Source organism: Facklamia sp. P9177, from assembly GCF_050409585.1.
Classification (GTDB): domain Bacteria; phylum Bacillota; class Bacilli; order Lactobacillales; family Aerococcaceae; genus Facklamia.
Genome location: NZ_JBNUPE010000007.1, coordinates 1 through 57671 on the forward strand (window position 1 = coordinate 1; position 57671 = coordinate 57671).

The window sequence follows — 57671 nt, forward strand, 5'->3', positions numbered from 1 at the left end:
GCAGACTAGGGACTTTCACCCATTAGATTGTGCCCATGCTGGGCACACAAGAAAAAGCCCCCTTGACTGCTAGCTCAATGGGGCTTTACGAGATACTCCAATTTAAATCATCTTAAAATGTTTTAAAGCCTCCTTAATTGCCTCTTCTTTTTCAGGTGGACAATTAGGTGCTATAGGATTTTCCTTCTTTGAAACATTATAATTTTTACCAACTTCAAGTCCACATTTCTTCTTTACTTACGATATATAACGATTAGATACTTTCATGCCGTGTTTCTTCATAACATATTCTTTAATTTCTTCATAAGTAGCCTTGCTTTCAGATGCTGTTACATCTAACTCGTCCATATCTAATTTCACTTTAATACATTGGTCGATATCTAGTTTGGACAATAACGCTACCGTCTCCACATGCGTTGTATGCGGAAATTGATCCACCGGCTGAACAGAGACCAATTCATAACCAAAGTCACGTAACCAAACCAAATCCTCTGCTAAACTTTTAGGGAAACAAGAAACATAAACAATTTTATCCGTACCAAATCTTCCAATCGCACGCATGACTTTTCCACCGGCCCCAGAACGAGGAGGGTCTAATAGTAATAAGTCAGGTCGTCCCCACTCGGTTTCCAAGCGCTTCAAGCCATTTCTCGCATCACTGGTCATAAAGAAGGTATTGTCTAAGCCGTTATCAATCGCATTGCGAATAGCTGATTGAATCGACTGGTCAACAATCTCAATACCGGCTAAGTCTTTAGCCTTTTCAGCTAGGGGCAAACTAAAAGTTCCCACCCCGCAGAAAAGATCTAAGACGCGCATTTGATCATTGACCTGGGCGAATTCCAAGGCTAGTTGTACCAATTTCTCCGCTTGGACAGGATTGGCTTGGAAAAAGGTCTCCGGCCAGATCCGATAGCGAAAGCCATTTAATTCGTCATTAATATAATCGCGCCCATGAAGAATAAACGTTTCGTCGGCTTGAATCCGTTCCGTCGCTTCCTTGTGTAGAATCCATTGTAAACTAACTAATTGATCGAAGCGTTTGCTTAGCCGCTGACTCAAATCATCCACTGCCTCTTGCATTTGACTAGGTGCTTCAGTGGCATAAATCACTACCATCAACTCCCCGGTGACAAAGGATTGACGCAATAAGAGATTTCTCAAAAGACCTTTTTGAGTCTGTTTGTCATAATAGGATAATTGATAATCTTTTTGCCAGTCGGCGACTACTTCTTTTACCCGGACAAATAGTTTAGGAGCAAGCACCGAATCTTTCATATCGATGATTTTGGTGAAGTTACCTTGTTCATGCATACCGATAGCCCCTTCAGCTCCGAAGCTTAACTCCATTTTATTACGATAACGGGTGGGATCATCCATCCCAATAATGGGTCGAACACAAGCCGGATCGAATCCTTGGCTTGCTAAATGGTCCTTTACTTCTTGGGTTTTATAAGCTAACTGAGCTGGATAGGTCATGGAAATTAATGGCGTTCCCCCGGCATTGGCGTCTTTGAGCGGAATATTAAGATTACGATCAGGACTGGCTGCTAATAATGCATCAAACGGTACGACTGCTCGCTTTCTGCCCTTGGCATTAGGTACCGTCACCCGAACTCTATCCCCTGGAACGGCATTGGGTATAAATAATTTCAAGCCCTTTCCATTCGACCCACGGTCTGGCGCATGGACATAACGGGCATAGCCATTTCCTTTATGGTCTAACTCAGTAATTTCAACTTCCAATACTTCAGTCGGAAATATTTCTTTTTTCATTCACTCACTCTTTCTACTCATCATTTCCTTTAACAGCTTTCTGCTTTTTCTTCAACCATTGCGAATAAGAACCAGTGTATAACTTTCCTTCAATGCCTATTTCATCTAAGGCTAATAAATTGCTACAAGCGGTTACGCCCAATCCTCAAGACACCATGAGCTCTTTGTCTTTAAGGTCTTTGAAATGAGCTTATAAACTTTTCTGGGACCTCATATACCCCTTATCATCGTACACCAATTCGTAATAATATGACTTGGCATGCGGAATGTGACTCGCCTCATCATATAGTGGCTCCTCAAGTCCTAAATAGTGGTCATCGCCACTGGCTTGATCATTTCCCAGTGTTACATTTATAAAAAAAGCTTTTGGATACTGGCTAAGTTCATCAATTTCAATAAAGCGCTTCATTAAATACCTCTTTTCTTACTACTTTAAGCTAAGTTTTTAAGATTGTTCCTATATTATATCATGAATGAATAGACATTCCTTGGCTACTTCTAAGTCTTGTAGTAGACAATTAAAATAAGACTCCTATCGATAGAAGTCTTATTTTCTATTTAAATGAAATGCTTTAATAATTAAATTTAAAAACCTAACCTTTCCTCTTCCTAAAATCCGTCTTCCTCATAGCCGTTGCTATTGGGATCCATCGCATTGATACTCGCTTGTATAAGAGATTCGCTGCATTTTTTGCAGTAATATTCTTCAAACTCAGGTTCTGAACCTTCCCAGTCAATTTTAGACTTGGAAAACTCTTTCCCGCAATAAGAGCACTGATATTTCTTAGCCATAGCTTTTGCTCCTTATAATCAAAAAATTTATTTCGATTATAAAATATGCCTACTTTCTTGTCTATCAAATTTATTTGTATGACATAAATTTTGATATTTAATTTCCCTAAATAAAAATTAAGAGTCCTTTGATCATTAACAAGGACTCTTAACACAACTTTGTTATAATTTTGATTATTTGCCTATTTCTGCATCATCTAAATTAGAATCATTTCGTTCTCCAATCTCTTCTTTTGCAAAAGGAGCAACTTGTGGCATAGCAGGTAATTCACCATTCATAATATAAGCAAGCTTTACTTGTTTAATCGTAAGATTAAGGTTGGCATAATCTGGATTAGGATTTGGAACGATTACCATGCCTGAAAATATTTGAATACTTGATGGGTTTACCCCATAGTAATTACCTACAAAATTTTTCAATTGTTCCATCGGAATTTCTTTGGTAGTTTCATCTAGTGAAGAAACTTCATTTTCTGAATCTACGCCATCCTTCTGACTAGCAAGTTCTGGCAATGCCTCTTTATTTTCCATCGCTGCTCTTGCTTCAGACTCTATAATTAATACATTCTCTTCTCCAGAAGCTGGCGTCACTATATATCCAAAACCTTTTCCGTACTTAACGGACTTAGCAGCCTTACCATAGTAGTTTTTAATATATTCAATGACCGCTTGATGGCTAACTCCTTTATTAGAAGGAGTTTCTTCAACCACTTCATCCTTTTCTCCTTCAACATTTTCTTTAGTTTCTGGCAAATCATTTGAATCTGTTTCATAGGCTTCTGTTACGTCAATCTCATCGATCACTAAATTAAGATCACCAACTTTGATACGACCATTAAAGATAAACATATCAGATGGCTTAACTTTATAGCGCTGAGCGACATAGACTTTCTTTTCAAAAAGTGGATCTTCTATTGTTTTTACATCTTTTAATGAGACTTGATCATATTTAATTGGTAATTCTATGTCATCTAATGGTATCTCTACTACTTTATAGAACTTCGTTAAAGCATAAATGGTAGCATCTTTACGCCAAACATCAATGTAATACTTATTACGCGATACTTCACTCATTTTAAGCGTAATCAATTGAGTTTGATAGTCTTCTTCCGATGTGAAGTTAGACTGCTTTAATTCTGTTGGAATTTTATCCATATTCGCTGTATGTGAATGATTACCGTGCGGAATAATCACTTCGTTACCGTTGACTTCCAGATCTTCAATGGCTACACCATTTTCCAAAGAAATATAGGCCAACTTGGCTGCAATTTCTTCTGCTGTATATTTACTTTCTTCTGCTGCATTAATGTTTCGCTGATTGATAAAGTCAGCAGCTGCTTTCAATTCACTGTCGTCTAAATCACCAAAAGGAATAAAGTGAGTGTGTCCTTCATGCTCAGCTGTAAGCCCCTTTTTAGAGTAGTTCAAAATACTTTCTGGTGTGAAAACATAGCCATCATCCGTTGTATATGTTTTACCGTCCTTACCCTTAGCTGACTTCTTATAATTTTGAGCTAAGAAATCAACTTTTCCATCTGCTTTTGGTTGATCTGGTTGGCTAGGCTTTTCAGATTGACTTGCTTGGTCTAATTCAGCTGGTTTTTCATTATCTGCTTTATCAACTTGTGGGTCTTTTGGCTTCACAGCGACTGATGGACGTTTGCCTAATTTCATTTCTGCTAATTTAATTTCTAAATCTGATAGACTTGAACGTGGAATAACATGGAAGTGGTCACCATGAGGTAAGACGAAGTCTCCCTCAATCTCATCTGTTACGAGTTCCGGGTCAAAGACCAAACCATCAGATTCAGTATGACGTTGGTTGATTGGCAAAGCATAGAGTTTGGCTAATAGGCGCTGATATTCTGAATTTGTTTGGTTTTTATTACCTTGATCATTTTCAGTTGGCTTATCAGCTATCTTATCAAGGTTTTGAGAAGGTTTTTTATTACTTGGCTGATCAACTTTGTTGTCTTCTTTAGCTAAACCAAATTCAGCCAATAAATTACGTTTAATTCCGAATTTCTTTTGAATATAAGCTTGTGTTTGGGCTAATTCTCCTTTGTTTAAGTGAGCAAAAGGAACAAAATGGAAGTGACTACCATGAGCAGCAATTAAACCTGTATCCGTTACCTTAGTAATGGATCCCACTGAAAAGACATAACCATCATCCGTTGTGTAAGGACCTTTATGATTAACAGCTTTGTCATGAATGATCTGATCAACCATTCCTTTATCAGCTGTTTTACTGTTGCCTTGTGAAATTTTTCCACCTGATAGAACAGCGTTTGCAATCATTATTTCTTGAGGCGTTAAATCTGACTTTGGAATAAAGTGGAAGTGGTCACCATGGGGAACAATAAAGCCATTGCCTAAATCTTTTATAACGTCATAAGGGTTAAAGATATATCCATCATCCGTTACGTAAGCTCCACTAGAATTGCGGTTACCTGATCCACCCACTTCACCAGCTGCTATGGTGTTAGCTACATCTTTACGCACTCCACCTGCTTGTTTAAAGACCTTTTGACTGCTGGTTACTTGAGCTTCAATATCTTGGAAAGTTCGGATATTATCAGCTTGGGCCCGATCTTCAGGAGCTATGTAAACTTGGTACTGATCTTCTAGCTTTACAATGTATCCATTCTTAATTTCTGCGACCACATCTTCTTGGTCCAATTGATAATCTTCAGGTGTTAGGAGTCTTTCAGAGAAAACAGCCTCTGGATCAAGGTCACCATAGAAAACATGTAAATCAAAAGCGTGATTGGTTACAAACTCTTCTTCGGTTAAATAGACAACAACATGCTCTCCTTCAATCCCTTTTTGATCTGCTACTTCTTCAGGACTGCGTTCTAATTCATAAGTAATAATAGCCTCTTCGCCAAGTTCATATTCTTCCATCAAATCATAAATAGCCTTTGCATCGACAGGATCCATACTGTATGACTGTAGTAACACTTCTTCTAAAGAACGAAGATTTTTAGCTTGATCTGGATTTTCTATATAAAGATAATATTGGTCATCTACTAAAATAATTTGCCCTTCATCCGTTTGACTAACAAGATCCTCTTCATTAAATTGATAATCTTCAGGGGCTAAGACTCCCTCTGAAAAAATAGCATCACTAGGAACTGCTCCATTGAAATAGTGATAATGATCACCGTGAGAAGTCACATAACCTTCCCTATTGATTTGGACAATAATTTGCTCGCCCGCAATGCCTTCTTCCATTGAAATTTCTTCCATAGTGCGGTTTTCAGTGCTTGAGACATTACTTGGCTTTTCTCCATCGCTACCCTCAATATAATTAATGAATGAATCTTTATCATCTTGAGCGTAGATTGATTTAATTGGTTCATGCCAACTTAAAAGTGTCAATAAAGCGGCGGATGACAAGAGTATTTTAGATGGTTTCATTTATTTCTCTCCTTCTTCTTGCAAAACTTTTAACAGTCTTTGTAAATTATTTTCTAAATTAGCTAGTAAACTTAAATCATTATGGGGATCCGCTTCTAAGGGATCCAAGACTTCTACCTTAGCTCCAGTCTCTTGGGCTATTAATTGTGAAGCTTTATCTGAAATATTCGGCTCGGTAAAAATGGTTTTGACTTGATATTTTTCCACAAACTTTTTCACTTCTTGCAATTGTTTCACACTGGGCTCTTGTCCAGACACACCTGCTATTCCCAACTGTGTTAAGCCAAAGCGTGTGGCTAAATAAGAAAAGGCTGTATGCTGAGTGACAAAAGTCTTTTGCTTGAGCTTTTTAAAAAGTGAGGTGTATTTATCCGTTATAACCTGAGCTTGCGTTCCAATACTTTCTGCTCTTTGCAAATAGTAATCTTTATTATCTCTATCCACTTCCCCTAAGGCTTGAGCAATCAACTTTGCTTCTTCGCCTATTTCAATGGGATCTAACCAGGTATGTGGATCATAAAGGGTTGATTCATCTTTACCCTCCATCAATTCTAGTTTTTCTAGACCCGGCACTTTCTTCATAGCTAATCCATTCGAAGCTTCAATAATAATCACATTAGATTTCTCTTGCTTTTCGACATTGTGCTTAATTTTTTGAGCCCAAGATTCTAAGATATCTGAGTGATAAACAAAGATATCAGCATCATAAATGGCCACCACATCATTAGCCGAAGGCTCAAAACCATGAATACCATTCGCTGAATTAATCATCAAAACAGGGTGTTTATCGCCAACGATTTCCTTGGTTAAGGCATACATTGGATAAAAAGAAGTGACTATTTTTCTTTCTTCTTCTGCTTTAACAGATTGAATTGAAGAAATATTCACTAAAGAGCCAATAATAAGACAAAGAACTAACCACCATTTTTTTGTTTTTGCTTGATACTTCATACGATCTCCTTTTTTAAATTTATCTGCCTAAAGATAAATAGTAATTATTATCATTTTCAAAATGAATATTACCGTCTTTCCTTTTTCCTGTCAACAAAAATTTTTGTGTTTTTTTATTTTTCTAAATTTTTGCATAAAAAAAGCCTAATCTTAAAGGATTAAGCTGTCTTAAAATTTTTGTTTAAAGTGAATAGGCATACATAAATTCATCCCGATATCTAAAGCCCTCTTTGGTTGGTAATTTAATACGTGTCTCATTGATAAGCTCGAAATGGAGGTAATCATAAAAACGGTAATTGCAATCCGTATCGGTGATTAAATAAACATTTTCCAAGTCCTGTTCTTTAAAATAATCAAAGACTTCGGTAATTAATTGTCTATAGGCTTGACGTTCACTTTAGAATACGCGAGTCACTCGTTCGACTTCATCCGGTTGCGCTTGGTTGGATAAGGTGATCAATTTGTCAATAAAGTCTAACTGGAACATTCTAAAAGTCGAATCTGCTTCTTTCGTTAAACAAAGAGTCATACCAACAATTTATCCACCAAGAACGGCAACGCATCCTAATGAGCTGTTCTATAGTGCTTTGTTAAGGGAAATAGCAGATGCTGTCTTTTCAAATTTCTTCGCTTTATAAACCCCTTCGAACCATGCCTCATGGACTAAATCCACTAATTAAGTCATAGCGTCTTCTCTAATTTGTTTAATTTCTAAAGTCATAACCCCTTCCATACTTTTGTTGTGATACTAGTATTCTTATTAACTTAAATTCTTAACTTAAACACTCTAGCAGTCCTGTCAAAGAATGCTGATATTAATCGTTTTCAATCTGTTTTCATTAAAGATATCTACTCAACTATTGTTATTTTTAAAACTCTTAAAAAGCTACTAGAAGTCTAGAGATTTTTAGTAGCTTATTATAAATGTTTATTGATTGATTAGCTTTAAGCGTGCTTGGCGGTATTCTTCCATTAATTTTTGAATAATCGCATCAACATTCTGGCTCTCAGTAATTAAGCCAATTGATTGACCACACATAAGGGATCCTTCCTCGACATCATCTTCATAAACTGCACGCCGCATAGCACCTTCTGCTAATTTCATTAGGTCTTCATCTGAAGCCCCTTCATATTCTAAACGAATATATTTTTCAGTCATTTTATTCGGTAACACACGAACAGGATGTCCTAGACGACGTCCAGTAACCACCGTGGTTGTTTCGTCGGCTTGTAGAACTAAGTTCCTGAACCCTTCTTTGATAGGGCTTTCTTTGGAACTTAGAAAGAGAGAACCCATCTGAACTCCACTAGCCCCTAAGGCTTCCACAGCTAACATACCCGCACCATCAAAAATACCACCGGCTGCCACAATAGGTACATCAACTGAACGAATCACTTGGCGAACTAGAGGCAGGGTTGAAACTTGTCCGATATGACCTCCTGCTTCTTGTCCTTCTGCTATAATTGCATCAACACCTAGCGCTTCCATTTTTTTAGCGATTTTAACATTAGGTATAACTGGCAGTACTTTCACATTAGCTTGATGCAAAGCTGATATAAAATTCTTAGGAGTTCCTGCACCAGTGGTAACCACCGGTACTCCTTCTTCAATAATTACTTCAACCAATTCCTCGATATTCTTCATTTGCAACATTAAGTTAACCGCAAAGGGCTTACGAGTCATTTTTTTAACTTCTTGAATCTGTCTTCTTAACTCATCAGCTGACATACCACCAGATGCTATCACACCTAAGCCTCCTGCTTCAGAGACCGCTCCTACTAATTGATAGCGCGACACATTGGCCATTGCTCCTTGAATAATGGGGTATTCAATCCCCAATAATTGGCAAATTCTATCCATATTTCCACCTCCATAATTATGGCTCTCCCCTTGTGACTAGTTAGATAAAAGTAACTAGAGCCGACAAAATGAGGGGGTCAAATTGTTAGCTCTAGTTTAACAGAAGTAAACTTTTTAGTTATAGCAATTCCTAATAGTCATAAAAGCCTTTGCCAGATTTTTGACCATAATATCCCGCTTCAACCATTCGTTTAAGCAATGGTGCCGGACGGTATTTAGGATCATTGAATCCGTTATAAAGAACGGTCATCACTGATAATAAAGTATCCAAACCAATTAAATCACATAATTGAAGTGGGCCCATAGGATGACCTGCTCCTAATTTCATCCCTGTATCAATGGACTCTTTGCTGGCAATTCCTTCACCCAATACAAAGATGGCCTCATTAAGCATTGGAACTAAGATTCGGTTAACTGCAAATCCTGGTGAGTCATCTGCGATAATCATGGTCTTATTAAAGGCATCGATCACTTCTTGAACGGTTTGAACCGTCTCTTCGCTGCTTTGTAAAGCTGTCACAATTTCAACCAATTTCATAACTGGTACTGGATTAAAGAAGTGCATACCAACTACTTTATCCGGCTTATTAGTTACTGAAGCAATATCTGTTAGTGACAGAGAAGAAGTATTAGTGGCTAAAATAGCTTCCTCAGGTGTGACTTTATCTAACTCTTTAAAAATCTCCAATTTAATTTGACGATTTTCAGTGGCTGCTTCAATCACTAGTTGAACATCTTTAGCATCATCATAAGAAAGAGACTTATGGATTCTTCCTTTAATACTTTCGACTTCTTCAGCCGTCATTCTTTCTTTTTCAACATTTCTTTGCAAGTTTTTATGAATCTTTTCTAATCCGCGATCAATAAATTCTTCTTTAATATCATTTAAGTAAACTTCATAACCAGCCTGGGCAAGGACTTGGGCAATACCATTGCCCATAATACCTGATCCAATGACCATTGTTTTTTGAATTTTCATTTAAACTTCTCCTAATCTCTTTAGACTTAATCCTTGTAATAGCCGTTTTCTAATAAGATAGATATTCCCATTCCACCGCCGATACAAGCTGATGCAATCGCATAACGTGTTTCTGGACGGTTCTTGAACTCATAACAAATACTTGTAATCATTCGCGCGCCTGTACATCCTAATGGGTGTCCTAATGCAACAGCCCCTCCGTTTGGATTTAAGCGTTCATATAGCTCTGTTTCAGGGCCATTACCCAATTCTTTCAAGCAGGCTAGAGTTTGGGCTGCAAAAGCTTCGTTAATCTCAAGAATATCGATATCTTCTAAAGTAAAATCATTACGCTCCAAAATTTCTTTAATCGAATTAACTGGTCCTAACCCCATTAAATCTGGCTCACAGCCAGTAACAGAATAATCCATTACTTTAGCCATGATTTCTAAGTTATTAGCCGCGGCATTTTCTTTAGTCGTAAAAATTTCGAAAGCTGCCCCATCATTTAGTCCAGAAGAGTTTCCGGCTGTGACGCTTCCACCCTTAACAAAGGCTGGTCTTAGCTTAGCTAATTTTTCCATACTAGTATCCGGACGTGGGTGACTATCTTTATCAATCACAGTCACATTTCCCTTACGATCAGTTATTTCAACTGGCACAATTTCTTGAGCGAGGCGTCCTGATTCCATGGCTTTTTTGGCCTTGGCTTGACTGTTTAAAGCAAATTCATCTTGCTCTTCACGCGAAATCTTATACATCTTTGCTAAAGTTTCTGCTGTTTGTCCCATATGAATCAAGTCTGGGTACCCATCACCGACTGACCCTGTATGAATCATAGTATTCGCATCAATTAATCGCTGATCACCAGTTTTAAATCCTTGGAAACGCACTTCTTCTGGTAAGAAATAAGGTGCTCTAGATAGGGACTCTGCTCCCCCTGCCGCCACATATTTCTTTTCAGAAGCTTGTAAAAGCTGTACAGCTGAAACAGCTGATTGGATACCAGAACCACACAAACGGTTGACTGTATAACCAGTAGATTCAATCGGTAAACCTGCATTAATGCCGACTACACGACCAATATTACTTGAAGTAGGTGAACCAACCACATGGCCACAGATAACTTCTTCAATTTCTTCTAGGCTGACACCTGCTCTTTTAGCTGCTTCTTTTAAAGCAGTTGTTCCCAAGTCTTGAACACGAACCGTTTTTAAATCGCCCAAGAAGGCTCCTACAGGTGTTCTGGCTGCCCCAACAATAACTACTTCATCTAAATTTTTCTTCATAATTCGCTCCTTATCTCTTGCTTCAGCTTGGTATTTCTAAACAAAGGCCCCTTTACCTGTTAAGTGACGACCGATAATTAATGAGTTGACTTCGTGGGTTCCTTCATAAGAATACGCTGCTTCAGCATCCACGAAGAAGCGTGCCACATCGTGTTCAACAATAATACCGTTACCACCTAATAGCTCACGTCCTAGGGCTACTGTTTCACGCAGACGGTAAGCGTTATTCATTTTAGCGAGTGAAGATTGAACTTCTGCATACTTACCTTTTTCTTGTAGAACAGCTAAACGGTGAGATAGTCCTAATGAAGTCACACAGTTTGCTTGCATTCTGGCTAGTTTTTCTTGAACTAGTTGGAATTCAGAAATTTTCTTACCGAATTGCTCACGCTCTTTAACGTATTTCAAGGTATTAGCTAAAGCTCCAGCATGTAAACCTGTTGCTAAGTGAGCCACATCTGCACGAGTAGTGTATAAGATCTTAGCGACATCTTTAAAGCCATTAATATTTTCTAAACGCGCTTCAGCGTCCACTTCAACATTATTTAATTTAATATGTCCATTTTGGACCATTCTTAAGGCAATCTTTCCATCAATCTTATCGACTGTTAAGCCTTTAGTTCCGCCTGCTACCATGAAACATTTAATCTTACCATCTTCAACGTCGCGTGCAAAAATTGGTAAAACATCGGCAGTTGCTGCCCCGCCAATCCATTTCTTCTCACCGTTTAAGACCCATTTATTACCTTGTTTCTCAGCAGTTGTTGATAGACCACCGGCAATATCTGATCCGTGAAGAGGTTCAGTTAAACCGAAACATGAATGCCATTCATAAGAGGCCAATTTAGGTGCATAGTAATTAACTTGTTCTTCAGATCCTCCGATTAAAACAGTTGAGTAAGCAAGTCCTCCGTGGACGATAGTGAATGCACCAATTGAAGAATCCATACGGTTTAATTCATAAAGACGGAAAAGATTAAAAATTTCTGAAGTTTTACGTTTATTTTCCCGTCCCTCGAAAAGAGTTGGATGAGTCATCAAACCTAAATCAGTAATTTTCTTAAAAGCTTCCATCGGGAAAAGCTCTTTCTTCCAGTGCTCATCAATAACTGGATAAAGTTCTTTTTCAAGTACTTCACGCAGCTTCATTAGGAAGTTTACTTCATTTTCTGAAAGATCATGCGAGTAACCATAGATATCTTCTGGATATAAATACTGTAATTTTTCAATCTTTGTAGTCATTTTTAAATCAATCCTTTTCTTTTATTTTAATTTTTTATTTTCTAAATAACCAAGCTTGATGGCTTCTTCTCTTAAACCATCACGGAACTTCGGATGCGCCACTTCAATTAAAGCTTGTACTCTTTCTTGAATACTCTTACCTTTAAGGTGGGCTACCCCATATTCTGTAACAACAATTTCAATATCATTTTTTGAGGTTGAAACAGGTGAACCACTATGTAAATGTGGAACAATTCGAGAAATGGTATCATCTTTAGCTGTCGAATATAGACAAACAATTCCCACACCATTGGCAGCAATTCTTGCCCCCACAGCAAAGTCTGATTGACCACCGGTACCAGAATAGTAGAAATCTTCTAATTGTTCAGAGTTACATTGACCCAAGAAGTCAATTTCTAAAGTTGTATTGACTGAGACCAGGTTTTCAATTTTTGCAAGTTCAACAATATTGTTTATGAAGTTAACCGGAAGAATTTCGACATCCTCATTATTATCAATAAAATCATACAAGCGACGATTTCCTAAAGCTAGAGTTGTTGAGAAACGGTGTTTACCGACCGGTTTCTCTTCATTAGTAATAACTTTATTGTTATAAAGATCTACTATTGATGATGGCAACATTTCGGTATGAATCCCTAAGTTTTTCTTATGGCTTAAAGCATTCATAACAGCATTTGGAATTGTTCCAAAGCCGATTTGAATAGTTGAACCGTCCTCAATAATGTCCCCAACATACTCACCAATTTTGCGGTCCTTATCTGATAATTCGATATCCGGTAATTCTACAACATCTTCAGAAGATTCTACAAAAGCAGTTACTTCTGAGATATGAATTCTCATCCCCTCTCCATGTGTATGCGGCATATTTTCATTTACTTCAAGAAACACTTTTTTTGCAAACTCAACCGTGCACGGTGTATAAGCAGCTGTTAAGCCAAATGAAAAGTATCCATCTTCATCCATTGGTGAAGCTTGACTAATCATTACAGGTTCTGGTTCTCTTTGTTTAATAATGGCGGGTATTTCTGAGAAATGAGAAGGAATTAAATCGACATCTGTATTTCTCATAGCCTTACGATCCAAGCCTGATAAGAAAAAAGTAAACTGTTTTAATTGATCTTTAGCTAGATTAACTACCGGTGACATTGATAACATCCGATACAATCGATTCCCTTTAAGTTGCTTAGCATTGTTTAAAGCTTGGGTAATCAATAATGGCTCACTTCCAGCCGCTGCTAGAACGATCCCTTCACCCGGTTCAATCATTGCGACTAACTCTTCAACTGAACGACGTTTTTCATCATAGATCGCTTGATATTGACTCATACTATTCCTCCTAACTTATTTGGCTTTAAAATTAGCTTTTCGCTTTTCAACAAAGGCATTCATACCCTCGATACGATCTTGACTATTAAATAATCCAATCACAATTTCATTTTCTAATAAGAGTCCTTCTTGTAAGCTTGATTGGGAACCTCGATTAATAGCCAGTTTGGCTTTTTTTAAAGCAAGTGGGGCTTGCTGCATTAGTTTGTCAGCTAATTTATCAGCTTCTTCTAATAAGTCTGCTGAAGGAACTAAATAGTCAATCAAACCTAATCGATAAGCTTCTTTACCATCTATCAATTCTCCAGTGAAAACTAATCGTTTTGTAGCACCTAAGCCGATTAAACGGACAGCTCTTTGAGTGCCTCCATAGCCTGGCATAATTCCTAAGCCGACTTCAGGAAAACCGATTGTATTTTCAGAACTTCCTATTCTTAAATCACAAGTTAAAGCGAGTTCCAAACCACCACCTAAGGCATAACCATTAATAGCCCCAATCATTATTTGCTTAAGGCCTGCTAAGCGATTCATTGTATAATTTCCATATTCAATGAATTTCTTAGCCACTTGGTCATCCATCTTCATCATTTCTTTAATATCTCCACCGGCCATAAAGGCTTTACCTTCACCCGTCAAGATAATTACTCGAATACTCTCGTCCTGCTCCATTGCATCCATAAAGGTATTTAGGTCATCCAACATTGCTGAATTAATAGCATTCAGGCTCTTGGGTTGATTGAGGACAAGCTTGGCTATGCCTTTATCAACCGTATAACTTAAAGTCTTTAACTGAGTCATTATTCTCTCCTTCAATCAAAATCACAAAGTAAAACTTGTTAGATAAAAATAATTCACAAACTCAAAATTGACTTTGATCGATCAAATTTAAATACTTACTCCATAAATTATGCAACACAAAATTTGATAAGCGCTTACAAATAGAGTATAGGCAATCATTTAGAGGCTTGCAACTTAGAAAAAGAAATCGATTCCATTACATTTACTAATCAGGTAGGATTTTAATTGTGATTTCTCCCACTATTTTTCACAAGTTCAGCAGTTTTTTTATAAAAATTTTTCACAAATAGGTCATAAGTGCGATAGCTTTTGATTTAATATGAATTCGTATTAAATTTTATCTATTAAATACTTTGTGTAATCGCCAACTATTTAAATAAAGTTTTGCCTAATTTTTTTCAAAGCAGTTTTGTTAAATTTAAAAAATTATTTAAAAAAAGAGTGGACAGCACAAAAAAAAGCATATTTCTAAAATTTAGAAATATGCTTGAAAGATATTTGACTCTTACCCACTAATTACTTGCTGGTCTATATAGTTTTTAATCCAGTCATAAAGTAAGTTATGGCTGGTCGGGTAAGCTTCATATTTTTTTCTTGATAAATAGATATTAAAAGGTAAATCTTTTTTGAATTCGCGATAAATTATTTGATCCGAATTCATTAAATGATAAGTAGATAGAGGAAGAATCGTAATTATTTCATTCCCTTTTACAAGATCAATAAGGTATTCCCAAGAAGAAGAGTGAACGAAAATTTCAGGTTTCATCTGTCTTTGAGCAAATTGATCCATTACCAAACGATTAGTAGAAAATGATTCATTAAAAATGGCAATAGGCATTTGGTTCACTTCATCCCAGGTCACTTTTTTCTTCTTAGCTAAAGGATTGTTAGGATCCATAAAGACAACAAATTTATCGTGAATCAGAACCTGGTCTTGAAATTCCCCTGTCCGTCGAATGGGATCCATCAGAATAGCCAGATCCACATCGCCTTCATCTAACCTTTCATATAAGAACTGACAACCGCCCTCAATAATTTCTAGGTTTACATCAGGATAAGTTTTTCGTAAATCTAAGACGACATTAGTTAGTCTAGTTCTCAATACAATAGAAGGTAGACCGATGCGTACCACATTATTAAGCTTGCGCGACTCATTGTGAATGGTCGTCATCATTCGATCATGAAGACCAATCATTTCCAAAGCATACTTATAATACTTATGACCAATCGGCGTCAGTCCTACCAAGCGACCTCTTTCGCGATAAAAAAGGTCTAAATTATGAGCTTCTTCAAATGAAGAAATTATTTGACTAAGTGCAGATTGGCTAACAAAAAGGTGCTTAGCTGCTCTAGTCATATTGCAATCTGACTGAACAATTTCAACGAAATACTTTAGTTGTCTAATATCCATTCTTTTACCTTTCTCCAGATTCTAATTATTTCTCTTCAATTATATCAGATATTCAATATTCTAAAAGGAAAACGCTTTATTTTCTGCACAAAAACCTCCTGTTTATTGCAGATGGTTTTTATCCTATTTTGCATTATTTTTTTGAAATTAAGCCAAATACTATTCTTTTTAAAGAGTGAGTCAATTTATAATAAAGCGGGAACGGACGATAGAAGAAAACGCCCGTTTTTTCAAGAATAAAACCATTGAAATTTTGTTTAAAAAGCAAAACGCCATCACTTCCATCAAATTCCCCCTCAATTCCATAAAAATTATAATAAGGAATCCCTTTTTTAATTGTTCGCATCATGGCTTCATATTGTAATAGAAATGGAGCTGAAAACTTTCGATAAGATTCTAGCGATCCCCCCAGAAAATAAGTTGCTTCTTGCTCTAAATAAACCATTAACATATTTGCTAAAGGAATAATCTCTTTTTTCTCTTCATCTTGAATGGCTTGAACCATTTCTATATCTTTCTCTAATGACTTGATTCGATCTTGATCTTGAACTTTTTGGGGTTTAATTCATTGATTTGTCTTTTTAGTTTTTCAATGGCTTTAGGAAGATTGATCTCAGCTACTAAAAACTCAACTTGATCCTTAAAGTTTTTATACATTGCTTGATAATAATCTAGTGATTTATCTTCAAAGTCCTGTCTTTGAACGGTTTCCCTAGTTATTCTGCAGAAATCTTCCATTTCTTCATAGTCCATTGTTCGTATCGAAAGACCAAACTGCTTAGCCTTTTTAATCTTTCTTTGACTATTTTTATTAAAAGATTTTAAAAGCAATTTTTCATCTTCTGATGTAAAAGCACTTAAATCTTTTAAATATTGGAAAGTCGGCATTCCTTGCATATTGTAGACATTTGACTTTTCTCTAGTATAACCTAATTCATCAAAATAGCTTGGTATTGCTTCTAAATCCTTAATGGTTGTTGCTTCACTATTATAGAGATGATCCTTGTGATTAGGTTGAACAATCACCTCCGTGATTTTCATGCGTTTGGCATATAACTTTAGATGCTGGTAGAAAAGTGATTCATACTGTTCTTCTGCTGCAAAAGTCCCTGCCATTAATTCCATTCTTTTACCGGCGAAGACCTTTTGGCTATAAGCCAATCCCACAGCTTTTATAACTCCTGCATTTTCTAAAGCTAAACGTTTTTCCTGAAAACCGCGAGCAACTAAAACTTTAGCCATTTGAGCTGTTTGTAAAAAAGAAAAGCCACTTTTATTAGCTAAAAAATGTGCAAGTTCATCATAAGAAATTTCAATAATCTTCATGGCTACCTCCAAGGTATTTAAGAATGTCAGTGTTTATACTCGCCTATTTTTAAGTTTTTAACCTGCCGCAGTTTCTTCAAAATAAAAAACAAGCATCAGCATATGTGATTGTTCACATATGCTGATGCTTGTATTTAAAAAAATTGCATAAATTAGAAAACAATGACAGGCGTACCAACTTCTAAAGCGTTATAAACTTGTTGCATAACTGCTGGTGGAGTATTGATACATCCCATTGATCCATTAGAACGATAGATATCTCCACCATAGGCCGGTCTACTAGCAGTATCATGAATACCTTGACCAACAGTATCAAACGGCATCCAATAATCCACATGTACTTTATAGTCTTTTTCGTTTACCCAGTCATATCCTTCTAAATACCGATCTCTTTCCTTGCTCCAAATTGCATAAGCGCCTGGAACTGTTTCAGCCCCATCTTTTCCTGAAACAATCGGTGTTTGTGTGAAAAGTTGACCATTAATATAGATAAACATTGTTTGGTTAGCTAAGTCTACTTCAACATAAGTTGAACCAATATCATCGCCACCACTTCCATAACCGCTTCCTACTACTACTGGATCGCGACGTACGTCCTCGCCTTTTTGCAAATCTTCTACAATTTGACTCGCTTCAGCTTGTCGATCAATTGACCATCCTAAAGTACCAGGTTGTACTGTAACTTGACCTCGTAAAGTAGAATTAAAGGAACGAGGATTTAAGTAAGATGAATACTTATCATTGTATGTTTTTAAGAATTCCATAATCATATTTTCATCGAAAACGATTTGATTGTTCTCATCAAAATGCAGCCACTTTTCAATTTCTTTCTTAGGAATGACTTCTTCGTTGCCATCAATCTCTAAAGTTATCTCTGTATCTACAACATCTTGAATTTGTTCCAAAAACTCTTCAATTTTGCTATCTTGACTGGTCATTGTAGGCTTTTTGTAATATTGATTTAATTCTACGTTAGAATTACCCGCTTGAATCTGAGCCATCATACCATTTTTTAAAGCTTCCTCATCAATCTGAGTTCCCTGTTTTTCTTCAACAACATGGTAGCCTTCTGCTTCTGAATAGTCGATAAAGGCATCTTGTGAAGCGGAACGCTTATTATTATCTAAACCTTGGACCTCTAATTTATCCTGTAATACTTGGTAATCGATCTCTATGTCAGTTAAAGAGGTGTCTTCAAAACTTTGACCTTTAAAGTAATAATTTAACCAAGCATTTGGATTTTGATTATTATAAAGCTCTTCCAATTTAGCAGATTGGTCAATTTGAGGCTGTAAATCCTTCATTTTAATACTTGCTACTGACCGATCATTTTCAAAAAATTCAATTTGTTGATCTAGTACATATTTTTCTATTTTTTCCTCTGCTTGAGGGAGTGTCAAGTTACTTACATCAATTTGTCCCACTTTAGTATTTGCTTGAAAACGATTAGAATAATAGCCGATTCCACCTGCATATACTAAACCAAAGATTAGGCTTACTATCATTATTGTTACCAGTGAGCGTTTTAAAAATTTCACAAAATTACCTCCCTTTCGAGATTCTAGTATATCATGTATTTATGAATATTCTAGTAATAATCTATTACAATTTGTCAGTTATCGTTCTTTACGACTATTATTTTCAATTCTTTTGCCAATTAAAGTAAATTTGGCGCAACTTAAATAATTGACGATATAAGATTGAAATAAAATGCGATAATTCATAATCAAACTCACCAATTCGAGCACTTTTAACGGCACCCCAACGTTTCTTAAAATTATACAGTCCGGGTGCATCATCTTCATGCTTATCTTCTAAGCCAGAAATTGCTCCCAAGTCAAATGAATGGCATCCCCGCTTTTTCGCTTGACGCATCATTTCCCAAACCATAAAGTCATTCGGTAGTAATTCACGTAGTTGATTAGATGAGGCACCATATAAATAATAGCCTTTCCCACCTGATTGAACGAAAATGGCTCCTGATAAGTAATAGCCGGCTGGATTTTCTTGAGCAATTTGCTCAAGAGTTTTTTTCTGATGAGCAGATTTTTCAATCGCTTCTTCTAAATGTTTGATTTGTTGTTCAAATTCTGGAGTTGGTTTTTTCTTTTTGAGACTTTTCAATTCTTTTTGACGATTCTTATCATTAGCATCTAATCCTTCTATGGCTGCTTTTGGATCTAACCTCACTAAGTAAAATTGTGCTTCTCCTTTTGGATTCATTTCATTATAAATTTGCTCGAAATAACTTATATCTCGAATCCAGAACTTCCCTCTTGCACCTGTTTCTTTCATAAGATTGTAAAAAATAGCCATTTTACTTATAGGCGCCTCTTCTAGAATAAAGCCATATTTATTAGCTCTTCGAATATTAGTACGAGTCAATCCTTGAAATGAATCCAGTATTTCTTTTTCACTTTTATTCAAATCTGTAATCATATGGAAACGGGGCTGAATCGCCTCTTTAAAACCAAAGGTAAACCCTTGATGATTAAATCCATAGCTTTCAATCTGTTCTAATAAATGAGGGGTGGACTCTTCTAGAACTGGATCAATTTTGATTAAAAAAGCATTATGTTGTTTTGCATCTTCTTTAACCACTTCTAGAAGGGCTTTAACTGATTCGTTATCGAACCAATCGACCACGAATCCCCTAGACACATAACAAATAGAACGTTTGATAATAGGAATTTCTTTATATAATAAGGATGCAACTCCTGTCACTCGGTCTTCATGGCCCACACTAACTCTCGACCACTTCCAACCTAAAGATTGTTTTATTTTGGCCCAAGAAGACAATTGACACATATCGCCATTGGGGTGGTCTTTTACAAATTGATCATGTTCAGTATCACTAATTATAATATTTCGAATCATTGTGGAACTCCTTCTCCATCTTTCTTTGATATTATAGCATAGGTGAAAAATCTTCCAATTGATCCGCTCTTACATTCTAATTAAATGAAATTAAGTGAATCTTAGAAATAAAAATATAAGTTGGGCTATTATATATTACTAGCCATAAAATAATAAGGAAGAATTTAATTCAATATTTCTACTTCAAGTGTTCGAATAGTATTTTAAATATAATCTTAATTTCATATGTAACTCACTTAAAATTTGAACCCCTAGAAGTAGCTTGCTAATATCCATTTTAACTTTCGTTAAAATAAAGCCGTTACCGATTTCTAAGCTGAATCAATCGCGCTCTTAAAGAAAAGGCAAAGCGATATAATTTAGTAAGTATTGGCGAAAGTACGTAATCAAACTCACCGATTCGAGCTCTTTTATTAGCTCCCCATCGCTTTTTAAATTCAAACAAACCAGGTGCGTCATCCTCTGGATGCCCCTCCATACCCGACACCCCTCCAAAATCATACGATAAACACCCCTGTTCTTGAGCATAACGCATCATTTCCCATTGCATAAAGTAATTAGGTAATAAATCACGGAATTGGTTAGAAGATGCACCATATAAATAATAGGCCTTGCGTCCACATTGAACGTAGATTGCTCCTGATAAATAGATGGTTTCTTCACTTTCGTTTTCTGCCTGCTTTAAGGATTCTATTAAATCGTAAGTATTTGCAATCGACTGTTCGATTTGCTCTAACTGTTGCAGAATTCCTTCACTGATTTCTTTCTTCGACAAATTCTTCTGTTCTTTTTGGCGGTTTTTAACATCTTGTTCGAGCCCTTTGATTGCTTGGTCTGGATTCAATTTTACTAAAAAGAGCTTGGCTTCATGAGGAGGATTCATTTCTTGATAAATGCGTTTAAAATATGAAAGATCACGAATTAAAAAGCCATCTCGATCACCAGTAACTTTCATGATGTCATAGAAAATAGACATCTTACTCTCAGGAGCATCTTCTAAATCAAAGCCATACTTATTGGCTTTTCTGACATTAGTTCGCGTTCGACCTTGAAAGGATTTTAAGAGTTCTTTTTCATTCTTATTAATATCAGTTACCATATGAAAGCGCGGTTGAGCCGCCTCTTTAAAGCCAAATGTGAACCCTTGATGCTTAAAGCCAAAGGATTCAATTTGTTCTAATAGACCAGCTGTTGATTCTTCTATATCAGGATCTATTTTTATTAGAAAAGCGCGGTGTTTTTTAGCATCTTCTTTTACCGCTTCTAACAATGCTTTGACCGATTCATCATCGAACCAATCGACCACGAATCCCCTCGAAACATAACAGATAGACCGTTTGATCAATGGGATTTCTTTATATAATAAGGAAGCGGCGCCTGTCACTTGGGCATCAGTTCCCACACTAACTCTTGACCACTTCCAACCAAAAGCTTGTTTTACTTTTCCCCAAGAGGATAGTTGGCACATATCGCCATTAGAATGTTCTTTTACAAATTGATCATGTTCTTTGTCACTAATTTTAATATTTTGAATCATTGTGGCACTCCTTCTCCGTCCATTCTCAAACATTATAGCATAAGTAGCTATTCTACTGATATTAATTCAAACATATTCAAACTCCGTTGGTAGAAACAAAGGGGGCAATTTTCTGGTAATATAGACAGCAAAGTTATAGGATTGTAGTTGAATACTTTTTTTACAAAGTTAAATAAAGGATGATTTAAAATGAACAAAAAATATTATTTAACAGCCTTAAAAATGGCTTGGCCTTCGGTCTTGGAGTCTTTTTTTATTGCCTTAGCGGGGATGATAGATACCATGATGGTAGGAAGTTTAGGAAGCTATGCCATTGCAGCCGTTGGTTTAACCACTCAACCAAAATTTATTGCCTTAGCAATTTTTATTTCGATTAATATAGCCGTTTCGTCTTTAGTTGCTAGACGTCGAGGTCAAAAAGATAAAATGGGTGCTAATAGCGTTTTTCTTACCGCCATGATTCTAACTCTTATATTATGTTTACTTTTTAGTTTGATCACTGTTTTCTTTGCCAGTGATATTATCCACTTAGCAGGTAGTCAACCAGATACTCACCCTTCTGCAGTTCTTTATTATCAAATTATTATGGGTGGCATGGTCTTTAACTTAATTGCTATGACGATCAATGCCGCTCAAAGAGGAAGTGGTAATACCAAAATAGCTTTTGTCACTAACCTGACTTCTTCTGTCTTGAACGTCTTCTTTAACTACCTATTAATTGGTGGTAAGTTTGGCTTCCCGGCTTTAGGTATTAAAGGAGCGGCTATTGCGACTGTACTCGGTTCAGTCGTAGCAATGTTTATGAGTGTACGCTCATTATTTAAACCTCATAGTTTGATTCAAGTTAGGTATCTCTTGAAAAACAAAGTTCATTTTGATTTCAATGTTGCTAAAACGATTGGGAAGCTCTCATCATCTATGTATATCGAAAACTTAGCGATGCGGATTGGTTTCTTAGCCACTGCATTAACTGCTGCTAGCTTAGGAACAAACACTTTCGCAATCCATAATGCTGGTATGAATATTTTGGGTTTAGGATTTTCTTTTGCGGATGGAATGCAGGTAGCGGCTGTTGCTCTTGCAGGTAAGGCCTTAGGTGAAGAAAAACCTAAAGTAGCGATTGAATTTGGTCAAATTTGCCAACGAATAGGACTTGTTATTTCTATAATACTCTCAGCCTTTTTATTCTTCTTCGGACGCGATTTAATGGGTATTTACTTCAGGGACCCTCAGTTGATTGACCAATCTATTATTGTTATTCAATTCACTATGGTCATTGTTCTATTACAGATCTCACAAATCATTTATGCAGGTTGTCTTAGATCAGGTGGTGATGTTAAATATACCTTATTCGTAGGAATTATTTCAGCATCCATTATTCGTACCGCAGTTACTCTTATTTTGGTCAATATTTTTAAGCTCGGACTCGCTGGCATTTGGATCGGTGTACTATCTGATCAATTTTCACGCTTTCTTCTTATGCGCCACCGATTTAAGGCAGGAAAATGGACTCAAATTCGTATTTAATATAAAAACCATCTTGTTGTTTTTAGAACTGACCCCAAATAGTGAGACCAACATAAAAACACCTACGGATAAAATCCATAGGTGCATAAAATTTACTTTTTTACCTATCTACTTAACAAGGAGCCGTTCAGAATTCGTGTGAAAGGTGTTTTTATTCTGCCCCATTTATGGGGTGCAGTGTCTTTTAGCAACAAGATGGTTTTCACTGGATTAAATATTCAATAAACGACTAGCTACTTCAAAATATACTAGTAAGGATGCAGTATCAACAATCGTCGTAATTAAAGGACCTGCCATAACAGTAGGGTCGATCTTTAATTTGTCTGCCAAAATTGGTAATAAACCACCGATTACTTTGGATAACATGACGGTCATTAATAAAGTGATCGATACGACCAGATTCACTTGGAATGAAACAGAATCTAAAATTAAAATTCTTAACATATTGACCACAACCAAGGCAAGTCCAACAATAAAACCTATCCTAAGTTCTTTTAGTAAAATTTTCACAAAAGAAACACCTTGTAATTCTCCTAAATATAGGGCTCTTATAATAGTAGTCGAGGACTGACTTCCTGCATTCCCCCCACTATCCATTAACATCGGTATATACATGGCTAAAGCTACGTTGGTAGCTAAAGTCACTTCATAGCGTTGAATTATAAAACCCGTGACAGATGCAGTAATTAAACAAATGATTAACCAGGTAATTCGACTGCGGGCTATCGACAAATCAGATTGTTTTAAATAATGCGTTTCTTCCACGTCATTGATCCCGTGAATGTTTCCGAAGTCTTCATGGTACTCTTCTGCTAAGATATCAATGGCCCATTCAACAGGAACAGTACCTACTAAACGATTTTCTGAATCGACAACCGGTATTTCTGACAAGTCATATTTTTGAGCCAATTTAGCTACCACTTCTTGATCATCTTTAGCTGATACTGTGCGTGTTAAGCCCTTTAATAAGTCAGATACTTCAGCTTGAGGATAACGAATTAAATCACCCAAATGAATAAATCCTAACAAGCGTAGCGATCCATCTGTAATCCAGATTTGTTCTAATTTATTGGCATCTAGGTCTGATTGGAGTACCAGATTATATATTTCTTTAAGGGTCAAGCGTTCTTTTGCAGCTAAAAAGTTAACGGTCATCACTGATCCGACGCTTTCTTCTGGATAACCCAACAATTGATTAATAATTGGTCGCCGATCTTCGGTGACAAAGTATTGCATGATTTTTTTTACCATATTGGCTGGTAATTCTTGCAAAGTGTCAACTAGTTCATTTTCATCAAGTTCTTTGATCAATTCACCAGTATCTTCATCAGATAGAATCTCAATGATTTCCATTTTCTTTTCTTTACTCAGCTCGGCAAAAGTATCCGCTAATAGATCTTTACTCAACAATTTAATCCTTAAAGCAATTTCATAGGCCGTTAAGTTATCAAATTGTTCAGCAATATCAATTGGGTCCATGCGATTGATTTTTTCTTGTAAATGATTAATTTGATCGATTTGGTATTTCTTCATTTGTTTCCCTCCTAAATGAAAATTCTTTCATTTATATGTGATTTTACAAATCACTGTCATTTTTATAGTTAAACAATTAAAGAACACCCACTAAAAGCAAGGCGAGTAAGCGATGCTGATAGTGAATGTCTTTTTTTATAATTCTTGTTACTCCAGACTCGAACATCTTCTCCAGCATCCATCTTACTCACCCCTTGAAATTATTTATATTCATTATATCATAGCAATTTATTTAATCGAATGCTAGCTGAAAAAGCAATCTATTAAATGGATTGCTCTTCTTTTCTAAAACAATGTTGCTTACTATTAGCAAAGCGAACTAACATTAACATAACAGGCACCTCTACTAAGACACCGACAACAGTCGTTAAAGTAGCTCCAGAAGAAAGTCCAAAAAGTGAAATAGCTACCGCTACCGCTAATTCAAAAAAGTTAGAAGCACCAATCATGCCGCAAGGTGCTGCTATTGAGTATGGCAGGTTGACTTTATATGCTATAGCAAAAGTAATTCCAAAGATTAGTAAAGTTTGAATAATCAAAGGAATAGAAATCAATAGAATATTAAGCGGCTGATTCATAATATGGTTACCTTGGAAAGAGAAAATAATAATCAAAGTCAATAATAGGCCTAAAGAAGTGTAACGATCAAAAGATGGAATAAAGGTATTCTCTAAGTAATCATTGCCTTTATTTGAGATAATAATGCGACGTGTAACCATACTCATTAAAAGCGGAATAACAATAAAAAGTACAATAGATAATAATAGCGTCTCCCAAGGAATAGCAATATTCCCCATCTTTAATAAGAAACTAACAATTGGTACATAAGCTACTAAAAGGATCAAATCATTGGTTGCCACTTGAACCAAAGTATAAGCACTGTTTCCTCGAGTCAATTTCGACCAAACAAAGACCATAGCAGTACATGGAGCTGCTCCTAAGAGAACGGCACCCGCTACATATTCAGAAGCTAATTCAGCTGATAAGAAACGACCATAGATAATATTAAAGAATAAATAAGCGATAAAATACATGGTAAGTGGTTTGATCACCCAGTTGACCATCCAAGTAATATATAAGCCCTTAGGATTTTTTCCAATATTCTTAACACTATTAAAATCTATTTTCAACATCATAGGGTAAATCATAATCCATAGGAGAATAGTTGTAGGAATGGAAACATTATAGAATTCAAATTGCCCGAGAAAGACTGGTATTTGCGGAATGAATTTTCCAATTAACACACCCATCATCATACAAACCAACACCCATAATGTTAAGTTTTTTTCAAACGATTTCATTTCAACTTGATTCATAAAAAACCTCCTATAATTGACTAATTTCGGCAACTAATTCTTTGACTTTTTGATCAATCGAAGCAACCACTTCTTTAAATGCTTCATCTGATTTACCACTGGGATCTTCTAAGCCCCAATCCTCTTTGCGATCATTAAAAGGAAGAAACGGACAATTCACATTACAGCCCATAGTGATCAAATAGTCGATTTCAGCTAGTTCAGTGATTAATTTAGGCTGCTGGTTAGCTTCCATATCTATCTGGTAGATATCTTTCATTAAACGCACAGCCTCTTGATTAATTTGATCTTTTTCTTCCGTTCCAGCTGAATATGCCTCAATTACACCTTGACCATAACGTTTGGCAAGCGCTTCTGCTATTTGGCTTCGACATGAGTTATGAACACAGACAAATGCTACTTTTTTCATTTTACAACTCCTTTAAATAGCTAACTGCTTAAAACTTGTTGATTTCTTTATCAGTAGGCTTAGTTAAAACATTGAGATTTGACATAAAGCGATTTCGCCCTTGATTAGAAATACGATCGTAAACCCATTTCTCTTCCTGACGCTCTTTAACAATGCCTGATCCAACTATTTTTTTCATGTGGTAAGACAATCCCGATGGAGAATGGTCAAGTTGCTCAAGTAATACACAAGCACACTGTTCCCCCTTCTTCAAAAGCTGCAAAATAACTAAACGATTCTCATCACTTAACGCTTTGTCTTAATCAACCATCACCTTTAAATCTTCCATTTTATCACCTCACATCAAATCTTATTGATGTTTCAGCATATAACAAATGTACCCTTATACCAATTTGTTTTGATATGAGGCTTGGCTTTAATCTTCTTTATAAGTGAGGTATTGAGGTCTATCGGATAAGGCTATTTCTCCATCATTAACTTTTATCCATCTATCCTCTAATAGATGACGATATGCTCCATCAGCAAGTGGTATTTTAATCGAACCATGTTTTTCTTTATTCAAAGCAAAGATCCCCATCAAACATTCTTCATGGTTTTGATACTTAACCCAAACAGCTTCTAAGTCATCATCGCCACCCACTTCAAAACTTCCTTCACAAGGAATATACTCCTTTTTAATTTGGATTAAGTCCGCTAAATACTCTGAAAAAGTCGACTCATTAGACCAGTCGATTGGATCTTTTTCAAAAAGATTAGGTAGATGATTAGCTTGAATCTCTTGTCCATTATAGATTAAATGCGCACCACGTAAAAAGAGGTTAAAGGCTGTTATTTGTTCTAACGAGTGCTTATCCTTAATTCTTGCTGCAATACGTTTTTGATCATGATTTTCTAAAAAACGTAATTTAGTGAAGTTGGCAGGATAAATCCAATTTTGTCGATTTAAACTAGTAAGGTAAGCAGATAAAGGTTGATTTCCTTCTAAATAAGCAACCCAATCATTAAAAATATCATAATCATAGGTCAAATCAAAAGCTTGATAGACTTCGGAGTCTGACAGTCCGGTCATAGCTTGTTTTCTTGTTTCGAGAATAAATGAAGGCTCAACACTCTCTGCTAACCACACTAAGTCAGGATTAACTTCTTTAACTGCTTCACGAGCAGCCAACCAAAAATCTAAAGGAATTAAAGAAGCTACATCACAGCGAAAACCATCAACGATTTTGGCATAGTCCATTAAAGTCTCAATTTGATAATCCCATAAGTCAAAATTGTCATTATAATCCAAATCGATAATATCTGTCCAATCACCAATCTGATTACTAAAACTGCCGTCTGGTTTTTGATAAAACCATTGAGATTTTTGATTGCTTAAAAGACTGTCTGGAGAGGTATGATTATAAACGATATCAATCATCACTTTCATACCCGCTTGATGAATTTGATCCACTAAATGAATAAAATCCTCGCGACTACCTAACTCTGAGTGAATGCCGCGATAGTCTTTTATGGCATAGGGTGATCCTTTTGTGCCCTTTCGTTTAATCTTTCCGATCGGATAATGAGGCAAAAACCAAACCATATCAACCCCTAACTTTTTTAAACGTGGAATTTCAGCTTCCACCTCTTTAAAACTACCTTCTTTTGAAAAGTTACGGGTAAATATACTGTAAATTACCAGCTTCCTTAACTCTAATGCACTTTCTTTAGCCATCCTAGTCCTCCTGTTTGTAACTTTTTTTATTAATTTTGCAAACGATTGCAAACCTTTATTCTTAAAGCTATAATTATTATAACAAAAGTGAAAATTATAGGAGGAATACCATGACAATTCTATCAAAAATTTCTAAGGCTAGCTTGATTTTAGCGGCTAGTTCTCTCATATCTCTGCCGAGCGCTTCAGCTGCGTCCGACAGTCCTGATGCTTTTACGCTCTATTCTAACAAAAGTGAAACTCAAGAGGCTTTAACTAACTATGCTAAAACATGGGGTGAGGCTAATGGAGTGGATGTTACAGTTAAAGTCTGTTCAGGTTCCTGTACTCTAGGTGACCAATTGAAATCAGATTTCACAGCGGGTGACGGTCCTGATGTCTTTGTTATTGAAGGGCAAGGAGGCTACGATATCTGGGCTGATTTCCTCACTCCTCTTGAAGGTGATTGGATTGATCAAACTGAATTTGAATTTAAACAAGGCGATGAAGTCTATGGTTTCCCTGTTTCAGTTGAAGGCTATGGTTTAGCTTATAATGCAGACCTTTTAGAAAAAGCAGGCATTGATCCAGCTAGTTTAGATTCTTTTGAAGCAGTCAAAGCTGCTTTTGAAGATTTAGAAAATCGTAAAGAAGAATTAGGACTGACTTCAGTTGTAGCAAATGCTACTAAAGAAGGCGAAACATGGATTATGGGTAATCATGACTTCAACGCTTATCTTGGATCCGGTTTAGAAAATGGTGACCGTACTGTTACAGAAATGACCCTTAAAGGTGAAGTCGATGAAGACCGTATGGCAAACTATGCGGATTGGGTAGAGCTTCTCTTCCAACATACTGACAAGCAAATGTTAACAGTAGGTACACAAGAAGACATGGATATTGCTTTTGCTACAGGGCAAGCAGCTTTCCTTCATCAAGGAAACTGGAAAGATCCCAACTTAGCAGAATTAGAGGCTGATTTCAAAATGGGCTTCATTCCTTATCAAACACTAGGAACTGATGCAAATGCTGATGGTCTCTTTATTGGTGCTCCATCATATTATGTTGTGAATAAAGAATCTGGCGCAATGGAATCTATCAATAAATTCTTCCAAGACATGGTGGATACTCCTGAAGGTCAAGACTATATTGTAAACCAAGCCAATATGATCTCACCTTTCTCAACCACTGAAGAAACACCACAAGCGCCAATGTCTGCATTCTTAGCACAATGGATTGTTGATGAAAAGCCAGTTTACTCCTTTGATTCGACTTATTTTATGCCTGATGGTTTCGGTATGAATAACCTAGGCCCTATCTATGGTCAATTTGCTCAAGGTAACATTGACAAAGATGAATTCATTCAACTAATGTCTGAAGAAATTTCACAACTTTCAGAATAAAAGGTTAATTTAGCAGTGTTCTTAAAGGGACTAGAGGGTTTCTTCTAGTTCCTTCATTTATAAGGAGGGTTCTTATGGCATCTGCCTCTCATAAAAAATCTCGTAGTAAACGGCAGCGTCGCAATTTTATTTTTTTAGTGGCCCCTGCTTTTATTGCACTTACTTTAGTGATTTTCATTCCCTTCGTGATGGGCATTTATTATTCATTTACGAATTGGGGCGGGATTATTAAGCCTGTTGCAGATTTTATTGGTTTGGGTAATTATAAAGAAAGTTTTGCCGATTCTCGTTTTCGTTATTCTCTGATGGTTACCTTTATTTTTGCTTTTTTTAATATAATTATTATTAATTTAGTCGCTTTTACTTTAGCTATGATTGTTTCTAGTCAAGTTAAAGGTAGAGATATTTATCGTGCGGGCTTCTTTGTTCCTAATCTAATTGGTGGAATTGTCTTGGGTTATATTTGGCAATTTATCTATAATAATGTTTTTCCTCAAGTTGGAGAATTGTTGGCTTTCGATTGGCTGGTTGAAAATCTCTTCTTAGGTTCTCCGCGTCTAGCTGTTTCTGCCTTGGTTTTAACTTCAACTTGGCAATATGCCGGTTATATTATGATGATTTATTACGCGGGCTTGCAAAACGTTCCTCGTTCATTGTATGAATCTGCTTCCTTAGATGGAGCCAATTGGTGGGGAAAGCTACGCCACATTACTTTGCCAATGATTATGCCATCATTTACTGTTTCTTTATTTTTAACCATTAATAATTCCTTTAAAATATTCGATGTCAATTACTCCTTGACGGGTGGTGGCCCTTCTATGATGTGGAATAGTGAAGCCATCAAGTCTACTGAGTTTATCACTATGAATATTTATAATACTGCTTCTGTTGAAAATAATTTAGCTTATGGTCAAGCTCGAGCAGTAATTCTTTTTGTTATTCTAGTCATTATTAGTCTTAGTCAGACTTATATTACAAAACGTCAGGAGGTCGAAATGTAATGTCAATTGTCAAATGGAAAAAGTTTTTCTTAGAGTTGTTCGCCCTCTTAGTTTTTGTCTTATTTATCAGCCCCTTACTGTTAATATTTATTAACTCAGCCAAGTCCTCTCGCGAAATATTAGTCAATCCACTCTCACTGCCTGAAAATTGGGGACAAATATGGGAAAACTTCCTTACTATTTGGAACAACCCCTCTATTGATTATCCTAGTTCTTTTTTATCATCAGTAATTATTACTGTCACTTCCTTGGCTCTAATTAGTCTGGTCAGTTCATTAGCTGCTTGGGGATTAGTGAGATACAAATCAAAAACTTCTTCACTCATTTTTTATATGTTTGTGGCTTCAATGGTTATCCCTTTCCAAGTCGTCATGTATCCACTGATTACTTGGTTTAGAATCCTATCCATGAATGTAACTGAACCCCTAATGAATTTCTCACTCTTGAGATCTTATCCTGGGATAATCTTGGCCTACATTGGCTTTGGAATGGGCATGTCTGTCTTTATGTTTCATGGTTTTTTAAAGGGTGTCCCACTTGAGATTGAAGAAGCTGCCGAAATAGATGGTGCTAACAAACTACAAACTTTCTTTTATGTAGTCATGCCCATTATGAAACCAATCTATGTTACGATTATTATTTTAAATGGCATTTGGATCTGGAATGATTTCTTACTGCCGATGCAATTGTTAGGTGTCGGTAATGACATTCAAACATTACCGATTGCTATTTCAAACTTTGCCGGTTCCTACACTAAACAGTGGGATATGATTTTATCTTCATCCTTAATGATTATGATTCCAATCATTATTGTTTTCCTCTTTGCTCAAAAACAAATCCTTAAAGGCATGGTTGATGGAGCAATTAAATAAAACAAACTAAATAGAGATCCTGCCAGACAAATCAAAGAAGGATCTCTATTTTTATTAGCTTTTGAGGAAACTATAACAATATTCAAGCTCTCATAAAATCAATCATAATGCAAAAAACAAAACAATCTATTAAACAAAAATTAGCTTTATTAGTAGAAATAGCCGTCATTTGATATAATGAATTTAAAAAATCTAAAAGGAGGTGTCTATCTTGGATATACGTCAGATTAAATATTTTATTGCTGTAGCAGAAACAAAAAACATTTCTCACGCTGCTAAAAGTCTTTTTATTACTCAACCTACACTTTCCCAAGCAATTAAAAAAATTGAACTGGAACTAGATACACAACTTTTTACTTATTCAGAAAAAGAAATGACGCTTACTCATACCGGTAAAATTCTTTATGACAGGGGGAAAAACTTGACCGAAGCTTTCGATGAACTAGTTCTTGAAATTCAAGGCTATAATCATAATCCAGCTGAAATAATGAAAGTCGGATTAACTTCTCTCTTTGCCATTCAATTCATGCCTCAAATATCAAAATTTATTGCTACCCATTCCAACTTGGAATTGGTCCTAGTTCAAGATGGGTCTCGTCATCTTCAACAATTGCTTGCTGAGGGTACAATTGACATTGGCCTCGTTTCTTTTCCTAAGATTGAAGAAGGCATTCATATTGAACCTTTAAACACGACCACTCAAGGATATAAGGTCAGTGTTGTTCTACCTAAAAGCAACCCACTCTCTAGTCGTGCTTCGCTTGAATTTAAAGATTTAAGAGACGAAAATTTCTGTAATCTAACTGATAATTTTATGCTAGGTGAAATGTTACCTAAACGCTGTCGCAAGGTTGGGTTCGATCCAAATATTGTTCTAGTCAACAATGATTGGGAAGTGCTTACTCATAGCTTAAAAAGCTTAAACTCAATCTGCATTTTACCGAGTGAGTTTAAGCCTTTAAGCAAATTAGAAGAACTCGCTTGGGTTCCCTTGGAAGATCGCAATAACTATTATCCGATTGGTATTGCTTTGCGAAATAATTATACATTGACACCAGCGATGAATGAATTTATATCCATCATAAAATCAAATTAACCCATTTCTGCTAAACGATGTGCGGTCTCTTCTTGATTTAAGACGCGGTTACCACCTTTTGCTAAGGCAATCATTTCAAATTCTCCTGGGAATGGAATAAACGGACCAATAAATGCTGTTCTTTTCTTGACTTCATTTCTTAAAAATTCCGAATGAGCCATTCCACCTGTCATTGAAACGGCATCAACTGGACCGCCTATCGTAGCTGCCAAACAAGCGATTGTTTTCGCAATCCCTAAAGCCATAGCTTCAAGTACTAACTTAGCTTCTTCATCTCCATCAACAGCTCGTTGCTCGATCAATCTTAAATCCTTTGTTTGAAAATAAGAGTATAAGCCTGCTTCGTTTCTAGCAAATTTATAAAACGCATCGACTCCCCTTTCTTTGATTAGAGGGATTAAATTTTTAATAGCAATTCCACCAGAGCGTTCTGCTGAGAACATTACCTCATCGTCTGAAATAAAATCAACAATTTCACCACCTTGATGAGCACTAGCTGAACAGCCTCCTCCCATATGAACCACTATAATTTTAGCCTCTTGATAACTTTTCCCCATATCACTCGCTACTCGTCTAGCAACCGCCCGCATATTCAAATGATGTCCAATACTTTTACGACTCACTCCTTTTATGCCAGTCAGTCTAGCTACGTCTGACATTGAGTCGACTGTAATTGGATCATATATATATGCGTTGGTACCCGGTTTCCCAAAGTGATTGATTACGGCTTGTGCTAATTTGGCACCTAGGTTTGAAGCATGTTCAATAACTGGATGGAATTCTAGACGATCTAATAGCTCGTTATCAACTAGAATAGCCCCTGACTTCACTGGACCAATGCCCCCTCCACGGCCTACGGCAGTGTCAAGGTCTTTGGTTAAATGATGCTCTTCTAATAATGATAAAACATCTTGGGAACGCATTTCAAACTGATCAAAAACATGTGGAAAATGACTGATTTCCTCATTAGTATAGAGAATTTCATCTTTCCAGATTTCTTGATCGTTTTCAAAATAAGCTATCTTAGTTGATGTAGCTCCCGGATTAATGACAATAATTTTGTTCATTTTATTCCCCCTTATCCATCATTAACTGAGCTAATAGAATAGAGGCATATTTTTCACTAGCCGAAGCACTTCTCGAAGTTAAGATAATCGGTACGCGCGCTCCCATTATAATACCAGCCATCTCGCCGTCACCAAATAGCAAGAGTGACTTGGATAGACTATTACCAGCGACAATATCTGAAGCAATGATTAAATCAGCATCTCCTTTAATTGCTCCAGACCAATTTTTTTCTGCTGCACTTGTCGGTGATAAACTAATATCTAAAGATAAGGGGCCTTCTATAATTGCCTGCGAATTATCTGACTCCTCAGCGATTTCAGCAAAGTTAACAGAAGATGGCAATTTAGGAATTAAGGTTTCAGCTGCAGATAACAAAGCTACTTTAGGCTTTTCTACACCTAATTTGTGAAATACTTCCACTCCATGTTGGATAATTGTTTTATACTCTTCTTTATTCGGTTGCAAAACCATGCCACCATCACTTATGCCTAACAAACGATCAAGTTTGGGAATGGATAAAACGGCCATGTGGGTTAATAAGCCACTTTTGACAATTCCTGTCTCTTTAGCAACGACTTGTTTCAATAACTTTCCGGTGGAAAGCTTCCCTTTCATAATCGCACCAGCTTTACCTTCACGGACTAAACGAACTGCTTCAAAAGCTGCCTGTGAGTCGTTGGATTCGTCAATGATTTCGTAATCTTCTGCTGATAGTTGATAATTTGCAATGATTTTTTCTAATTGCTCCTTATCATCAATAAAGATCATCTTCAAGCCTTCTTCTTGAATGGCTTTTTTTGCACTTTTCATTACCTCATCGTCTGCAGCTTTTACTACAGCTAGGACGAATTTGTTTTTGCTAGATCTTTCTTTTTGTTTGAAGGACTTAATTTGTGAAATGAACGACATAACTTTCCTTCTTTCTTACTTTGTTTTTATAATTCTAAACGATAATCTTCCTCGGTTACTAATGGCACCGCTTGGGTAAAAACGTATTTAAAGACGAAGCCTAAACTAACAGGAACTACCACAAAAGCAACAAAAGTAATTAGGAGGTTTATCAATGAGAAACCACCACTTACTAAGTTCAGATGATTTATCGGACCAACCAGTCCACTAAAACCAAATCCTGCACTCATCGGTGTTCCTTGAATATTGAACAAAGCAGCCATCATCCCACAGACTGCAGCATTACATATAATCGGAATCATTGTCTTAGGATTTTTAACCACAATGGGCATTGACATCTTAGGTGAACCAATAAAGTGGGCCAAGGCTGTTCCTGAACCATTTACATTCCATCCCATAATAGCTAATCCAAAACCACAAGCACAAATACCAAGGTTTCCAGCTCCCGAGCCTATACCTGAAAGTCCTACAGCTAAAGCAATTCCTACCGTTGTAATTGGAGAGACTATCAAGATCGAAAAAACAATAGCAATTAAAATACACATTATAATCGGTTGAAGTGTTAATAAGCTAGCCACGCCTTGTCCAATTAGCACAGTAATACCTTTGACATAAGGCAAAATCCAATGGCCTATACTCCCTACTAAAGCTAACATTAAAGTGGGAATTACAATAATTGTGTATGATTTTAGCTTGTTTCCAATTAATAATATCACAAAAGCAGCTAATGCAGATGTTAAGCCGACATTAATGACGTCCCCTGTTCCATTCAGGGTAAGGGCGCCACCAACGAATTGAACCGCACCCCCTCCATACATTGCAGCTAGACCAATTGAGGCAGCTTGGATTGGATTAAATTTAAAATTCAATCCAATCATGACACCACTGACTAATCCTAGCATAGAGTTTGACATGGCCAGAACACCTAATAAAGGTGATCCCGGCGCGATAGCTCTAACCAGTTCTGTTAAGAGGGCGCCAGGAATTAATACGATTACCGTACCTAGAGCTAAACCATTAAGAATATTCATTGCAAATTGTTTACCGGTCATTTTATTTTCCATCATATAAATCTCCTTTTAATTTGCTATTGGTGAATTCCTTGATCTAAAAGTATTTCAGCAGCATCCATTATGGTTTCTGTTAGGCTTGGGTGGTTATGAATTGTTAATACCAAATCTTCAGCTGTCATTAAATTTTCAATTGCCAAGGTGATTTCTCCAATTAATTCACTTACTTCTGGACCAACCATTTGAGCCCCTATCAAACGATTTGTTTCTTTATCGGAGATTAAACGAACAAATCCTTCTTTTTCATTCATTGATAGAGCACGACCATTGCTTTGGAACATGAATTTTGCTTTTTTGACATTGATTCCTTGATCCTTAGCTTGTTTTTCAGTTAATCCGACTGTCGCAATTTCTGGATAAGTATAGCAGACTGTTGGAATAACTGAATAATCAACTGCTACTCCTGCATGACCAGCAATTGCTTCAGCTGCAACTTTTGCTTCATAACTCGCTTTATGAGCTAAAGCCGGTCCTGCGACAATATCGCCAATCGCGTATATGTTATTTTTATTGGTTTGTCCTTTCTCATTAACTGGAATTAAACCTTTATCATCAACCTTAACTCCGGCCAACTCTAAACTTAAGAGATCCGTATTAGGAACTCTTCCTACTAAAACCGCTACTTTATCAGCTGAAAGGTCTTCTTTTTTCTCTTTAACAGAATATGAAACGGTCACTTTTCCTTCTTTGTCTACTGCTGATTCAACGGTTGCTTTAGTAATTATGTCAATACCCTTGTTTTTCATCTGTTTAATAACTGGCTTGGTCAAATCACTTTCAAAACCATTAAGAATTCGATCACTTGCTTCAATGACTGTTACCTTAGTACCTAAATTAGCATAGGCTCCGGCCAATTCCATTCCGATATAGCCGCCACCAATTATAATTAAGGATGCTGGAAGTTCTGTTAAATTAAGTAGTCCTGTCGAATCAATAATGTTTTCACTAAATGGTAGACCTGAAAGTTCAATTGGACGACTACCAGTAGCTATAATCACATTCTTAAACTGATAGGTCTCGCCCATTTCTCCTTCTTTTACAACATGAACAGTCTGGTCAGAAGTAAACATTGCTTCGCCATGGATTATTTCCACTTTATTCTTTTTCAATAAGGCTTGAACGCCAGCTGTTAGTTTTTTGACTACTTCATTATTCTTCCAATCTTGTAGAGCCGTAAAATCCAGACTTGCGTCTCCATATTCTAATCCATAAGGCGTTTTGTTTTTAGTCTTAACGTATTCATTTCCGACCGTAATCATTGCTTTTGAAGGAATACAACCAACATTTAAGCATACTCCCCCTATTTGATCTTTCTCAATGATGAGTACTTTCTGACCTGTTTGTGCCGCTCGAATGGCGGCAACATATCCCCCCGGTCCAGATCCAATTACAATCGTATCAGCTTCTTTTGCAAAATCTCCTACTACCATTTGTCAATCACCCTTCCGATAATAATAAATCTGGATTATTTAGGTATTCTTTCATTAAATTAATTGCTTTTTGAGCGGTTACACCATCCACTACTCGATGGTCAAAAGCAAAAGATAATTTTAACACAGGTTTTAATACTGGATTCTTCTCTTCATCTGGTAAGAATTGTTCTTCAATTCGACCTACACCCAAAATAGCTACTTCAGGTTGGTTAATAATAGGTGTAGACCAAACTCCACCTGTTGCTAAGCCACCCACATTGGTTAAAGTCATAGAGCCATTATCCATATCTGTTGTTTCTAACTCTCCATTTTGAGCTTTATCCGCTAGAGTTTGGATTTCTTGAGCTATTTCAAATAGACTCTTTCTTTCTGCGTTACGAATCATAGGAACATATAAGCCTTTAGGAGTGTCGGTAGCTACGCCAATATGATAGTAATTATGGTAATATATTTCTCCCTTTTCAAGATTCATAGAAGCGTTTAGTTCTGGGAAACGTTTCAACATAGCCACTAGAACTTTCACAAAATATGCAGAATAGGTTAACTTAATATCTTTATTCTTAGCAATTTGTTTCATTCGATTACGATGTTCCACTAAAGCTGAAACTTCTACTTGATCAAATACCGTTACGTGAGGTGAAACTCGCTTACTTTCAACCATGGCTTTAGCAATTACTCTACGCATCATGCTCAGTTTTTCCACTCGATCTTCAGCCATTGCTTCAGCAGCTACTGGAGTCGCGCTAGAAGTAGACACTTGATTTTCAACGACTGCTTGACTTACTTGTTTATTTGAAGTTTCTTCGCTAGGGGCTACAGTTTGACCTGTTTCTAAGAAATGATCGATATCTTCTATCGTAATCTTACCGTGATTTCCTGTGCCGATTACTTTCGAAAGGTCAACCCCCTTGCTACGAGCATATTTACGTACTCTAGGAATAGCCATCTTACGAATATCATCCGATACAGCTTCCGTTCTATTAGTATCTTTTTCTTCCACTAGATCCACTGTATCTGATGTATTGGAGCTGTTTTCTTCAACCAGATTATCTTGAGAATCTGGTTGAGCAACATTTTCTACTTGGCTCCCCACTTCCTCTCCTTCAAGAGCTATATCGGCAATAGGCTTGCCTACTAAAGCAATTTCACCTTCTTCAGCATATAGCTTAGAAATTGTTCCGGATACAGGTGAAGGCAATTCAACAGCAGCTTTATCACTTTGTATTTCCAAAATGATTTGGTCTTCTTCAACCTTATCTCCAACTTTAACATGCCAGGTGAGCACTTCTGCTTCATGAGTACCTTCACCAGCATCAGGTAATATAAATTGATACATCAAAATGCCTCCTTTTAGAATTTAAATGTTTCTAGAGCCTGTTCATAGATATCATTCTCATCTGGTATCCAAACTGACTCCGCTGCCCCAAAGGTATAAACAGTATCAGGTGAGGTTACACGCGCAACAGGTGCATCTAAATCCATAAAGCAACGTTCACTAATATCTGAAGCTATCTGACCAGCAATTCCTGCAAGTCGTTGCGATTCTTGTAAAACAACTGCACGATGAGTTTTTGCAATCGAAGACTGAATTGTTTCAAAGTCATAAGGAGCTACGGTACGTAAATCGATTACTTCTGCTTCAATTCCTTCTTGTGCTAATTTGTCAGCAGCCTTAACTGCCAACCCTACCATTAGTCCATAGCCAATTAAAGTAATATCTTTTCCTTTACGGACTACATTCGCCTTATCTAACGGTACAGTATAATATTCTTCAGGTACTTCGCCTTTAACTGAGCGATATAATTTTAAATGTTCTAAGAAAACAACTGGATCGTTCGATTCAACAGATGAAATGAGTAAACCTTTTGCGTCATAAGCAGAAGAAGGAATAACTACACGTAAGCCAGGAACTTGAGCCATCATTCCTTCCAATGAATCAGAGTGTAATTCAGGTGTGTGAACTCCCCCACCATATGGAGCACGAATGGTTACAGGCATTTGACGAGTTCCACCATAACGAAAGCGAAAACGAGAAATTTGAGCCACTAGAGGATCCATTGCTTCTAAGATAAAACCAGAAAATTGTATTTCTGGAATAGGACGAAAACCTTCTGTAGCCAAACCTGTTGCCATGCCTAAGATAGCTGATTCTGCTAACGGGGTGTCAAACACACGATTTTTCCCAAATTCTTCTTGTAATCCATCGGTAATTCTGAAAACACCTCCGTTTAAACCGACATCTTCACCAAATATTAAGGTTTTGTTGTCACGGCTTAAAACTTCTTTAAGTCCTGCTGTAATTGCTTGTGCTAGTGTTAATACTGCCATCTTATCTCATCTCCTTTGCTTCATACTTCTTAATTTGTTCTAAAATACTTGGCGGAGTCACTTCAAACATGTTCTTCAAGAAATCAGAAACTTTTTGAGCAGGCTCTTGTGCCATACGTGCCATCGCTTCTTTCACTTCACTCTTTAAATCTTCAATGACTTGATTTTCTTTTTCTTCTGACCATAAGCCTTTTTCTGTTAAATAATTGCGAAGACGAATAAGTGGATCTTTTGCCATCCATTCTGCTAGTTCATCGTCTCCACGATAACGTTTTGGATCATCCGACATCGTATGCGGTCCAAAACGATAAGTCAAGGCTTCAATTAATACAGGACCGTTACCCGCTATCGCATATTCACGTGCTTTCTTGACTGTTGCATACATTGCGACTGGATCCATGCCGTCTACTTGTACAGCAGTAATACCTGCTGCAACCGCTTTTTGAGCCAAGGTTTGAGCAGCTGTTTGTTGTGCCACTGGAACAGATATACCATATCTATTGTTTTGAACAACTGTAATTAATGGTGCTTGATAAGCTCCTGCGAAGTTGATTCCTTCATAGAAGTCACCTTGTGACGTTGCTCCATCTCCACAAAGAGCCAGTACAACTGATTTTGAATCGTTGAATTTTTTACCAATGGCTACACCCGCTGCTGGAGGTAAAGTTCCTCCTACCATTACTTGGGGAGCATATGCATTAAAATCCTGCTCAAATTGGTTACCTGCAACATGGCCCTTATACCATAGGAACCCTTGATACATAGGCAATCCGTGACGAATCAATACTCCTAAATCTCTATAAGTCGGAACTAAGAAATCATCACGAGTTAAGGCAGCCAATGAGCCGAATTGACTCGCTTCTTGCCCTCCTGCCGTTGCATAATTTCCCAAGGCTCCTTGGCGATTTAAAATAATTGTTCTCTCATCGAGAGCACGACCCCAAACAATATCTTCCATCAAAGATACTAACTCTTCATCTGTTATTGATTTCAATGTTTCTGGATCAACAACTTTTCCATTTTCGTCTAAAACTTGAACCATTTCAAAAGGTTTGGCATACTGATCAACAACTTGGTTAAAGTCAACACTACTTAGCTTCTTCACCATGTTTTCACTACCTTCCATTATATTTTTTATTAAGCGCTTACAATTTTATTATAAGTTTTGTTTCAACAAAGGTAAAATACATAAAATCTATGATGCTATTGATTTTATCCTCAAGCTAAACAAAACCCTTAAAATAATTGACAAAGAGCTGTCTTCTCTTGGTTTACATTTTGGTGGTGTGTTTCTCGACTAATTGATCGAGATCATTTTCTAATTCATTTCCAATGACTTGACGATAGCTATAAGGATCATCCAAAGAAAAATAAAAATAGTTATCCCTTAAATAAGCTAATTTTTTCTCTACTTTAACTTTCAATTGCCATTCATTTTGTCTGAAAACAACCACTCCGATATTTTCTGGTGTATTAAGTCCTCCACAATTTAATCGTTCATGAATATATCGGCTCTTAACAATGTCTCCTTCATAGATCAGTTTACCACTCTTTTTAGCTGTCTTTTCAAACAAAGCCGTCGAATACATCAAGCAGTCACCTTCTGATAATTTCCATAGATTTGCTTCACTTTGACCGGCTAATACCCCCTCAAATTGATTTGTCCCCTTCTCAATAACTTGATCAAAATAACTCATTTGACGTTTTTCATCAAACCAAACTCTTGCTTTCATTTTTCCTTCCTACCCCCTATATAAAAATTAGATATACAAAATTGTATATCTAATTTTTATCTTAATTTACTCGATTTTTGGTTGTTCCAGTTTTAATGACATCTAATGTAGCGTTTAGGCCGCCTTCTACTAAGTTTTTTACTGATTCATCCGTATAAAATGCAATATGAGGAGAATAAATCACCTTAGGATGGTCTAATACTTTTACAAAGACTTCATCTTCAATTTCCTTGTCTGAAAAATCTTTGGGAATATAAGGCGCTTCATGTTCATAGGTATCCAGTCCAGCTCCTAATAGGATGCCCTCATCTAAAGCATTTAGTAGTGCCGTCGTATCAATTACTGATCCTCTTGCCATATTTAATAAGACTGCTCCTTGCTTAAACTTCTTAAACATCTTCTCATCAAATAAGTGGTGATTTTCCTCAATAGCAGGTATGTGTAAAGAAACAATATCTGCTTGTTCTACTGCCTGTTCTATCGAAGATTGATACTCTAATAAATCCTTCAGTTCATCATTTGGGTATAAATCATATCCAACTATTTTAGCGCCCATCCCTTTAAAAATTTGTGCGACACATTGGCCAATATGACCGGTACCGATAATTGCAACGGTCATATTTCCGATTACTCGACCTCTAATATTTGGTGTCCAAGAAAAATTATGCTTCTTCACTTGTTCTTGAATAGCATCATAATGCCGAATAAGATTCATCGCCGTCAAAGCTGACCATTCTGCAATTGATTCTGGTGAGTAAGTAGGGACATTGGAAACGATCAAATGATGACGTTTAGCCATTTCCAAATCATACATATCCACTCCAGCACTTCTTTGAGCGATCTGTTTAATGCCAAATGCCTCTAACTTAGCATAAATCGATTGCTCTAAAGGAGCCACTTGGGATAAGGTGACCCCATCATACCCTTCTACTTGGTAAATTGTCTTTTCAGTTAAAATATCTTGCAACATCTTAACTTCTACATTGGCTTTATTGGCCCAAGCCTCAACTATCGGTCTTTCTTCATCCCGGATACCAAATGCGATTATTTTTGTCATAATGACTCTCCTTTCTTTTTCACACTTATTCTATAAATAAACGTTTTTAAATACAAACAATTACTCTTTTTTTACAAAGTATCTCCACAGCCTAAAATTTTTGGTCTAAGCTCGAAGTCTCAATAGAAAAAACCTCCTTTTATAAGATTGTGATGGCCACAAAACAATCACAAACAGGAGGTCCCTTATAGAAAAATTTAACACAAAACGAATGACTGCACTCGCACAAGGTGAGTCTGTTCAGTAATTTTGCGCCTAGCCTTAGAAGATGCCATTAACTTTTTGCTGAACAAAGAGCGGTCGATCCTTCTTAATTTTAAAAATAGGAAGCCGAAGGCTAACAAAAACACCCCATAAAAAGATTATGTTTGTCTTCATTGTGGCCCTGCTTTTGCTCCTATTAGACGTGGAAATGATTCAAAAGAAGCAATTAATCAACAAATCCAGCGAATCAGCAAAGTGAAAGAACAATTTCCTCATACAGCAGCTCTGGAGAAAACGGTTTTTTGTTATATCACAGAGTATGATGCAAAGTTCAGACATCGGATACATGAAGCTTTGATAAAGTCCGCTTCAAACTTCAACACCTTGTGGATCAAAAAGGAGCTGTTCACAAAAAAATTAAGAAGAGAGCTAACAATGCGCTAAGTAGCTTGAATGGATGAGTCAGCGCCCTTTGCTTCCCTCGCCTTTTAGCTGAGCATACTTGCAAGGCAAATATTCAATCGTATCAATGCAATCGACAGCTCATCAAAATGCGAGCTGACTATTAGAAAAGAGTAAAAATGCTGGTCTATTTATTATAATTTTGCGATCTAGCTTACACTATTAATTTGACACTAAGAAAATCATAATAAAATTGACTCCCTTCTAAAATCTTTGAAAGGCAAAGTAATTAAATTCTTTGATCCATGAAATGCATTATTGCCAGAAACTATTAGCAAGAATCTTTCTGAAAGAAATCAATGATAAGCATCCGCAAGAAACAGGATAGCCATTTCTTTTACTGTTGAAATATTAATACTGTCCTTAGCGATAATAAGTTTGGGTGAGTTTCAACAATTTAGTCTTGACAGTTTCTGTTAATTGTTCTTTCGTCATACGCCATTTCCAGTTTCCTCCTAATGTTGCAGGAGTGTTCATTCGTGATTGGTTATCTAGGTCCAAAAGATCTTGCATACGAAAAATTGCTAAGTAAGATCGTGACATAGCAATTCCACGATTTAGACAATCAGCTATACTTTCGTCTTTTAATTCTCCTAGATAATTTTTTATTTTATCTAAAGACGCCGGACTCGCTGTATCTTGTGCCCATCCCCTAGCTGTTTCATTGTCATGAGTGCCAACATAAGCTATTGAATTGTGTGGATAGTGGTGGGGGAGATCTGGTGAGTCACCCACTTCCTCAAAACCAAACTGTAAGATTTTCATCCCAGGAAAACCGGTCGCTTCTCGCATAGCAATCACGTCAGCTGTCATAAAACCTAAATCTTCAGCGATAATATTTAAGTCTCCTAACGCTTCATTGACAGCAGCAAACAAATCATAACCTGGTCCTTTAGACCATACTCCTTCAGCGGATGTTTTAGCCGAAAGCGGAACTTGCCAAAAAGACTCAAACCCTCTAAAATGGTCGATTCGCACCCAGTCGTAAAGTTTAAAACTCTCTTTAAAACGTTGGACCCACCATTTATAATTTTGTTGACGATGATATTCCCAGTCATAAATTGGATTGCCCCAAAGTTGTCCATCGGTGGAAAAGTTATCAGGTGGCGTTCCTGCTACTAGAGTCGGATTGCCCTCTCTATCGACTTTGAATAATTCTGGATGGGTCCACATTTCTACGCTATCTCTCGAGACATAGATCGGCATATCTCCAATAATCTCAATCCCTTTTTGATTGGCATAGACTTTTAAGGATTGCCATTGTTGGTAAAAAAAGAATTGGGTTATTCGATAATAATCAAGTCGTTCAGCTAAATCTAAACGATAGCTAGCTATAGCATCAGCCTCCCGTTTTCTTGCTGGTTCATCCCACTCATACCAAGCTTTAAGATCAAACGTTTCTTTAATCGCCATATATTCAGCAAAAGGATTTAACCAATCCTGATTTTCTTGTATAAATTGTTGGTAGCTATCACTTAGATTCTTGTTTTTAAAACGTTGAACGGCACTTTCCAAGATAGTTTGGCGACTTTTAAAGATTAAAGCATAGTCCACTGACTTTCTATCTTGGCCGAAGTCGATTCCTTCTATATCTTCTAATGTTAATAAATCTTCTTTTTGCAGTATGTCTAAATCAATAAAATAAGGATTTCCGGCATAAGCTGAAAAAGATTGATAAGGTGAATCTCCATAAGAAGTCGTTGTTAGAGGTAATATTTGCCAGTATTTTTGTTTAGTATCCGATAGAAAATCAACAAAATCATAAGCTGCTTGCCCAAAGGACCCAATTCCATAATCGTTGGGTAGCGAAGATATATGCATTAAAACCCCACTTGAACGTTCCATCTTTTCCTCCTTTGATTTAATCATTTGTTTATATTGCTTGTTCTTTTACATTCAGTCCTTCCCCACTCATCTATTAGTAATAGTCAACCATGACATATACCATTATCTTGAGTCTGCTCTACTTTATTTTTTCTCCCATCCTTAATAGAGTATGTTCATTATACCCATTCTGGCCCATTTTTCACTAATCCTTTATTCATCTAGATAGGTGATTATTTTTTTCCATTCTAAAAACAAATCATCTAAACGAAATCGCGCATTGGCTGGACTGGTAGAAGATAATTTAATTCCCCTAATACCCATATCTTTTGCATGATATTTTTGATAATACTTATAAGAAGTAGTTCCATTACAGAAAACTTGCTGAATAGATGCTTTGTCAAAAATCATTTTTAAATTAGAAGGAATTACATTTTTAATGCTAGCGTCACTCGAACCGACAATATCGCATTGATATATCGAATCATAAACGGCAATTTTATGATTCATTAAAAATTTTCTTCTTTCTTCTATATTGGAACTTAATGCTTCATTAAATAGTTTTTCCATTAAAGGCCAAAAACGGTTTTGTGGATGTCCATAGAAAAAACCATACTCTCTCGTTTTCACTGAAGGGAATGAGCCTAAGATTAAGATTTTAGAGTCCTTTTTATAGAATGGCTTCAAGGGATGAATAATTGTTTGATAATCCTTTTTGCTGTCTTTAGTCATTGAATAATTCCTCCTCTCGATGACTTTATGATCCATCTAACTTGCTGTCTATCATTTCTAGCTCACATTTTCTCACTTAATCAAAAAGGCTTTCCTTTAGCAAAAAGGCACAAGACTTATTGTTGAATTACTTTCAGATCTTCTCCCTTCTACTTACTTGAGTAAGCTCAGGGTTTATTTTTTTGATGAAATACATAATAGCTTCTAACTAATCCTATTTTTGACTTTTAATGCGTCAATAAATTGCTATCTTTTCTTATTTACATTTTAAATGATTGATTGTTTGATAACAAATTTTACGGTTAGGACTGTCAAGTCAAAAAGAACCAGGAACGTTTTACAGTGTCGCTGGTTCAATTCTTTTAACGGTCTTGTAGAAATTTAGGATAGAAATATTTTTTAGATTTTTATCTTTAATGTTACCCTAGTTAATTGATCATCACTGGTATAGCTTAGGCCATAAGCTTCTCCGTAGAGGATTTTCAGTCTTTGATCCACATTAGCCATACCTATACCGCCTAGTTTAGGCTTTGGCTTGTTTGAATGCTCTTTACCTTTAAATCCTATCCCATCATCTTCCACTTGAATCATTAAAGCGTTCGCTCCAATCCTGGAAGTAATTTGGATATGCGACTGGCCTTTTTTAGTTTTAATACCATGATAAATAGCATTTTCAACAATCGGTTGAATAATTAACTTAGGTACTAAAATTTCACCTGTATTTGCTCCAAGCGAAATATCGTAATCAAATTTATCATCATACCTAATCTTTTGGATGTTCATATAATTTTTAACCTGCTCTACTTCTCTCTTCAATTCAATAACGTCCTCATCCACACTCAAGGTGGTCCGTAATAAACTACCTAAAGATTGAATAACTTCGACAGCTTGATCTTTTTCTCCTAGTTCAACCAGCCATAAAATAGTATCCAAAGTGTTATAGATAAAATGTGGGTTAATTTGACTTTGAAGGGCTTTTAATTCATAAGTACGCTTAGCTTTTTCCTTTTCTTCAATTGCCTCTGTCAATTTTTTTACCCGATTTAATAACAAATTATACTCCAAGGTCAGTTCTCTGATTTCTAGAGAAGCTTGTTGGTTTACCGGGATATTCGAAAATTCTTGATTCACTTTTTTCATCTCATCAATTAAGTCCACAATAGGATTAGTGACTTTTTTTGATACGAAAATCGAAAGAAAAATACTTGAAAGTAGAATTAAAAAAGCCCAGATAAGCATTTCGGTAATCAGCTTTCTATTTAGAATGTAAATTTCTTCAGGACTTCTAACTTGCGTCAATTGCCAATTTGTATTCGGAACATAGATTGATGAAATAATGTAATCTTCTTTGTTAAAAGCACTCGAATCTTCAATAATAGCAAGGTAATTGGCCTTTTCTTTTAGCGAATCACCATTCATCTGTTCAGAATCAAAAATCAGCTGCTTATTTTCATCTACAATAAAGGCAAAACCATTTTCCCCTAAATTTACCGTAGAAATATAATCTTCAATAAACTTATAGGAGACATCTATGATAGAAAGTCCTTGAAATTGTCTATTAGCATCTTCGATTTTATGACTCAAGGAAATGACTCGTTCACTTTTATTCATGGTAAAGCCCGAATGATTTTCACGAGTAATTTGAGCCATGTTATTCGACTTTAAAGCTGTTTGGTACCAGTCTTCATTCAACACCGATGCTTTACTTTCCATTACACTTCCGGTTTGAGTAATTAACTGACCGGATTGAGTAATTATCATAATATTTTTTATAATGTTATCGCTCGATTTTATTAAATCAAGCGTGCTTTTTAAAGCACGCTCATCAATTGCTTGCTCCTGATCGCTATTTAATTCGGGGGTCATGGCTAATAAACTATTTAAACTTTTCATCTTCTCAAGATAAGAAGCAATATATAAACTAGCCGTCTTCAACTGCTGACTGTTTTCCATTTCGATATTTTGCTTAATAATTTTAACTGAAGACCTATAATTAGCATAAGATAATATTAAAACGATCATCATTGAAATACTGAAAAAGTATACACTGATTTTTCGGTCAAATCGGTTGCGCATTGTTTTCATTTTTTTGCCTGCCTAAACTGTTTGGGGGTGATTTGATAATATTTTTTGAATTTAGTGATAAAATAATTGACATCTTCGATTCCGATCTCATGCGCAATCTCATAGTTCTTTTTATCGCTTGATAGTAAAAGTAGCTTTGCTTTCTCCATACGTCGTTTATTGATATAGTCCTGAAAGCTCATTCCATAGTAATCTTTGATCAAAACAGACAAATAATTACTATTATAGCCGATTGCTTCCGCCATCTGACTAAGCGACAAATCAGCTTGAAATATATGTTTATCCAAATAGTCTTCAATCAAATCTGAGCGTTTAACCCTATCGACTTCTTCAGGAACTAATGCCTGAATTTCATCTTTTTGACGTTTTTCTTTTATCTTAGTAATCGCTGTTTGTAAGATGAACTCAATGTCTTTTTTGGATACTGGTTTCAAAATATAATCATCCACTTTAGCTCGAATAGCCTTTTGCATGTATTCAAAATAATCGTAACCTGTTAAGATAATAATATATATTTTGGGATAATTAGCCTTGACAGATTCAGCCACACTCAAGCCATCCAGCTTAGGCATATTAATATCTAGAAGCAAAATATCAGGTTGAAAGTCTTCTACCACATTTAAAGTTTCTTCACCATCTTCTGCTTCATAAACGTCTGAAATGCCTAAATCTTCTAATGGAATTAATTGTTTAATACCCCTGCGAATGATTGATTCATCATCAGCTATCAATAATTTAAACATAATAACCTACTTCACAAAATTTATTAAGGATTCATAGCCTGCAGCTTTCATTTCTTCTAATGGGATAAAATCAATTGAAGCACTATTAATACAGTACCTCAAACCGCCTAATTCTTCAGGCCCATCTTCAAACACATGACCTAAATGTGAATCGCCTGCACGGCTTCTAACCTCGATTCTACTCATATTATAACTTAAATCTTCATTATATGTTACAACTTCCTTAGCGATGGGGCGAGAAAAAGATGGCCAGCCACAGCCAGAATCAAACTTATCTTTTGAACTAAAGAGAGGTTCACCCGTAGCTACATCGACATAAATTCCCGCTGCTTCATTATCCCAATATTCGTTAGAAAAAGAAGACTCTGTATCATTTTTTTGCGTTACTTTATATTGTATGGCTGTTAATTTATCTTTGAGCTCTTGATCACTTGGCTTTGGATATAGAGCCGGATCAATTAAAGGTTCATTAGCCTTATTCAAATCAATATGACAATAGCCATTGGGGTTTTTCTCTAAATAATCTTGATGATATTCTTCAGCTGGATAGAAATCTTTCAATTCTTCTACTTCTACTTGAATGGTTTTACGATATTTGGCCTGTTCTTTATCTAAGCGAGCTTGAATGATCGCTTGATCAGTAGTTTCAGTAAAATAAATACCTGTGCGGTATTGAACACCGCGGTCATTTCCTTGACGGTTCTTACTCGTTGGATCAACTACTTTTAGATAATAATCTAACAGTCCATCTAAAGAAATGCGCTCCGGATCATAGGTCACCTCAACCGTTTCGGCATGGCCCGATCCTTTAATCACTTCTTCATAACTTACTTCCCTCTTGTTTCCATTCGCATAGCCACTGATTACATCTGCAACACCGTAGACTCTTTCCATATAGGCTTCAACACCCCAGAAACAGCCACCGGCTAAATAAATTTTTTTCAAATCAGCAGAAGAATAATCGATGTCTTTGTTAGGGTTCACTTTGCTTTTAGCTTTCTCTTGATCCAATATGGCGTCAATTTCAGCTAATTTACTGTCATTCACTTTATTGTTAGAACTCACTTGTGAACAAGCGACTAAAAATAGGGCAAACGCCAATAAAACGAATATCTTTTTCATCTTAATTCTCCTTTGCTAAGGCTTCAAACAATTGAGTTAATGTTTCTTTGCGAATTTCACCTGGAATAATCTTTACTGGCACCCCTTGACTATCAATCAAGGCATTAGTTGGCATTGAACGTACTCCATAATTAGCAAAGGTCTGACCCTCTTCATCTAAAAGTACTTTCATATTATTGTATTCTAGCGAATTAAACCACTCCATAAAATCTTCTTTGTTTTTCTCCCCGTTATAACCAGGAGAAACAATCGTTACAACTTCAAAGTCATTTTCTTGACCAGCTAAAGTATTTAAATCTTCTAAGCCAGCTAAACAAACCGGACACCAGGATGCCCAAAACTTGACATAAACTGGCTTGCCTTTTTGTTCTGCTAAAGAATAATCTTTTCCCTTTAAATCTTTTAAGGTGAAATCATAAGCACTTTCTCTTTTTGAAGATATGCTTGAATCCTCTGAAACTTTATTTGTCTTTTTAAGCTCTTGGGCTGAATTGTTCGATTCGCCATCTGTAGTCTCTTGGTTGGAAGCTAAGGCACAACCACTTGCGATTGAAGCGACAGCTAGTAATAATATAAATCTTTTCATTTCATTTCCTCCTAATTGAATAAGTTATTAAAATAAGCGACTAAGTTGGGAAGTTGATTGGTCATTAGGACGATTCCCATTATCATTACCAAGAAGCCACCTGTTCGTTTGATGGTTACCAGATGTTTTTTGAAAAAGCTAACACGGTCTAACATATAAGTGGATAGAATCGCCATAATCAAAAAGGGAATCATTAGCCCTAATGAGTAAATTAACATCAAGAAGGCTCCGTAAAATTGAGTGTCTCCGCTGGCGGAAGTGACTAAAACAGCTCCTAATATTGGTCCTACACAAGGTGTCCAGCCAAGACTAAAGGAAACACCCATCAGATAGGTTCCTAAGGCTTTTTTCTGTTTTACATTCACTTGTATTCCACGCATACGATCCAGTTTTTTAAAGTGGATGATATCCATTTGGTGGACACCCAGTAAAAAAACTAAAAAGCCTGCAAAGATTAAAATGGAAGAATTATTTAGGGCTTGGCCTAACCATCCTGCGCCAAAACCTAAAATAATAAAACTGGTTGAAAGTCCTAATACGAAGGACATGGTTTTAATAATGCCTCCCTTATTGATTTCGAACTTGCCAATTTTTAATTTTTGATATTCTCCTGCTTCATCCGTCATAAAACCAATATAGACTGGAATTAAGGGGAAGGTACAGGGTGCAAAAAATGACAATAATCCGGCAACAAACACGGAACTGAGTAAAATGTTTTCTCCTATCATAATGTTTTCCTTTCAAAAATGTATTTTTTCTTTATAGCTTAATTATAGAAGTAAGACGAAAGGATTATAATCGAAGATCGTTTTAAAAAACTTTAATTTGATTGTATTATTTATTATTTAATACAATTTATACTTTTCATATAAAAAAGAGCTGTTCCAATTCCTTATTGAAGAAAATTGGACCAGCTCTTAATTTCATTGGTTTAAAATCTTATTTATTGAGTTTTGTTAATAAAGCTACCGTCTCAACATGGTGTCCATTGTCCAAACCTATTAATGTATCTTCCTCAATGATTGGAAGCTTAAAAGTAATAGATTTTAACCATTGTCCATTTGGTTGCTTCTCTTGATATATTTCAATCTCTTCAATAAGAACTTCCATAAGTTTTCTTCGTTCTTCATCATTCATAAGTTCATATAATTTATCAAAGTAAATCAATATCTTATATATATTATCCCCTGTTAATTTTTCAGCTTCAATATTTCTTCTTTTCGCTTTTGAATCTATAAGACTTCTCTCTATCACTTCAATTTTGTCATATGCTTTATATAACCTATTTTCGAAATCCTCTTTGATCCGACTATAATACTTATCCTCAACATCTAATTTATCTAAATCTTCTAAGATTTTTGATTTTAACAAGTTACTTTTTCTCAGCTCGTTTTCGTAATTTTCTATCTCATTATCTATATTCCTTGTATCAACCTTCATGTTAATTTTTTCTTGCATTAGACGAGCAAATTTTGGGTTACTTACTAACTTGGTAATCACTTCAACTACTGCTCCATCTAATATTTCTTTTCGAATTTGCTTATTGAAAGTACATTTATGACCACGGACTTTTTTTCTATGCTTACATCCATAATAGAAAAAGTCTTTATATTTTGTGCCATCTTTTTTGTACTTAACACTCTTATTTCCCAATAAGCCAACACCACAAATAGGACATTTAATTAATCCAGATAATAAATGAGTTGTTGTTCCTCTAGGCTTATGTAAATATTCATATTTCTTTGCTTGGCTTGTGATTTTAATTTGAGCTGCTTCCCATATTTCATCACTTATGATTGCTTTGTGAATACCATCAGCTACCAAATAATCATCTTGTTCTACTAGTTGATATTCATTACGTGTTCCATGTTTCTTTTCTGTACGTCTTCTACCATAAGCAATTTTGCCATTGTAGACTGGATTTTTAATAATGCGAGTTATAAGGCTTGCACTAAAAAGAGGATTTTTTCCATTTTGTCTAGGAATCTTTTTTATACCTTGATTATCAAGATATCTTGCTATACTATTGGCTCCCATAGTTGTGTTAACATACTTATCAAAAATTACTCGAATAGCAAATGCTTCATCTTCATTTATCTTTAACTCACCATCAACAAGCTGATATCCATATGGAGCAAAGCCACCATTCCATTTACCTTCTCTAGCCTTTTGCAATCTACCTTCCATTGACTGAATTCTTATGTTTTCTCTTTCAATTTCAGAAACAGCTGAAAGAATAGAAATCATAAGCTTTCCAGCATCTTTTGAGGAATCAATCCCATCTTCAACACAAACTAAATTTACACCAAAGTCTTGCATGATTTGTAAACTAGATAAAACATCAGCCGCATTTCTTGCAAATCTGGATAGCTTATAAACAAGGACAAAGGAAACACCATCTTTACCAGACTTGATATCATCCATCATTTGTGTGAAGGCGACACGACCTTCAATGGATTTACCTGATTTTCCCGCATCTTCATACTCGCCAACAACCTCATAGTCGTTAAAATCAGAATATGCTTTCATCTTAGCTTTTTGAGCCTCTAAAGAATATCCATCTATTTGTAAGGTGGTTGAAACTCTTGTGTAAATATAAACTTTTTTCTTCTCTTTTTTCATACAAAACCTCGCTTTCTTAAAATAGTTTGGATATTTATCTCACGACTATTATATCATTTAAATCCTTTTTCCTGCGATAGTTTTGTAAAATTTATATCTTTTATTTCATCTTCATTATCGGAAGTAATTGGAAGAGGATTAGGCAAATTATTAACATCCAAATCTTCAGCATATTTTCCAATTAAATCCGCTAATAAGTTAGCTAATCCATTCCATTGATACTCCAATCTCTCACCTCCTTTCTTGTTTGCGAATTATTTAGTTTTATGACATAAACGAGTGCAATGGAATTGCTACATAGGCATCTCACCTCTGCCCCTGTTCTAGATAGGCCAGCGTCAACTGTAGAAGTATCATTATCACCACTTAAATCATCGCTTAAGGTTTCCACGCCTTAATTAAACTCATTTATTTATCGCTTGCTTCCTTCTATCCTTAGAATTTTCTAGTATTCATTTAAACCGATTACTCAGCAGGAAGGTCTAGGCGTAAATAAGCTCATGCTCCTTAAATGGATAACGTCTCGTTGTGGTCTATTCAGTTGTCAAAGATCAAAGAGAGTAAAAGTCCATCTACTTTATGGAGTAAAAATTATTATTCTCCCACAAGGAGTTTTTCTTTAAAATTTACAATTAATTCTTTTGGTTATTAACCTCTCTACTTTATAGAGTGAAAAAGCAAGGTGCTTGGTAACCAAATTCAGCAAAAACTTTTTAAAAGTGAAATTTATTATTTTCCTGTAATGAGTTTTGCTTTTCTTTTTCGAAGTAAATCTTTCAATAATTAACCCCTCTACTTTATAAAGTGAAAAAATGACCCTATTGGACCGCTTTTTTTGAAGTTTGATACTCTTTTGAGACTACATTGAGACTTTTAAGATTGTTATTTCGTTCTGAAAAATAGGATATGACGTTCTTACTACCTTTGTGGTAATAGAAAAAGCGACTAGAGTTTTTTACTTTTCTAGTCGCTCTTAGTCGTCTATTAAATTTTTTGCTTTTTTTATCTTTTCTTTTCGTTTTTCCTTTCGTCTGTCCTTGCCATCTACTTTTAAGGGTACTCCCATTTCTATTATTCTTGAATAAATTCTTGCTAACATTAGGTTTTCTTGTTCCCTTTCTAGCTCTCTATAGTCTATATTTGTTGTTATAATAGTCGGTTTACTTTTCTGATACCTTGCATTTATCACATTATAGACTTGTTCTAGGGCATATTCTGTATCCCTTTCTATTCCAAAATCATCAAGGACTAATAAGGTCTTACTGACTAGACTATTGATATATTCATTTCTATCAAGGTTAAAGCCACCTTTTTGTAAATCATTTAGTATTTGAGAAAAGTTGATAACTTTACATTCATAAAGGTATTTTTCAATGATAGCATTAACTATGGAACAAGTAAGATAGGTTTTTCCACTTCCCACTCCTCCATAGATGATTAATCCGATATTGTCCTTTCTCATTTCTTCAAATTTATCTACATAGTTTCTCGCCTTTCTGATTAGGTCTTTATCTATGAGTTCATCAGAGTTTCTAAAGGTATATTTGCTTTGACTTATTTCTACAAAACATCTTCTTTTAATTTCTTCCACCTTTAAGGCTCTTTGTCTTTCTTTTTCAAGTTTTTCTCTTTCCCTATCACATTTACAGGCTCTTCTAAATATCATCTTTTTATTTATAAAGTCCATTACTTGTCCGTCTACTTGCTCATTACAAGACTTACAGTAAACATGACCCTCTTTTTCATAATCCCTATCAAGATTGTACTTAAAATTAACTCCTTTGATTTTTATGGTCTTAGTATTTTTATCTGTCATTTTATCCTCCTATAAAAATAAGGGGGTAACATTTCGTTACTCCCTTTGTGGTAATAAAAAAGCGACTAGAATTTTTTACTTTTCTAATCGCCTTGTATTTCTTATTGATTTTCATTTGTTAAATGGTGGAAGCTTATTTAATGGCTTTTTTATTCTTCCCTATAGAATTAATCATCTTTTCTATTAACTCATCTAAAAAGACCTGTCCACCCTCTTATATGCTAGGACTATCATCATAGTTAGATGTAGTTTTTCTTTTATCTGATTTATTCATAAGTTTATTCTTATCTTCTTCATACCAGTTAAGGATTGTTACATAGTGGTTCTTATAGTCCTTACCACTACTTTCCATATACCTTGATAACTTATCTATCATGGTTTGAGTGTTTTTTTTTAACTCTTCCTCTAGTTTTTTATATTCTTCTTCTGATAACTTAACATTTTTAAATTGACCATAAAAGAGAGTGGATGTTTTTTCTCTTTCTCCTCTACCCTTATCTAAACTAACCTTACCTAATCTATTCTCCCCTATACTAGGTCGACCACTTGTCAACCGTTGGTCAACCAAATGACAACCAGTGCTTTTTATATATGCTCCATTGATTATTTCTTGAAGTTGCTCCTTTTCTTCTACATACATTGTAGGCTTATATCTATCTTTTCTAATATAGTTGTTTATCTTCCAATGGGTTATGACTAAAACACCACTTTTAAATATAATAACAAAGCCTTTTGCTATTAATATCTTAAAATCGTCCTCACTTGCTCCAATCATTCTTATAATTGTCTTTGGATTTCCAACAAAACCATCATCATCTGCACTTATATTTAAGTGCAAGTATAGAGCTTGTGAGGATAAAGGCATTTCTAAAAAAACATCTGATTGAACAACAGATTTTGATATCATTCTTCTTTCTGCCATTTCTCCTCCTAAATTTATAAGGGCTAAACATTTCGTTCAGCCCTCTAATTTCTTATTATTTTTTCTCTTTTGTGTTGTCCTGATTTAGGACTTCATCTTTTATTTTCTAAACGGTGCTTATCTTTCTTCATTCCTTTGATATTTCTCCCTTGCTTTTTGTCTGTATCTATCATCTTTTTCTTGTTGTTTTTCAAATTTCTTAATCTGTTCAATGATACTTGGCTTTTCTCCCCTCTTTATTGCCTTATCAATTTCAATGGATAGGTCAATCCCATAATCATCATTGACTATTTTTACTGCATACTTAATGTGATTAATCTTTGAAAATTCATCTTTAATATCAGTCTTTACCTTGTTCAGCCTTTCTATTTCATCTTCTAATTGTCTAACTTGTTTTTTCCACTCTTTAGGTTTTATAGCTGATGAGCCTGTTTGCTTTTCTAAATAGGTTCTTACTCTTTTATACTTGTCTATTATCTCCTTATGGTCTTGATAGTAATTTTCCTTGAATAATTTCTTTCCTTGCCACTTATCAAAGACTGGTTTTGTTTTACGGATAATATCAGCATAGACTAGGCACTTATTCAGCTTATCTATTTCTTCTGTCTTGGCTTTTATTTCCTTTGATACTTTCCTATTTCTACTTTGTAGGCTAGATATTTTACCCTGTAAGTCTGCTATGGTTTCTAGGTTGTTGTTTTGAAGATATACTCTTGCACTAGCAAATCTTTTTAAGTCGGCTAACCCTTTCTTTTCTCTACCATACCTATTTAGATATTTTCTTTTATCAACTTGAATATCATGGTAAATTGAGATGTATTCATAGAGATTAAAAAGCTCTGCCTTGTTCTCCAGTTCTTCTTTTTTATCTTCTTTGTACTGGTCATATCTCTCTTGTAGTTTGCCGATTAAACTTCCTAACCACGAATTGATCTCGGTTAATCTTGTTTTGATTTCTTTGACTAAGCTGTTATGTTTTTTTATCTCTCGGTTGATATTTCCTTTTTCTGTTTCTATACCTTGTCTTTCTAAGGCAGAAGCACTTGCTCCCATATGAATGGTGGGTATTTCATCTCGTCCTTGTCTTTCATAGGAACGATGGTCAACTCTTTTTTCAATGTTTTTCTCTGCTAGGTATCTATTACATAGACTTGCAAAACTCTCTCGCCACTTTTCAGCATTGCCCCTATTATTCCAATCAGTAAGTTCAATCTTTCTTGTTTTTTGTTTGCCACTTTTGGTTAAAACTGGCTCCCCCTTTTCATCAAAGACATATTCTTTTTTGCTTTTCTGCCCCCATGATCCATCTTCATTTAGTGGTCTTACGGTTGTCATAATATGGGCGTGAATATTCTGGTTTCCCTCATCACTTTCATCATGAATAGCAAGGTCTGCTATCATTCCTCGTGATGCAAAATTACTTTCAATAAATTCTGTAATAAGCTTCTTGTTTTCTTCAATACTTAATTCTTTTGGTAGGGCTATGATAAAACTTCTTGCCAGTTGAGCATTGATTGCTTTTTCATTTAGTTCCACACTATTCCATAAACTTGCTCTGTCTTTAAACTCTTCTTTTGCATTTTCAGGTAAGAATATTTCCTTGTAGATTAAGTCTTTTTTGTTTTGGTAATTATGGGTTACTCCGTCCCATTGATTGGTTATTTTCTCTCTTGATATATATGCAGAGCTAGCAACTGCTGACTTCCCCTTTCCTCTACTTACCATAGAAATATTAAAATGAAAACTCTCTGCCATACTTTCCCTCCTCTCTATTTTTTATTTTCTCTTTCTTGTTTTAGGTGTCGGTCTTAATAAATCTTTTGAACCTCCACTTAGTGAATGAGCGTTTTGAAATGATAAAATAAAAAAAGCCGACGATACTAAACTTACTTTCTTGTTTCAGTATGTCGGCTTAATGATTACTATTCATTTCAAATTTTTATTGTCAAGGGCGAGCGGTAGCGAGTTTATTTTACCCTTGACTATAAAAAAGCGAATGGATATTTTTATGCAAGTAAAAAACAGTAAACCCTTTTTCGATTTACTGTTTTTACTGTTTTCTAACAAATATTATTTTTAATTATCTATTCTACTTTTCGTAAATATAAATTATAAATCCCTGCTACAATACCACTTATCAAAATAACTGCAAGAATAGAAAATGCAGAGACCTTATTTAAATATCCCGCAAAGGTCAAAAGAAAAAACACCATCCCCAACAAAGAAGTTTGAATAGAATACCCTATCATGAAAGAAGCCGCTGTTATTAACCTCTCTCTTTCATCCGTTTCATTAATCCACTTTTGTTTATCTCCCGTAGCAAAAAGTACGCCTATTCCACCAATACATAAAATAAGAGCAACCACAAAAAATCCTATCCATGCAATATCCATTCTTGGAAAGACCTTTAAAACATCTTTTTTAATAAACAATATTCCAGCACTCAAAGCAAAAAATATTCCAATAATAATAACTAGGATAGATAACTTTTTTGCTAGAATCATTTCTTTTTTAATATCTCTTTTCATTTTTTATCCTCCA

General features: G+C 35.7%; 47 protein-coding genes and 2 pseudogenes. 5 read left to right on the forward strand and 44 right to left on the reverse strand.

Annotation, left to right across the window (positions count from 1 at the left end; all coding sequences use genetic code 11):
• Window positions 1-237: 237 nt before the first annotated feature.
• The 17 genes and pseudogenes from rlmD to ACQV18_RS05025 all read right to left on the reverse strand — a co-directional run bounded on the left by rlmD (window position 238) and on the right by ACQV18_RS05025 (window position 21564).
• A complete protein-coding gene (gene rlmD, locus ACQV18_RS04945) occupies window positions 238-1776 on the reverse strand; it encodes a 23S rRNA (uracil(1939)-C(5))-methyltransferase RlmD (protein ID WP_428892653.1) in 1539 nt (512 codons plus the stop codon).
• A gap of 190 nt (window positions 1777-1966) precedes the next feature.
• Window positions 1967-2185 (reverse strand): hypothetical protein, encoded by a 219-nt coding sequence (locus tag ACQV18_RS04950; protein ID WP_428892654.1) that lies wholly within the window; start codon window positions 2183-2185, stop codon window positions 1967-1969.
• A gap of 200 nt (window positions 2186-2385) precedes the next feature.
• A complete protein-coding gene (locus tag ACQV18_RS04955; protein ID WP_428873527.1) occupies window positions 2386-2568 on the reverse strand; it encodes a hypothetical protein in 183 nt (60 codons plus the stop codon).
• Between the two features lie 174 nt (window positions 2569-2742).
• The gene (locus ACQV18_RS04960; RefSeq protein WP_428892655.1) at window positions 2743-5988 is read right to left on the reverse strand and encodes a pneumococcal-type histidine triad protein; all 3246 of its coding nucleotides are present in this window, start codon (window positions 5986-5988) and stop codon (window positions 2743-2745) included.
• Window positions 5989-6939, reverse strand: a complete 951-nt coding sequence (locus tag ACQV18_RS04965) for a metal ABC transporter solute-binding protein, Zn/Mn family (protein WP_428873525.1) — start codon at window positions 6937-6939, stop codon at window positions 5989-5991.
• A gap of 397 nt (window positions 6940-7336) precedes the next feature.
• The gene (locus tag ACQV18_RS04970) at window positions 7337-7468 is read right to left on the reverse strand and encodes a hypothetical protein (RefSeq protein ID WP_428873523.1); all 132 of its coding nucleotides are present in this window, start codon (window positions 7466-7468) and stop codon (window positions 7337-7339) included.
• 399 nt (window positions 7469-7867) lie between these two features.
• A complete protein-coding gene (locus ACQV18_RS04975) occupies window positions 7868-8800 on the reverse strand; it encodes an NAD(P)H-dependent flavin oxidoreductase (RefSeq protein WP_428875027.1) in 933 nt (310 codons plus the stop codon).
• A 130-nt stretch (window positions 8801-8930) separates the two neighbouring features.
• Window positions 8931-9779, reverse strand: coding sequence for a 3-hydroxybutyryl-CoA dehydrogenase (locus ACQV18_RS04980; RefSeq protein WP_428875026.1), 849 nt, complete (start codon window positions 9777-9779; stop codon window positions 8931-8933).
• 26 nt (window positions 9780-9805) lie between these two features.
• Window positions 9806-11050 carry a thiolase family protein gene (locus ACQV18_RS04985; RefSeq protein ID WP_428873553.1) on the reverse strand — a complete coding sequence of 415 codons (1245 nt, stop codon included), beginning with the start codon at window positions 11048-11050 and terminating at the stop codon, window positions 9806-9808.
• A gap of 33 nt (window positions 11051-11083) precedes the next feature.
• Entirely contained in the window at window positions 11084-12289 is a 1206-nt protein-coding gene (locus ACQV18_RS04990) for an acyl-CoA dehydrogenase family protein (RefSeq protein WP_428873520.1), read from the reverse strand.
• Window positions 12290-12310: 21 nt separating this feature from the next.
• Window positions 12311-13615, reverse strand: a complete 1305-nt coding sequence (locus ACQV18_RS04995; RefSeq protein WP_428873519.1) for an acetyl-CoA hydrolase/transferase family protein — start codon at window positions 13613-13615, stop codon at window positions 12311-12313.
• A gap of 15 nt (window positions 13616-13630) precedes the next feature.
• Window positions 13631-14413, reverse strand: coding sequence for an enoyl-CoA hydratase/isomerase family protein (locus tag ACQV18_RS05000; protein ID WP_428873518.1), 783 nt, complete (start codon window positions 14411-14413; stop codon window positions 13631-13633).
• Between the two features lie 505 nt (window positions 14414-14918).
• Window positions 14919-15824 carry a LysR family transcriptional regulator gene (locus tag ACQV18_RS05005; RefSeq protein ID WP_428873517.1) on the reverse strand — a complete coding sequence of 302 codons (906 nt, stop codon included), beginning with the start codon at window positions 15822-15824 and terminating at the stop codon, window positions 14919-14921.
• A 133-nt stretch (window positions 15825-15957) separates the two neighbouring features.
• A pseudogene (locus ACQV18_RS05010) lies at window positions 15958-17150 on the reverse strand (peptidoglycan bridge formation glycyltransferase FemA/FemB family protein).
• Between the two features lie 152 nt (window positions 17151-17302).
• A complete protein-coding gene (locus ACQV18_RS05015; protein WP_428884991.1) occupies window positions 17303-18688 on the reverse strand; it encodes a L,D-transpeptidase family protein in 1386 nt (461 codons plus the stop codon).
• A gap of 103 nt (window positions 18689-18791) precedes the next feature.
• Complete coding sequence (locus ACQV18_RS05020) at window positions 18792-20027, reverse strand: lipid II:glycine glycyltransferase FemX (protein ID WP_428873515.1); 1236 nt, start codon at window positions 20025-20027, stop codon at window positions 18792-18794.
• Between the two features lie 301 nt (window positions 20028-20328).
• The gene (locus ACQV18_RS05025) at window positions 20329-21564 is read right to left on the reverse strand and encodes a lipid II:glycine glycyltransferase FemX (protein ID WP_428873514.1); all 1236 of its coding nucleotides are present in this window, start codon (window positions 21562-21564) and stop codon (window positions 20329-20331) included.
• A 189-nt stretch (window positions 21565-21753) separates the two neighbouring features.
• Here ACQV18_RS05025 and ACQV18_RS05030 point away from each other — a divergent pair, with 189 nt between their 5' ends.
• Window positions 21754-23091, forward strand: coding sequence for an MATE family efflux transporter (locus tag ACQV18_RS05030; protein WP_428876111.1), 1338 nt, complete (start codon window positions 21754-21756; stop codon window positions 23089-23091).
• Window positions 23092-23301: 210 nt separating this feature from the next.
• Here the strand turns inward: ACQV18_RS05030 and mgtE are convergent, their stop codons facing one another.
• From mgtE to ACQV18_RS05055, 5 genes and pseudogenes are all read right to left on the reverse strand, one after another.
• Window positions 23302-24624: a magnesium transporter gene (gene mgtE, locus ACQV18_RS05035; protein ID WP_428873512.1), complete on the reverse strand. Its 1323-nt coding sequence runs from the start codon at window positions 24622-24624 to the stop codon at window positions 23302-23304.
• A 263-nt stretch (window positions 24625-24887) separates the two neighbouring features.
• The gene (arsB, locus tag ACQV18_RS05040) at window positions 24888-25940 is read right to left on the reverse strand and encodes an ACR3 family arsenite efflux transporter (protein WP_428873511.1); all 1053 of its coding nucleotides are present in this window, start codon (window positions 25938-25940) and stop codon (window positions 24888-24890) included.
• 10 nt (window positions 25941-25950) lie between these two features.
• Window positions 25951-26349 (reverse strand): arsenate reductase ArsC, encoded by a 399-nt coding sequence (locus tag ACQV18_RS05045; protein ID WP_428892656.1) that lies wholly within the window; start codon window positions 26347-26349, stop codon window positions 25951-25953.
• Window positions 26350-26377: 28 nt separating this feature from the next.
• Window positions 26378-26632, reverse strand: a pseudogene (locus ACQV18_RS05050) (ArsR/SmtB family transcription factor); the annotation flags it as partial.
• Window positions 26633-26764: 132 nt separating this feature from the next.
• On the reverse strand, window positions 26765-28063 hold the full coding sequence (locus ACQV18_RS05055) for an alpha-amylase family glycosyl hydrolase (RefSeq protein WP_428875022.1): 1299 nt from the start codon (window positions 28061-28063) through the stop codon (window positions 26765-26767).
• Window positions 28064-28173: 110 nt separating this feature from the next.
• On the opposite strand from ACQV18_RS05055, the gene ACQV18_RS05060 reads away from it, so the two are divergent.
• The 4 genes from ACQV18_RS05060 (at window position 28174) to ACQV18_RS05075 (ending at window position 32414) form a co-directional block, all read left to right on the forward strand.
• Window positions 28174-29445, forward strand: a complete 1272-nt coding sequence (locus ACQV18_RS05060; protein ID WP_428873507.1) for an ABC transporter substrate-binding protein — start codon at window positions 28174-28176, stop codon at window positions 29443-29445.
• A 74-nt stretch (window positions 29446-29519) separates the two neighbouring features.
• Window positions 29520-30446 (forward strand): carbohydrate ABC transporter permease, encoded by a 927-nt coding sequence (locus tag ACQV18_RS05065; RefSeq protein WP_428873506.1) that lies wholly within the window; start codon window positions 29520-29522, stop codon window positions 30444-30446.
• On the forward strand, window positions 30446-31318 hold the full coding sequence (locus ACQV18_RS05070; RefSeq protein ID WP_428892657.1) for a carbohydrate ABC transporter permease: 873 nt from the start codon (window positions 30446-30448) through the stop codon (window positions 31316-31318). Before ACQV18_RS05065 ends, ACQV18_RS05070 begins: the two co-directional genes overlap by 1 nt.
• A gap of 211 nt (window positions 31319-31529) precedes the next feature.
• Entirely contained in the window at window positions 31530-32414 is an 885-nt protein-coding gene (locus ACQV18_RS05075) for a LysR family transcriptional regulator (RefSeq protein ID WP_428873502.1), read from the forward strand.
• On the opposite strand, the gene buk is transcribed toward ACQV18_RS05075, so the two are convergent.
• The 22 genes from buk to ACQV18_RS05185 form a co-directional block, all read right to left on the reverse strand.
• On the reverse strand, window positions 32411-33481 hold the full coding sequence (buk, locus tag ACQV18_RS05080) for a butyrate kinase (RefSeq protein WP_428873500.1): 1071 nt from the start codon (window positions 33479-33481) through the stop codon (window positions 32411-32413). The two genes, ACQV18_RS05075 and buk, sit on opposite strands and share 4 nt — an antisense overlap.
• 1 nt (window position 33482) lies before the next feature.
• Complete coding sequence (locus tag ACQV18_RS05085) at window positions 33483-34391, reverse strand: phosphate acyltransferase (RefSeq protein WP_428892658.1); 909 nt, start codon at window positions 34389-34391, stop codon at window positions 33483-33485.
• Window positions 34392-34417: 26 nt separating this feature from the next.
• The gene (locus ACQV18_RS05090; RefSeq protein WP_428873552.1) at window positions 34418-35455 is read right to left on the reverse strand and encodes a PTS transporter subunit IIC; all 1038 of its coding nucleotides are present in this window, start codon (window positions 35453-35455) and stop codon (window positions 34418-34420) included.
• Between the two features lie 23 nt (window positions 35456-35478).
• Window positions 35479-36891 carry a dihydrolipoyl dehydrogenase gene (gene lpdA, locus ACQV18_RS05095; protein ID WP_428873498.1) on the reverse strand — a complete coding sequence of 471 codons (1413 nt, stop codon included), beginning with the start codon at window positions 36889-36891 and terminating at the stop codon, window positions 35479-35481.
• Window positions 36892-36898: 7 nt separating this feature from the next.
• Complete coding sequence (locus ACQV18_RS05100; protein ID WP_428875020.1) at window positions 36899-38230, reverse strand: dihydrolipoamide acetyltransferase family protein; 1332 nt, start codon at window positions 38228-38230, stop codon at window positions 36899-36901.
• A gap of 14 nt (window positions 38231-38244) precedes the next feature.
• The gene (locus ACQV18_RS05105) at window positions 38245-39222 is read right to left on the reverse strand and encodes an alpha-ketoacid dehydrogenase subunit beta (protein WP_428873495.1); all 978 of its coding nucleotides are present in this window, start codon (window positions 39220-39222) and stop codon (window positions 38245-38247) included.
• A 1-nt stretch (window position 39223) separates the two neighbouring features.
• Complete coding sequence (pdhA, locus tag ACQV18_RS05110) at window positions 39224-40330, reverse strand: pyruvate dehydrogenase (acetyl-transferring) E1 component subunit alpha (protein WP_428873493.1); 1107 nt, start codon at window positions 40328-40330, stop codon at window positions 39224-39226.
• Between the two features lie 163 nt (window positions 40331-40493).
• Window positions 40494-40955, reverse strand: a complete 462-nt coding sequence (locus ACQV18_RS05115) for a YopX family protein (protein ID WP_428873491.1) — start codon at window positions 40953-40955, stop codon at window positions 40494-40496.
• A 61-nt stretch (window positions 40956-41016) separates the two neighbouring features.
• A complete protein-coding gene (locus ACQV18_RS05120) occupies window positions 41017-42012 on the reverse strand; it encodes a D-2-hydroxyacid dehydrogenase (RefSeq protein ID WP_428873490.1) in 996 nt (331 codons plus the stop codon).
• 1029 nt (window positions 42013-43041) lie between these two features.
• Window positions 43042-44523 (reverse strand): 4-alpha-glucanotransferase, encoded by a 1482-nt coding sequence (gene malQ / locus ACQV18_RS05125; protein ID WP_428892659.1) that lies wholly within the window; start codon window positions 44521-44523, stop codon window positions 43042-43044.
• A gap of 192 nt (window positions 44524-44715) precedes the next feature.
• Window positions 44716-45234: a DNA-deoxyinosine glycosylase gene (locus ACQV18_RS05130; protein ID WP_428873487.1), complete on the reverse strand. Its 519-nt coding sequence runs from the start codon at window positions 45232-45234 to the stop codon at window positions 44716-44718.
• Between the two features lie 399 nt (window positions 45235-45633).
• Window positions 45634-47319, reverse strand: a complete 1686-nt coding sequence (locus ACQV18_RS05135) for a cache domain-containing sensor histidine kinase (protein ID WP_428882298.1) — start codon at window positions 47317-47319, stop codon at window positions 45634-45636.
• On the reverse strand, window positions 47316-48062 hold the full coding sequence (locus ACQV18_RS05140) for a response regulator transcription factor (protein WP_428892660.1): 747 nt from the start codon (window positions 48060-48062) through the stop codon (window positions 47316-47318). The genes ACQV18_RS05135 and ACQV18_RS05140 overlap by 4 nt, the downstream gene beginning before the upstream one ends.
• A gap of 6 nt (window positions 48063-48068) precedes the next feature.
• Window positions 48069-49184: a peptide-methionine (R)-S-oxide reductase MsrB gene (gene msrB / locus ACQV18_RS05145; RefSeq protein ID WP_428873483.1), complete on the reverse strand. Its 1116-nt coding sequence runs from the start codon at window positions 49182-49184 to the stop codon at window positions 48069-48071.
• Window position 49185: 1 nt separating this feature from the next.
• Window positions 49186-49770, reverse strand: coding sequence for a TlpA family protein disulfide reductase (locus ACQV18_RS05150; RefSeq protein WP_428873481.1), 585 nt, complete (start codon window positions 49768-49770; stop codon window positions 49186-49188).
• An 11-nt stretch (window positions 49771-49781) separates the two neighbouring features.
• Window positions 49782-50498, reverse strand: coding sequence for a cytochrome c biogenesis CcdA family protein (locus ACQV18_RS05155; protein ID WP_428873480.1), 717 nt, complete (start codon window positions 50496-50498; stop codon window positions 49782-49784).
• Between the two features lie 211 nt (window positions 50499-50709).
• A complete protein-coding gene (locus ACQV18_RS05160) occupies window positions 50710-52392 on the reverse strand; it encodes a recombinase family protein (protein ID WP_428892661.1) in 1683 nt (560 codons plus the stop codon).
• A gap of 53 nt (window positions 52393-52445) precedes the next feature.
• Window positions 52446-52619 (reverse strand): hypothetical protein, encoded by a 174-nt coding sequence (locus ACQV18_RS05165; RefSeq protein WP_428882257.1) that lies wholly within the window; start codon window positions 52617-52619, stop codon window positions 52446-52448.
• Between the two features lie 746 nt (window positions 52620-53365).
• Window positions 53366-54208: an ATP-binding protein gene (locus tag ACQV18_RS05170; protein ID WP_428882259.1), complete on the reverse strand. Its 843-nt coding sequence runs from the start codon at window positions 54206-54208 to the stop codon at window positions 53366-53368.
• 214 nt (window positions 54209-54422) lie between these two features.
• Window positions 54423-55130 (reverse strand): replisome organizer, encoded by a 708-nt coding sequence (locus tag ACQV18_RS05175; RefSeq protein WP_428892662.1) that lies wholly within the window; start codon window positions 55128-55130, stop codon window positions 54423-54425.
• A 117-nt stretch (window positions 55131-55247) separates the two neighbouring features.
• Window positions 55248-56885, reverse strand: coding sequence for a MobQ family relaxase (gene mobQ / locus ACQV18_RS05180; protein ID WP_428892663.1), 1638 nt, complete (start codon window positions 56883-56885; stop codon window positions 55248-55250).
• A gap of 329 nt (window positions 56886-57214) precedes the next feature.
• The gene (locus ACQV18_RS05185; protein WP_428892664.1) at window positions 57215-57658 is read right to left on the reverse strand and encodes a hypothetical protein; all 444 of its coding nucleotides are present in this window, start codon (window positions 57656-57658) and stop codon (window positions 57215-57217) included.
• Window positions 57659-57671: the final 13 nt, after the last annotated feature.

What these genes read in the sequence shown, in the direction of transcription:
- rlmD (WP_428892653.1), bottom strand. Translation starts at nt 1,776, where the DNA reads ATGAAAAAAGAAATATTTCCGACTGAAGTATTGGAAGTTGAAATTACT.
- ACQV18_RS04950 (WP_428892654.1), bottom strand. Translation starts at nt 2,185, where the DNA reads ATGAAGCGCTTTATTGAAATTGATGAACTTAGCCAGTATCCAAAAGCT.
- ACQV18_RS04955 (WP_428873527.1), bottom strand. Translation starts at nt 2,568, where the DNA reads ATGGCTAAGAAATATCAGTGCTCTTATTGCGGGAAAGAGTTTTCCAAG.
- ACQV18_RS04960 (WP_428892655.1), bottom strand. Translation starts at nt 5,988, where the DNA reads ATGAAACCATCTAAAATACTCTTGTCATCCGCCGCTTTATTGACACTT.
- ACQV18_RS04965 (WP_428873525.1), bottom strand. Translation starts at nt 6,939, where the DNA reads ATGAAGTATCAAGCAAAAACAAAAAAATGGTGGTTAGTTCTTTGTCTT.
- ACQV18_RS04970 (WP_428873523.1), bottom strand. Translation starts at nt 7,468, where the DNA reads ATGACTCTTTGTTTAACGAAAGAAGCAGATTCGACTTTTAGAATGTTC.
- ACQV18_RS04975 (WP_428875027.1), bottom strand. Translation starts at nt 8,800, where the DNA reads ATGGATAGAATTTGCCAATTATTGGGGATTGAATACCCCATTATTCAA.
- ACQV18_RS04980 (WP_428875026.1), bottom strand. Translation starts at nt 9,779, where the DNA reads ATGAAAATTCAAAAAACAATGGTCATTGGATCAGGTATTATGGGCAAT.
- ACQV18_RS04990 (WP_428873520.1), bottom strand. Translation starts at nt 12,289, where the DNA reads ATGACTACAAAGATTGAAAAATTACAGTATTTATATCCAGAAGATATC.
- ACQV18_RS04995 (WP_428873519.1), bottom strand. Translation starts at nt 13,615, where the DNA reads ATGAGTCAATATCAAGCGATCTATGATGAAAAACGTCGTTCAGTTGAA.
- ACQV18_RS05000 (WP_428873518.1), bottom strand. Translation starts at nt 14,413, where the DNA reads ATGACTCAGTTAAAGACTTTAAGTTATACGGTTGATAAAGGCATAGCC.
- ACQV18_RS05005 (WP_428873517.1), bottom strand. Translation starts at nt 15,824, where the DNA reads ATGGATATTAGACAACTAAAGTATTTCGTTGAAATTGTTCAGTCAGAT.
- ACQV18_RS05020 (WP_428873515.1), bottom strand. Translation starts at nt 20,027, where the DNA reads ATGATTCGAAATATTATAATTAGTGATACTGAACATGATCAATTTGTA.
- ACQV18_RS05025 (WP_428873514.1), bottom strand. Translation starts at nt 21,564, where the DNA reads ATGATTCAAAATATTAAAATTAGTGACAAAGAACATGATCAATTTGTA.
- ACQV18_RS05030 (WP_428876111.1), top strand. Translation starts at nt 21,754, where the DNA reads ATGAACAAAAAATATTATTTAACAGCCTTAAAAATGGCTTGGCCTTCG.
- mgtE (WP_428873512.1), bottom strand. Translation starts at nt 24,624, where the DNA reads ATGAAGAAATACCAAATCGATCAAATTAATCATTTACAAGAAAAAATC.
- arsB (WP_428873511.1), bottom strand. Translation starts at nt 25,940, where the DNA reads ATGAATCAAGTTGAAATGAAATCGTTTGAAAAAAACTTAACATTATGG.
- ACQV18_RS05045 (WP_428892656.1), bottom strand. Translation starts at nt 26,349, where the DNA reads ATGAAAAAAGTAGCATTTGTCTGTGTTCATAACTCATGTCGAAGCCAA.
- ACQV18_RS05055 (WP_428875022.1), bottom strand. Translation starts at nt 28,063, where the DNA reads ATGGCTAAAGAAAGTGCATTAGAGTTAAGGAAGCTGGTAATTTACAGT.
- ACQV18_RS05060 (WP_428873507.1), top strand. Translation starts at nt 28,174, where the DNA reads ATGACAATTCTATCAAAAATTTCTAAGGCTAGCTTGATTTTAGCGGCT.
- ACQV18_RS05065 (WP_428873506.1), top strand. Translation starts at nt 29,520, where the DNA reads ATGGCATCTGCCTCTCATAAAAAATCTCGTAGTAAACGGCAGCGTCGC.
- ACQV18_RS05070 (WP_428892657.1), top strand. Translation starts at nt 30,446, where the DNA reads ATGTCAATTGTCAAATGGAAAAAGTTTTTCTTAGAGTTGTTCGCCCTC.
- buk (WP_428873500.1), bottom strand. Translation starts at nt 33,481, where the DNA reads ATGAACAAAATTATTGTCATTAATCCGGGAGCTACATCAACTAAGATA.
- ACQV18_RS05085 (WP_428892658.1), bottom strand. Translation starts at nt 34,391, where the DNA reads ATGTCGTTCATTTCACAAATTAAGTCCTTCAAACAAAAAGAAAGATCT.
- ACQV18_RS05090 (WP_428873552.1), bottom strand. Translation starts at nt 35,455, where the DNA reads ATGGAAAATAAAATGACCGGTAAACAATTTGCAATGAATATTCTTAAT.
- lpdA (WP_428873498.1), bottom strand. Translation starts at nt 36,891, where the DNA reads ATGGTAGTAGGAGATTTTGCAAAAGAAGCTGATACGATTGTAATTGGA.
- ACQV18_RS05100 (WP_428875020.1), bottom strand. Translation starts at nt 38,230, where the DNA reads ATGTATCAATTTATATTACCTGATGCTGGTGAAGGTACTCATGAAGCA.
- ACQV18_RS05105 (WP_428873495.1), bottom strand. Translation starts at nt 39,222, where the DNA reads ATGGCAGTATTAACACTAGCACAAGCAATTACAGCAGGACTTAAAGAA.
- pdhA (WP_428873493.1), bottom strand. Translation starts at nt 40,330, where the DNA reads ATGGTGAAGAAGCTAAGTAGTGTTGACTTTAACCAAGTTGTTGATCAG.
- ACQV18_RS05115 (WP_428873491.1), bottom strand. Translation starts at nt 40,955, where the DNA reads ATGAAAGCAAGAGTTTGGTTTGATGAAAAACGTCAAATGAGTTATTTT.
- ACQV18_RS05120 (WP_428873490.1), bottom strand. Translation starts at nt 42,012, where the DNA reads ATGACAAAAATAATCGCATTTGGTATCCGGGATGAAGAAAGACCGATA.
- malQ (WP_428892659.1), bottom strand. Translation starts at nt 44,523, where the DNA reads ATGGAACGTTCAAGTGGGGTTTTAATGCATATATCTTCGCTACCCAAC.
- ACQV18_RS05130 (WP_428873487.1), bottom strand. Translation starts at nt 45,234, where the DNA reads ATGACTAAAGACAGCAAAAAGGATTATCAAACAATTATTCATCCCTTG.
- ACQV18_RS05135 (WP_428882298.1), bottom strand. Translation starts at nt 47,319, where the DNA reads ATGAAAACAATGCGCAACCGATTTGACCGAAAAATCAGTGTATACTTT.
- ACQV18_RS05140 (WP_428892660.1), bottom strand. Translation starts at nt 48,062, where the DNA reads ATGTTTAAATTATTGATAGCTGATGATGAATCAATCATTCGCAGGGGT.
- msrB (WP_428873483.1), bottom strand. Translation starts at nt 49,184, where the DNA reads ATGAAAAAGATATTCGTTTTATTGGCGTTTGCCCTATTTTTAGTCGCT.
- ACQV18_RS05150 (WP_428873481.1), bottom strand. Translation starts at nt 49,770, where the DNA reads ATGAAAAGATTTATATTATTACTAGCTGTCGCTTCAATCGCAAGTGGT.
- ACQV18_RS05155 (WP_428873480.1), bottom strand. Translation starts at nt 50,498, where the DNA reads ATGATAGGAGAAAACATTTTACTCAGTTCCGTGTTTGTTGCCGGATTA.
- ACQV18_RS05160 (WP_428892661.1), bottom strand. Translation starts at nt 52,392, where the DNA reads ATGAAAAAAGAGAAGAAAAAAGTTTATATTTACACAAGAGTTTCAACC.
- ACQV18_RS05170 (WP_428882259.1), bottom strand. Translation starts at nt 54,208, where the DNA reads ATGACAGATAAAAATACTAAGACCATAAAAATCAAAGGAGTTAATTTT.
- ACQV18_RS05175 (WP_428892662.1), bottom strand. Translation starts at nt 55,130, where the DNA reads ATGGCAGAAAGAAGAATGATATCAAAATCTGTTGTTCAATCAGATGTT.
- mobQ (WP_428892663.1), bottom strand. Translation starts at nt 56,885, where the DNA reads ATGGCAGAGAGTTTTCATTTTAATATTTCTATGGTAAGTAGAGGAAAG.
- ACQV18_RS05185 (WP_428892664.1), bottom strand. Translation starts at nt 57,658, where the DNA reads ATGAAAAGAGATATTAAAAAAGAAATGATTCTAGCAAAAAAGTTATCT.